At 69.1% G+C, this 51676-nt stretch carries 57 protein-coding genes (1 of these 57 running past the window's edge); 29 read left to right on the top strand and 28 right to left on the bottom strand.

From position 1 onward, the window contains the following. The 4 genes from pheT to rpmI all read right to left on the bottom strand — a co-directional run. Window positions 1-240 carry the 5' end (the start) of a phenylalanine--tRNA ligase subunit beta gene (pheT, locus tag L8H00_RS11395; RefSeq protein WP_242097444.1) on the bottom strand. It extends 2187 nt beyond the left edge of the window, so the window shows 240 of its 2427 coding nt (coding positions 1-240); the start codon lies at window positions 238-240; its stop codon lies beyond the left edge, outside the window. Continuing rightward, window positions 237-1415 (bottom strand): phenylalanine--tRNA ligase subunit alpha, encoded by a 1179-nt coding sequence (pheS, locus tag L8H00_RS11400; protein ID WP_242097445.1) that lies wholly within the window; start codon window positions 1413-1415, stop codon window positions 237-239. Before pheS ends, pheT begins: the two co-directional genes overlap by 4 nt. Before the next feature lie 89 nt (window positions 1416-1504). Continuing rightward, the gene (rplT, locus tag L8H00_RS11405; RefSeq protein WP_242097446.1) at window positions 1505-1894 is read right to left on the bottom strand and encodes a 50S ribosomal protein L20; all 390 of its coding nucleotides are present in this window, start codon (window positions 1892-1894) and stop codon (window positions 1505-1507) included. A gap of 20 nt (window positions 1895-1914) precedes the next feature. Then, the gene (gene rpmI, locus L8H00_RS11410) at window positions 1915-2118 is read right to left on the bottom strand and encodes a 50S ribosomal protein L35 (protein WP_242097447.1); all 204 of its coding nucleotides are present in this window, start codon (window positions 2116-2118) and stop codon (window positions 1915-1917) included. A 167-nt stretch (window positions 2119-2285) separates the two neighbouring features. Here rpmI and L8H00_RS11415 point away from each other — a divergent pair, with 167 nt between their 5' ends. Beyond that, on the top strand, window positions 2286-4376 hold the full coding sequence (locus L8H00_RS11415) for an AsmA family protein (protein WP_242097448.1): 2091 nt from the start codon (window positions 2286-2288) through the stop codon (window positions 4374-4376). 7 nt (window positions 4377-4383) lie between these two features. On the opposite strand, the gene L8H00_RS11420 is transcribed toward L8H00_RS11415, so the two are convergent. The 11 genes from L8H00_RS11420 to coxB form a co-directional block, all read right to left on the bottom strand. Beyond that, complete coding sequence (locus tag L8H00_RS11420; RefSeq protein ID WP_242097449.1) at window positions 4384-5253, bottom strand: class I SAM-dependent methyltransferase; 870 nt, start codon at window positions 5251-5253, stop codon at window positions 4384-4386. Next, a complete protein-coding gene (thrC, locus tag L8H00_RS11425) occupies window positions 5250-6644 on the bottom strand; it encodes a threonine synthase (protein ID WP_242097450.1) in 1395 nt (464 codons plus the stop codon). The genes L8H00_RS11420 and thrC overlap by 4 nt, the downstream gene beginning before the upstream one ends. 11 nt (window positions 6645-6655) lie before the next feature. After that, window positions 6656-7291, bottom strand: coding sequence for an SURF1 family cytochrome oxidase biogenesis protein (locus L8H00_RS11430; RefSeq protein ID WP_242097451.1), 636 nt, complete (start codon window positions 7289-7291; stop codon window positions 6656-6658). After that, entirely contained in the window at window positions 7288-7677 is a 390-nt protein-coding gene (locus L8H00_RS11435) for a DUF983 domain-containing protein (protein WP_242097452.1), read from the bottom strand. Before L8H00_RS11435 ends, L8H00_RS11430 begins: the two co-directional genes overlap by 4 nt. After that, window positions 7674-8600, bottom strand: coding sequence for a cytochrome c oxidase subunit 3 (locus tag L8H00_RS11440; protein WP_242097453.1), 927 nt, complete (start codon window positions 8598-8600; stop codon window positions 7674-7676). The genes L8H00_RS11435 and L8H00_RS11440 overlap by 4 nt, the downstream gene beginning before the upstream one ends. Window positions 8601-8631: 31 nt before the next feature. After that, window positions 8632-9165 (bottom strand): cytochrome c oxidase assembly protein, encoded by a 534-nt coding sequence (locus tag L8H00_RS11445; RefSeq protein WP_242097454.1) that lies wholly within the window; start codon window positions 9163-9165, stop codon window positions 8632-8634. A 10-nt stretch (window positions 9166-9175) separates the two neighbouring features. Beyond that, complete coding sequence (locus tag L8H00_RS11450; protein WP_242097455.1) at window positions 9176-9316, bottom strand: hypothetical protein; 141 nt, start codon at window positions 9314-9316, stop codon at window positions 9176-9178. Then, window positions 9313-10212, bottom strand: a complete 900-nt coding sequence (locus tag L8H00_RS11455; protein WP_242097456.1) for a heme o synthase — start codon at window positions 10210-10212, stop codon at window positions 9313-9315. Before L8H00_RS11455 ends, L8H00_RS11450 begins: the two co-directional genes overlap by 4 nt. Before the next feature lie 92 nt (window positions 10213-10304). Next, window positions 10305-12740, bottom strand: a complete 2436-nt coding sequence (locus tag L8H00_RS11460; RefSeq protein ID WP_242097457.1) for a TonB-dependent receptor — start codon at window positions 12738-12740, stop codon at window positions 10305-10307. Window positions 12741-12944: 204 nt separating this feature from the next. Then, complete coding sequence (gene ctaD, locus L8H00_RS11465; RefSeq protein WP_242097458.1) at window positions 12945-14609, bottom strand: cytochrome c oxidase subunit I; 1665 nt, start codon at window positions 14607-14609, stop codon at window positions 12945-12947. A 4-nt stretch (window positions 14610-14613) separates the two neighbouring features. Further along, on the bottom strand, window positions 14614-15783 hold the full coding sequence (gene coxB / locus L8H00_RS11470; protein ID WP_242097514.1) for a cytochrome c oxidase subunit II: 1170 nt from the start codon (window positions 15781-15783) through the stop codon (window positions 14614-14616). A 173-nt stretch (window positions 15784-15956) separates the two neighbouring features. On the opposite strand from coxB, the gene pyrE reads away from it, so the two are divergent. From pyrE to maiA, 6 genes are read left to right on the top strand one after another with little or no spacing between them, the layout of a single operon-like run. Next, complete coding sequence (pyrE, locus tag L8H00_RS11475) at window positions 15957-16538, top strand: orotate phosphoribosyltransferase (protein ID WP_242097459.1); 582 nt, start codon at window positions 15957-15959, stop codon at window positions 16536-16538. After that, window positions 16535-17266 carry a pyridoxine 5'-phosphate synthase gene (locus tag L8H00_RS11480; RefSeq protein ID WP_242097460.1) on the top strand — a complete coding sequence of 244 codons (732 nt, stop codon included), beginning with the start codon at window positions 16535-16537 and terminating at the stop codon, window positions 17264-17266. Before pyrE ends, L8H00_RS11480 begins: the two co-directional genes overlap by 4 nt. 30 nt (window positions 17267-17296) lie before the next feature. Beyond that, window positions 17297-17707, top strand: a complete 411-nt coding sequence (acpS, locus tag L8H00_RS11485; RefSeq protein ID WP_242097461.1) for a holo-ACP synthase — start codon at window positions 17297-17299, stop codon at window positions 17705-17707. Next, a complete protein-coding gene (gene lepB, locus L8H00_RS11490; RefSeq protein ID WP_242097462.1) occupies window positions 17704-18684 on the top strand; it encodes a signal peptidase I in 981 nt (326 codons plus the stop codon). The genes acpS and lepB overlap by 4 nt, the downstream gene beginning before the upstream one ends. Next, entirely contained in the window at window positions 18684-19760 is a 1077-nt protein-coding gene (locus L8H00_RS11495; protein WP_242097463.1) for an AI-2E family transporter, read from the top strand. Before lepB ends, L8H00_RS11495 begins: the two co-directional genes overlap by 1 nt. Continuing rightward, window positions 19741-20379, top strand: a complete 639-nt coding sequence (maiA, locus tag L8H00_RS11500; protein ID WP_242097464.1) for a maleylacetoacetate isomerase — start codon at window positions 19741-19743, stop codon at window positions 20377-20379. The genes L8H00_RS11495 and maiA overlap by 20 nt, the downstream gene beginning before the upstream one ends. A gap of 10 nt (window positions 20380-20389) precedes the next feature. Here maiA and L8H00_RS11505 read toward each other — a convergent pair whose 3' ends face one another. Continuing rightward, window positions 20390-21442 carry a glycosyltransferase gene (locus L8H00_RS11505; protein WP_242097465.1) on the bottom strand — a complete coding sequence of 351 codons (1053 nt, stop codon included), beginning with the start codon at window positions 21440-21442 and terminating at the stop codon, window positions 20390-20392. A gap of 254 nt (window positions 21443-21696) precedes the next feature. Between L8H00_RS11505 and L8H00_RS11510 the strand changes: the two genes are divergently transcribed. The 3 genes from L8H00_RS11510 to L8H00_RS11520 are packed head-to-tail and all read left to right on the top strand — an operon-like array spanning window position 21697 to window position 24256. After that, entirely contained in the window at window positions 21697-22551 is an 855-nt protein-coding gene (locus L8H00_RS11510; RefSeq protein WP_242097515.1) for a hypothetical protein, read from the top strand. Beyond that, a complete protein-coding gene (locus tag L8H00_RS11515; RefSeq protein WP_242097466.1) occupies window positions 22548-23066 on the top strand; it encodes a DUF2141 domain-containing protein in 519 nt (172 codons plus the stop codon). The genes L8H00_RS11510 and L8H00_RS11515 overlap by 4 nt, the downstream gene beginning before the upstream one ends. 11 nt (window positions 23067-23077) lie before the next feature. Continuing rightward, the gene (locus tag L8H00_RS11520) at window positions 23078-24256 is read left to right on the top strand and encodes a glycosyltransferase (protein WP_242097467.1); all 1179 of its coding nucleotides are present in this window, start codon (window positions 23078-23080) and stop codon (window positions 24254-24256) included. Here the strand turns inward: L8H00_RS11520 and L8H00_RS11525 are convergent. Continuing rightward, window positions 24204-25637 (bottom strand): DUF2029 domain-containing protein, encoded by a 1434-nt coding sequence (locus tag L8H00_RS11525; RefSeq protein WP_242097468.1) that lies wholly within the window; start codon window positions 25635-25637, stop codon window positions 24204-24206. The genes L8H00_RS11520 and L8H00_RS11525 overlap by 53 nt on opposite strands. Then, complete coding sequence (ubiG, locus tag L8H00_RS11530) at window positions 25630-26358, bottom strand: bifunctional 2-polyprenyl-6-hydroxyphenol methylase/3-demethylubiquinol 3-O-methyltransferase UbiG (protein ID WP_242097469.1); 729 nt, start codon at window positions 26356-26358, stop codon at window positions 25630-25632. Before ubiG ends, L8H00_RS11525 begins: the two co-directional genes overlap by 8 nt. Window positions 26359-26408: 50 nt before the next feature. Between ubiG and L8H00_RS11535 the strand changes: the two genes are divergently transcribed. The 3 genes from L8H00_RS11535 (at window position 26409) to L8H00_RS11545 (ending at window position 29701) form a co-directional block, all read left to right on the top strand. Next, entirely contained in the window at window positions 26409-27662 is a 1254-nt protein-coding gene (locus L8H00_RS11535; RefSeq protein ID WP_242097470.1) for an aspartate kinase, read from the top strand. 168 nt (window positions 27663-27830) lie between these two features. Next, window positions 27831-28823, top strand: a complete 993-nt coding sequence (locus tag L8H00_RS11540) for a nitronate monooxygenase (RefSeq protein ID WP_242097516.1) — start codon at window positions 27831-27833, stop codon at window positions 28821-28823. Between the two features lie 98 nt (window positions 28824-28921). Then, window positions 28922-29701: a hypothetical protein gene (locus L8H00_RS11545; RefSeq protein ID WP_242097471.1), complete on the top strand. Its 780-nt coding sequence runs from the start codon at window positions 28922-28924 to the stop codon at window positions 29699-29701. A gap of 8 nt (window positions 29702-29709) precedes the next feature. Here L8H00_RS11545 and L8H00_RS11550 read toward each other — a convergent pair whose 3' ends face one another. The 3 genes from L8H00_RS11550 to L8H00_RS11560 are packed head-to-tail and all read right to left on the bottom strand — an operon-like array spanning window position 29710 to window position 30773. After that, window positions 29710-30114, bottom strand: coding sequence for a VOC family protein (locus L8H00_RS11550; protein WP_242097472.1), 405 nt, complete (start codon window positions 30112-30114; stop codon window positions 29710-29712). A 30-nt stretch (window positions 30115-30144) separates the two neighbouring features. Further along, on the bottom strand, window positions 30145-30357 hold the full coding sequence (locus L8H00_RS11555; protein ID WP_242097473.1) for a helix-turn-helix domain-containing protein: 213 nt from the start codon (window positions 30355-30357) through the stop codon (window positions 30145-30147). Continuing rightward, the gene (locus L8H00_RS11560; protein WP_242097474.1) at window positions 30354-30773 is read right to left on the bottom strand and encodes a hypothetical protein; all 420 of its coding nucleotides are present in this window, start codon (window positions 30771-30773) and stop codon (window positions 30354-30356) included. Before L8H00_RS11560 ends, L8H00_RS11555 begins: the two co-directional genes overlap by 4 nt. Before the next feature lie 98 nt (window positions 30774-30871). Between L8H00_RS11560 and L8H00_RS11565 the strand changes: the two genes are divergently transcribed. From L8H00_RS11565 to pal, 6 genes are read left to right on the top strand one after another with little or no spacing between them, the layout of a single operon-like run. Further along, the gene (locus tag L8H00_RS11565; RefSeq protein WP_277924393.1) at window positions 30872-31333 is read left to right on the top strand and encodes a YbgC/FadM family acyl-CoA thioesterase; all 462 of its coding nucleotides are present in this window, start codon (window positions 30872-30874) and stop codon (window positions 31331-31333) included. Next, the gene (tolQ, locus tag L8H00_RS11570; RefSeq protein WP_242097475.1) at window positions 31330-32022 is read left to right on the top strand and encodes a protein TolQ; all 693 of its coding nucleotides are present in this window, start codon (window positions 31330-31332) and stop codon (window positions 32020-32022) included. Before L8H00_RS11565 ends, tolQ begins: the two co-directional genes overlap by 4 nt. Then, entirely contained in the window at window positions 32023-32460 is a 438-nt protein-coding gene (gene tolR / locus L8H00_RS11575) for a protein TolR (RefSeq protein WP_242097476.1), read from the top strand. Next, entirely contained in the window at window positions 32460-33524 is a 1065-nt protein-coding gene (locus tag L8H00_RS11580) for a cell envelope biogenesis protein TolA (protein WP_242097477.1), read from the top strand. The genes tolR and L8H00_RS11580 overlap by 1 nt, the downstream gene beginning before the upstream one ends. Window positions 33525-33536: 12 nt before the next feature. Continuing rightward, entirely contained in the window at window positions 33537-34913 is a 1377-nt protein-coding gene (tolB, locus tag L8H00_RS11585; protein WP_242097478.1) for a Tol-Pal system beta propeller repeat protein TolB, read from the top strand. A 48-nt stretch (window positions 34914-34961) separates the two neighbouring features. After that, window positions 34962-35492 (top strand): peptidoglycan-associated lipoprotein Pal, encoded by a 531-nt coding sequence (gene pal / locus L8H00_RS11590; RefSeq protein ID WP_242097479.1) that lies wholly within the window; start codon window positions 34962-34964, stop codon window positions 35490-35492. A 34-nt stretch (window positions 35493-35526) separates the two neighbouring features. On the opposite strand, the gene L8H00_RS11595 is transcribed toward pal, so the two are convergent. The 3 genes from L8H00_RS11595 to L8H00_RS11605 all read right to left on the bottom strand — a co-directional run bounded on the left by L8H00_RS11595 (window position 35527) and on the right by L8H00_RS11605 (window position 38080). Next, window positions 35527-36387, bottom strand: a complete 861-nt coding sequence (locus L8H00_RS11595; protein WP_242097480.1) for a S1/P1 nuclease — start codon at window positions 36385-36387, stop codon at window positions 35527-35529. A 170-nt stretch (window positions 36388-36557) separates the two neighbouring features. Next, entirely contained in the window at window positions 36558-36995 is a 438-nt protein-coding gene (locus L8H00_RS11600; protein WP_242097481.1) for a hypothetical protein, read from the bottom strand. A 152-nt stretch (window positions 36996-37147) separates the two neighbouring features. After that, entirely contained in the window at window positions 37148-38080 is a 933-nt protein-coding gene (locus L8H00_RS11605; RefSeq protein ID WP_242097482.1) for an isoaspartyl peptidase/L-asparaginase, read from the bottom strand. Between the two features lie 76 nt (window positions 38081-38156). Between L8H00_RS11605 and ispG the strand changes: the two genes are divergently transcribed. The 5 genes from ispG (at window position 38157) to L8H00_RS11630 (ending at window position 41297) form a co-directional block, all read left to right on the top strand. Further along, window positions 38157-39281: a flavodoxin-dependent (E)-4-hydroxy-3-methylbut-2-enyl-diphosphate synthase gene (gene ispG, locus L8H00_RS11610; protein ID WP_242097483.1), complete on the top strand. Its 1125-nt coding sequence runs from the start codon at window positions 38157-38159 to the stop codon at window positions 39279-39281. Window positions 39282-39311: 30 nt separating this feature from the next. Next, window positions 39312-39557, top strand: coding sequence for an AbrB/MazE/SpoVT family DNA-binding domain-containing protein (locus L8H00_RS11615; protein ID WP_242097484.1), 246 nt, complete (start codon window positions 39312-39314; stop codon window positions 39555-39557). A 98-nt stretch (window positions 39558-39655) separates the two neighbouring features. Beyond that, complete coding sequence (locus tag L8H00_RS11620; protein WP_242097485.1) at window positions 39656-39940, top strand: PIN domain-containing protein; 285 nt, start codon at window positions 39656-39658, stop codon at window positions 39938-39940. 29 nt (window positions 39941-39969) lie between these two features. After that, the gene (locus L8H00_RS11625) at window positions 39970-40830 is read left to right on the top strand and encodes a DMT family transporter (RefSeq protein ID WP_242097518.1); all 861 of its coding nucleotides are present in this window, start codon (window positions 39970-39972) and stop codon (window positions 40828-40830) included. Beyond that, window positions 40827-41297 (top strand): GNAT family N-acetyltransferase, encoded by a 471-nt coding sequence (locus L8H00_RS11630; protein ID WP_242097486.1) that lies wholly within the window; start codon window positions 40827-40829, stop codon window positions 41295-41297. The genes L8H00_RS11625 and L8H00_RS11630 overlap by 4 nt, the downstream gene beginning before the upstream one ends. Window positions 41298-41434: 137 nt before the next feature. On the opposite strand, the gene ppa is transcribed toward L8H00_RS11630, so the two are convergent. From ppa to L8H00_RS11645, 3 genes are all read right to left on the bottom strand, one after another. Next, window positions 41435-42016 (bottom strand): inorganic diphosphatase, encoded by a 582-nt coding sequence (gene ppa, locus L8H00_RS11635; RefSeq protein ID WP_242097487.1) that lies wholly within the window; start codon window positions 42014-42016, stop codon window positions 41435-41437. A 70-nt stretch (window positions 42017-42086) separates the two neighbouring features. Next, complete coding sequence (locus L8H00_RS11640; protein ID WP_242097488.1) at window positions 42087-43997, bottom strand: peptidase M61; 1911 nt, start codon at window positions 43995-43997, stop codon at window positions 42087-42089. A gap of 65 nt (window positions 43998-44062) precedes the next feature. Further along, window positions 44063-44719, bottom strand: a complete 657-nt coding sequence (locus L8H00_RS11645) for a DUF1345 domain-containing protein (RefSeq protein WP_242097489.1) — start codon at window positions 44717-44719, stop codon at window positions 44063-44065. A 50-nt stretch (window positions 44720-44769) separates the two neighbouring features. On the opposite strand from L8H00_RS11645, the gene hisS reads away from it, so the two are divergent. The 5 genes from hisS (at window position 44770) to L8H00_RS11670 (ending at window position 49990) form a co-directional block, all read left to right on the top strand. Next, window positions 44770-46107 carry a histidine--tRNA ligase gene (gene hisS / locus L8H00_RS11650; RefSeq protein WP_242097490.1) on the top strand — a complete coding sequence of 446 codons (1338 nt, stop codon included), beginning with the start codon at window positions 44770-44772 and terminating at the stop codon, window positions 46105-46107. Further along, on the top strand, window positions 46104-47177 hold the full coding sequence (gene prfA, locus L8H00_RS11655; RefSeq protein ID WP_242097491.1) for a peptide chain release factor 1: 1074 nt from the start codon (window positions 46104-46106) through the stop codon (window positions 47175-47177). Before hisS ends, prfA begins: the two co-directional genes overlap by 4 nt. 102 nt (window positions 47178-47279) lie before the next feature. Then, a complete protein-coding gene (gene prmC / locus L8H00_RS11660) occupies window positions 47280-48098 on the top strand; it encodes a peptide chain release factor N(5)-glutamine methyltransferase (RefSeq protein ID WP_242097492.1) in 819 nt (272 codons plus the stop codon). A 266-nt stretch (window positions 48099-48364) separates the two neighbouring features. Next, window positions 48365-49417 (top strand): DUF4167 domain-containing protein, encoded by a 1053-nt coding sequence (locus tag L8H00_RS11665; protein WP_242097493.1) that lies wholly within the window; start codon window positions 48365-48367, stop codon window positions 49415-49417. A 144-nt stretch (window positions 49418-49561) separates the two neighbouring features. Next, window positions 49562-49990, top strand: a complete 429-nt coding sequence (locus L8H00_RS11670; protein WP_242097494.1) for a CBS domain-containing protein — start codon at window positions 49562-49564, stop codon at window positions 49988-49990. A gap of 15 nt (window positions 49991-50005) precedes the next feature. Here L8H00_RS11670 and L8H00_RS11675 read toward each other — a convergent pair whose 3' ends face one another. Beyond that, entirely contained in the window at window positions 50006-51505 is a 1500-nt protein-coding gene (locus L8H00_RS11675; protein ID WP_242097495.1) for a lipopolysaccharide biosynthesis protein, read from the bottom strand. Window positions 51506-51676: the final 171 nt, after the last annotated feature.

Genomic DNA, 51676 nt, shown 5'->3' on the forward strand with positions numbered 1-51676 from the left:
CGCGCCGCACACGACCTGGAGCGGCCCGTTTCCGGCGTCGACCGAGAGCACCTGCAGCTTGTCCGCCTGCGGGTGGCGTTCGGCGCTCAGCACGCGCGCGACCGTGAACGCCGCGAGCTTCTCGCCCGGATTCTCGACGCCCTCCACCTCGAGGCCGACACGGGTGAGCGCCTCGACGAGGGTGGCGAGATCGGCGTCGGTCTCGAGATGCGCCTTCAGCCAGCCGAGCGTGAACTTCATGCGCCTACTCCTCCGCTCAGCGTGGGCACGTCGAGCGACGAGAAACCATAATGTTTCAGCCAGCGGATATCGCCGTCGAAAAAGGCGCGCAGGTCGTCCATGCCGTATTTCAGCATTGCCAGCCGATCGATCCCGCAGCCAAAGGCGAAGCCCTGCCATTCCGCGGGATCGAGCCCGCAGGCGGCGATCACCCGGGGGTGCACCATGCCGCTGCCCAGCACCTCCATCCAGCCGCCGTCCGCCGCATCGCCGCTGCCGCCGATCACGCGCTTGCCCTTCACCAGCGTATAGCCGACATCGACCTCCGCCGAGGGTTCGGTGAAGGGGAAATAGCTCGGCCGCAGCCGCAGCACGATGTCGTCGCGCTCGAAATAGGCCTTCAGGAACGTCTCCAGCGTCCATTTCAGATGGCCGAGCGTGATCCCCTTGTCGATCACCAGCCCCTCCACCTGGTGGAACATCGGCGTGTGGGTGGCGTCGCTGTCGGAGCGATAGGTGCGGCCGGGCGCGATGATGCGGATGGGCGGCTTCTGGCTCAGCATCGTGCGGATCTGCACGGGCGAGGTGTGCGTCCGCAGCAGCATCCGCGCAGCGTCGCCAGACGCGAGCACGGCCGACGGCGAGCCAGGCTCGCCGTTCGACGACGGGCTTTGCCCGTCGCGCGCCGTGTCGTCAGCCGTTCCCGCCTGCGGCTCGCAATAAAAGGTGTCGTGCATCGCCCGCGCGGGGTGGCTCTCGGGGATGTTGAGCGCGGTGAAATTGTGCCAGTCGTCCTCGATCTCCGGGCCCGTCGCGACCGCGAAGCCCAGATCGGCGAAGATCTCCGCCAGCTCGTCCATCACCTGGCTGACCGGGTGCACCGTGCCCGCGGACGGCGCATCGACCGGCAGCGTCATGTCGAGCGTTTCGGCGGCGAGGCGTGCGTCGAGCGCGGCGGCCTCGAGCGCCGCCCTGCGTTCCGCGATCGCCGCGGTCACGGCCTCGCGCAGGCCGTTGATCGCCGGGCCCTGCACCTGCCGCTCCTCGGGCGCCATGCCGCCCAGCGTCTTCAGCAACTGGGTCACGCGGCCCTGCTTGCCGAGCGCCTCGACGCGCACCGCATCGAGTGCGTCGAGCCCGGGGGCGGCCTGCACGGCGGCGAGCATGTGCTCGCGCATCTGGTCGAGTTCGATCATGATTTCCTCGGGCGTTTGGTCGCCGATAACGAAAAGGGCGCGGATGGCCTAGCCACCCGCGCCCCGTTTCGCGTTCGCTGCGGATCGCCTCAGGCGGCCTGGGGCAGAGCCGCCGCTTCGACCTGGCTCAGCGCATGCTTCGCCTGCGCGATGATCGCCGAAAACGCGGCCTCCTCGTGCATCGCGATGTCGGCGAGCACCTTCCGGTCGAGTTCGACGCCGGCGAGCTTCAGCCCGTGCATGAACTGCGAATAGGTCAGGCCCTCGGCGCGGACGCCGGCGTTGATGCGCTGGATCCACAGGCCGCGGAACGTGCGCTTTTTGACCTTGCGGTCGCGATACGCATATTGGCCGGCCTTTTCGACGGCCTGGCGCGCGATGCGGATCGTGTTCTTGCGACGGCCATAATAGCCCTTCGCCTGTTCGAGAATCTTCTTGTGCTTGGCGCGGGTGGTTACACCCCGTTTGACGCGTGCCATGGTCTAAATCCTTCTAAAGCTCAGCGCAGGCCGTAAGGCGCCCAGGCCTTCACAGCGGCCGTGTCGGCCTTCGACAGCACCTTGGTGCCGCGGTTCTGGCGGATATACTTGCCGTTGTGGTGTGCCAGGCGGTGGCGCTTGCCGGCGACGCCGTGCTTGAGCAGGCCAGTGGCGGTGAGCTTGAAGCGTTTCTTGACGCCGCTCTTCGTCTTCAGCTTGGGCATTTTGGTCCTTTCGGTTGGACGACCATCCCCTGAAATCGCCGCGGCAGCCCACACTGGCCGGGCGATTCGTTCGACGGGGGTGCATCGAGGAAGCGGGCCGCATAGCCGCTGCCCCGGTGTAAATCAACCGTGCTGGAACCAGCCTGCGGCCCGTGCGATACGCAGGCATGACCGTACCGCGTAACGACATCGCCGATCCCGTGCCCGTGGCACCCCGCCGCCGCCGCTGGCGCCGCATCGGGTTGCGCATCCTGATCGGGATCGTCGCGCTGTTCGCCGCGATCTGGCTGGTGCTCTACATCACCAAGGGGCGGTTCCTGAAGCACAGCTTCGAGCGGATCGTCGGTTCGCTCACCCACCGCACCGTCACCGTACGCGGCGATTTCCAGCTCTATTTCGATCCCTTCGCGATCAAGTTCCTGGCCGAGGGCTTCTCGCTGTCCAACCCCGCCTGGGCGACGCGGCCCAACCTGTTCCAGGCGGATCGGCTCGACAGCCGCATCGCGCCGCTGTCGCTGATCTGGGGCAAGCGGCGGTTCCACTGGCTGACGCTGACGAACGGCGCGGTCGATCTGGAATGGAACGCCGCGCACGACCGCAACAGCTGGACGTTCAGCGAGGCCAAGGGCGGCAAGCCGCTCGAATTCCCGATCATCGGCCGCGCCACCGTCACCGGCACCACGGTGCGCTATCTCGATTCACGGCTGAAGGTGCTGGCCGATCTGTCGATCGACACGATCCGATCGCAGAACGCCACGATCGGCGATGCGGTGCACTTCACCGGCAAGGGGCTGGTGCGATCGACGCCGTTCACGCTGACGGGCGCGCTGCTCTCGCCCGACGCGACCGTCGCGCGCGGCAAGAACGAACTGCGCGCCGAAGCGCATCTGGCGCACAGCGTGGTGGATGTGAGCGGCACGCTACCGAGCATCGCCGAGATCGAGAACGTGCCGCTCGCGGTCCAGGCGCGGGGCCGCAACCTGAACGAGCTGCTCCATGTGATCGGCGTGGTGATCCCCGAGACGCGGACCTATCGGATCAAGGCGCAGCTCGTGCAATCGGGCGTCGAATATCGCTTCACCCACCTGACCGGCACGTTCGGCGACAGCGACATGGCCGGCAAGTTCACGATCCGCGACGTCGAGCCGCGCATCCATATCGACGCGACGCTGGCGACGAAGAGCCTCGACATCGTCGATCTGGCGCCGTTCATCGGCTACAACCCGGACGTGGTCGCCACCAAGGGCGCGGTCGCTGCCGCCGCGCAGACCGGCGCGGCACCCGCGCGCGTCCTGCCCGACGGCGCCCTGCCGGTGGACGCGATGAAGAATTTCGACGCCGATGTGCACTACACCGTGGGCGTCGTCCGATCGAAGAACGTGCCGGTTTCGAACATCGACATGACCGTCGCGCTGAAGAACAGCGAGCTGCAGCTTTCGCCGTTCAGCTTCGCCATGGCGCGCGGCAATGTCGCCGCCGATATCATGATCGATGCGCAGCGCCGCCCGGCGCATACCAGCTACGACATCCGTCTCGCGCCCACGCCGATGGGCCGGCTGCTCGGCGGCTTCGGCGTGGCGGAGGCGGGAACGACGGGCACGATCAAGGGCCGGATCCGGCTGGAGGGCGATGGCGACACGGTGCATGATTCGCTTTCGACCGCGAACGGCCGGATCGCCTTCACCATGCCGCAGGGCAGTTTCTGGACGCGCAACGTCCAGCTCGCCGAGCTCGACATCGGCACCTTCGTGCAGAAGATGTTCCAGGACAAATTGAAGCAGCCGGTCAAGATCAACTGCGGCGCGATCGCCTTCACCGTCCGCCACGGCACCGCGGCGGCGGACCCGATCCTGATCGATACCGAGAAGAACGTGATATTCGGCCGCGGCGGATTCAGCTTCGCCACCGAGAAGATGGATATGGCGTTTCGCGCGGACGGCAAGAAGTTCAGCCTGTTCTCGGGTCAATCGCCGATCGGGCTGGGCGGCTATTTCTCGAAGCCGTCGATCGACGTCGTCAGCCCCGAACTCGTCGGCCGCGCGGGCACCGCGATCGGGCTCGGGCTGCTGGCGACGCCGGTGGCGGCGGTGCTCGCCTTCGTTGATGTGGGCAACGCCAAGGCGGCGGCCTGCGGCCCGGTGCTCGCCGCCGCGCATGCCAGCGCGCAGCGGACGACCAAGGGCGGTCCGCTTCCCGACGCCGGCAACGGCACGCCGTCCAAGGCGATGCCGCGCAAGAAATTCCTGGGGATCTTCTGACCGCGCCTCAGCGGCGCCAGCGTGCCCAGATCGCGGTGGGCAGCGCCAGCCCGCGCGCCTCTTCGCGCACGCCCAGCTCGCCGCATTCGACCTGGCCCGGCATGTCCGCGAACGCCTGTCGCAGCATCTCGCCGATCGCGAGCGCGGACATCCGCACCGCATAGACGGTGAGAAACAGGAAGCGCGAGTCGGCATCGAGCAGCTGCCGGCAATCGGCGATCAGGCCGGGCAGATCTTCCTCCAGCCGCCACAATTCGCCGTCCGGGCCGCGGCCATATTTGGGCGGATCGAGCAGGATGCCGTCGTAACGCCGCCCGCGCCGCACCTCGCGCGCGGTGAACTTCACCGCGTCGTCCACCAGCCAGCGAATCGGTCTGTCGGCCATGCCCGACAGCACCGCGTTGGCGCGCGCGGCGGGCACCGATTTCTTCGACGCATCGACATGCACCATCTTCGCGCCCGCCGCGGCCAGCGCCAGCGTGCCGACGCCGGTATAGCCGAACAGGTTCAGGCATTCGGGCGCGTCCAGCCCCGCGAGCTGCCCGCGGGCCCAGCGCCACACCGGCGCCATGTCGGGGAAGAAGGCGAGATGGCGGAACGGCGTGGTCTGCGCGGTGAAGCGCACCTCGTCCCAACGCAGCGGCCATCCCTCCTGCGGAATGGGCTCGCGATAGTCCCACCGGCCGCCGCCATCCTCGTCTGCGCCAGGCAGAAATTCGGCGCTCGCCCGCCAATCGGCGCCGGCGGGTGCCCACAGCGCCTGCGGTTCGGGGCGGATGAAGCGGAAGCGGCCATAGCGTTCGAGCTTGCGGCCGCCGCCGGAGTCGACGAGCCCGTAATCCGCCCAGGGCTCGCCGATCAGCGTCTCGAGCGTCATGATTTGGGCGTGGCGTGCTCGGCCAGATAGCCGGCGATGGCCTCGAACGTCGCGGGCAGCGTGACGTAGCGTTCCTCGCGGTCGAACAGGTCGCCCACGCGCAGCGGCATCGGCGGGCGCTTGCCGGTCGCGCGCTCCACCGTGTCGGCGAATTTCGCGGGATGCGCGGTAGCCAGCGTGACCATCGGCGCGTCCACGCCCGCGCGGCGCGCGGCGGCCAGCCCGATCGCGGTGTGCGGATCGATGATCTGCCCTGCCTCGTCGCTGGCCCAGCGCATCGCCATCGTCATCTCGTCGAGATCGATCCGGTCGCTCGCGAACAGCGTCGCGGCGCCCTCGCGCTGCGCGTTGGTGAGCCGCATCGCGCCGCTCGAATCGAAGCCGTCCATCTGCCGCGCCAGCGCCGCGCCGTCGCGCCCGCCCAGATCGAACAACAGCCGCTCGAAATTGGAGCTGACCTGGATGTCCATCGACGGCGTCGGCGTCGCCTGGACGCCGGCCTTGGCATAATCGCCGACGCTCAGCGCGCGGTGGAGGATGTCGTTGACGTTGGTCGCCACCACCAGCCTGGCGATCGGCAACCCCATGCGCGCCGCGACATAGCCGGCGAACACGTCGCCGAAATTGCCGGTCGGCACCGAGAACGCCACCGCGCGCTCGGGCGCACCGAGCCGGACGGCGGCGTAGAAATAATAGACCACCTGCGCCATCAGCCGCGCCCAGTTGATCGAATTCACCGCGGACAGGCGGTAGCGTTCCGCCGTTTCGGCATGGTTGAACAGCGCCTTCACCAGCGCCTGCGCATCGTCGAAGCTGCCGTCGATCGCGATATTGTGGACGTTGGGCGCGAGCACCGTCGTCATCTGCCGGCGCTGCACCTCCGACACCCGGCCGGCGGGGTGGAGCATGAAGATGTCGATCCCGTTCCGCCCCGCCACCGCGTCGATCGCGGCGGATCCCGTGTCGCCGCTGGTCGCGCCGACGATCGTCAGCCGCTCGGTCGTCCCGGTCAGGAATCGTTCGAAGAACAGGCCGAGCAATTGCAGCGCCACGTCCTTGAACGCGAGCGTCGGCCCATGGAACAGTTCGAGCAGCCACTGGTCGTGATCGAGCTGGACGAGCGGGGTGACCGCGGCGTGGCTGAAGCGGCCATAGGCCTGTTCGCATAGCGCGCGCAGCTCGTCCGCGGTCATGCTGTCGCCGACGAACGGCGCCATCACCGTGACGGCGGTATCGACATAGGAGGCGCCGGCGAGCCCCGCGATCGTCGCGGGCGCGAGCGTCGGCCAGGTCTCGGGCAGATAGAGGCCGCCATCGGAGGCCAGGCCCGCGAGCGTGGCGTCGCGGAAATCGAGGACGGGCGCGTTCCCGCGGGTGCTGACGTAGCGCATGGCGCTGCGGGTTAGCGCTCAGGGGGCGGGGGCACAACCGCGCGCATCCGGCGGCGCACCGCGATCGCATAGATGATCGCCGCGATCGCCGCGAACAGGAACCACTGCACCGCATAGGCCAGATGGTTGTTGGGCACCGCGCTCAAGTCCGCGGGCGGATTGGGCTTGAGGCCCGGCGGCGGCGTGTCGGCCACGATCATCAGCGGCTGCGCCGTGCGATCGAGGCCGGACAGGACGAGCGGGCGGTGATCGGGCACATGGGTGATATAGCCCGACACGCGGCCGCCCGCCCAGTGCGGCCGCGCGTTCGGATCGCTGCCCACGCCCAGCTGCACGCTGAAGCCGGGGCCTTCCGCGCCCGTCCGGCACGCCGCGATCTGGCGCCAGCCCATGCTGCCGTCCGCCGCGCGCCCCGCCTGTTTCGACCAGCCGACGGGTTGCAGGCAAAAGGCGCTGGCGCGGCGGAACAGCACGCCATCGTCGGGGAAACGCGGCAGCGCGATCGCGGGCAGCGCCTGGTTCCGGGCATAAAGCGCGATCAGCGCCTCCTTCTCCGCCAGCCGGTGGAGTTGCCAGACCCCCAGCGCCACCATCGCGGCCACCGCGATCGCCACGACGATCGTGGGTACGATCGGCAGTCGCCTCACGGCCGGTCCCGGTCGATCCGGCCCTCGCGCGCGGCGTTCTGGTACTCGGCGGCCATCAGCGCGCCCTTGGCGAGTCGGAGCATCGCCACGACGGCGGCGAGCGCGAAGGCGGGCCAGATCAGCACATGGACCCACCAGGGCGGCGACAGCGCCAGTTGCAGCCACACCGCGAGCCCGACCACGAGGGTGCCGAGGATCAGCGTGAGGAAGGCGGCGGGCCCGTCACCCACGTTGAACTGCGCGAAATCGAGCCCGCAGGCGGTGCAGCGATTCGCGAACTTGATCCAGCCGGTGAACAGCGTCGGCTTGCCGCAGCGCGGGCACAGGCCCTTCAGCCCCGCCTGGAGGATGCTCGGCGAAAGCGGCGGCGGGGCGGGCTCGCTCACCCCGTCGCGACGGGTGCGCCCCAGCCGCCCCAGACATAGATGGTGACGAACAGGAACAGCCACACCACGTCGACGAAATGCCAGTACCAGGCGGCCGCCTCGAAGCCGAAATGCTGGCGCGGGGTGAAATCGCCGCGATAGGCGCGCACCAGGCAGACGATCAGGAAGATCGTGCCGATCATCACGTGGAAGCCGTGAAAGCCCGTCGCCATGAAGAAGGACGCGCCATAGTTCAGGCCCTTGAACGGGAAGGGCGCATCCGAATATTCATAGGCCTGGATGGAGCTGAAGAGCAGCCCCAGCAGGATCGTGCACCACAGCCCCTTCAGCACGCCGTCGCGGTTGCCGACGCCGATCAGGCCCCAGAGTCCCGTCTTCTCGCCGCCGCGCTGCCCGTGGATCAGCGCGTGGTGCGCCCAAGTGACGGTGGTGCCCGACAGCAGCAGGATCAGCGTGTTGAGCAGCGGGAAGCGGAAGGGGTTGATGACCTCCAGCCCCTTGGGCGGCCATTGCGCGACGATCGCGGCGGCGCCCTCGGTCGCGCGCGTCACCTGGCCGTCGGCAAAGGTCATCGCGGTCGGGAACAGCGAGAAATCGAAGAACGCCCAGAACCAGCCGACGAAGAACATCACCTCGGAGGCGATGAACAGGATCATGCCATAGCGGAAATGAAGCTGGACGACGGGGGTGTGATCGCCGGCATGCGCCTCGTGCACCACCTGCGCCCACCAGGAGTACATGGTGAAGAGCACGCCGCCCAACCCCAGGAAGAACAGCCACCCGCTGCCATTGGGATGGCCCACATGGCCGGTGTGCATCCAGGCGATCCCGCCCGCCGCCATCAGCAGCGCCGACATCGAGCCGAACAGCGGCCAGATGCTGGGGGGCAGGATGTGGTAATCATGGTTCTTCGCGCCGGCCATCTCGCTTCCCCGTTTCTGTTCTGCCGTGATCCTAGCCCGCCGCCTTGCCCGAATCCACCGGGTAAAACGTGTAGCTCAAGGTGATGGTCTGCACGTCGGCGGCATCGGGATCCTTCAGGATCGCGGGGTCGACGTAGAAGATCACCGGCATCCGCGCGGTCTCGCCGGGCTTCAGCGTCTGCTGGGTGAAGCAGAAACACTGGATCTTCTTGAAATATTTGCCCACCGCATCGGGCTGGACGTTGAACGTCGCCGTGCCCGTCACGGGCGTCTTCGCGTTGTTGGTGGCCAGGAAGAACGCCATGTCGCGCGCGCCCACGTCCACCGTGTCGGACCGTGCCTCGGGCCGGAAGTTCCACGCCAGTTTCGGGGCAACATTGGTGTCGAACGCGATCGTGATCTGGCGGTTCACCGCGCCCGGCGCCTGAAGGCCGCGGCCGGTGGTGCCGTTCAGGCCGGTCGCCTGGCAGAACAGGCGGTAGAGCGGCACGCTGGCCCAGGCGAGCCCGGTCATGAAACAGATGCCGATCACCGCGAACATCGCGGTCCGCTGCGGGCGGGTCATGCCGCGGCGCTCATGTCATCGCGATCCGGATCTTGGCCAGCGTGATCGCGAAGATCAGGATGACGAGCGCGCCCAGGATCAGCGCCAGCGCGATCGACCGGCCGCGCTGGCGGCGGCGGATCAGATCCTGGAGATCGGGATCGGGCGTCATGCCAGCCACCGGTCCGCGATCAGCGCGCCGAAGATCACGAAAAGATAGAGGATCGAATAGCGGAACAAGCGTTTCTCCGGGATCATCGCATCGTCGGTGCCGGTGGTGCGCACCGCGACGGCATAAGCCAGCCAGCCGAACCACGCCGTCGTGGCGAGCGCCACCGCGCCGTAGAGATCGCCCGCCAGCCCCAGCGGCCAGGGCAGCAGCGCCGCCGCCGCCATGGGGATGGTGTAGAGCCCGATCTGGGTGCGCGTGACGCGCTCGCCCGCCACCACGGGCAGCATCGGCACGCCGGCATTGGCGTAATCGGTCTCGACGAACAGCGCGAGCGACCAGAAATGCGGCGGCGTCCACAGGAACACGAGCGCGAAGAGCAGCAGCGGCAGCAACGCCACCTCGCCCGTCGCCGCGGCCCAGCCGATCAGCGGCGGAAATGCGCCGGCCGCGCCGCCGATCACGATGTTCTGCGGCGTCCGCCGTTTCAGCCACACCGTATAGACCAGCACGTAGAACAGGATGGAGAGCGTCAGGATCGCCGCCGCCGCCACGTTCACCGCCAGCCCCATCAGTATGACCGAAAAGGCGCCCAGCCCCACGCCGAAATGCAGCGCCGACTGCCGATCCATCCGCCCGCCCGGCAGCGGCCGCTTCTGCGTGCGGCGCATCGCCGCGTCCAGATCGGCCTCATACCATTGGTTGAGCGCCCCCGCCGCACCCGCGCCGAGCGCGATGCAGAGGATCGCGGTAAAGCCCAGCACCGGATCGACGTGCACCGGCGCCGCCAGCATGCCGCACAGGCCGGTGAACACCACCAACGTCATCACGCGCGGCTTGGTCAGCGCGAGGAAGTCGCGCCAGTCGGCAGGGGGAAGGAGCGGCGCCGCGATGGTCATTCTCGCCCCACTATACGCCGCCGTCGGGCAGGGGGGAAGCGGTTGCGCATCGGGCCATGCCGATGACGGCACGCCGATGCGCGATGCCGCCCTTACCAGTTCACGCCGACTCGGGCGTAGAGATAGCGGCCGTTGAAACCGAACGGCGAATAATAGGGGAAGCCGACCACGCCCGTGCTGTTGTTGGCGGCGATGGTGCGATCGGGATAGACGTCGAACAGGTTGCTGACGCCGAGCCCGATCTGGCCGCCCTTGAACGCGCCATAGCGCAGTTCGAGATCGGTGATCGCATGGCGGCCCGTATGGATATCGGCGGCGGGCGTGGTGCCCGGCTGATTCACGTCGCCATAATAGGTGACGCGGGCGAGCGCGCCGACCCGGTCGAGCGACCAGTCGACCGTGCCCGTCACCTTCTCCTCGGGCGTGCCGTCCTCGAGCGTGAGGATGCGGCTGCGCGCGAAGAGCACCGGCGCCGGGTTCAGCGTGGCAGTGGAGGTGGGCACGCGCGTCACCTTCAGATCGTTGACGTTACCCGCCACGGTGAAGTCGAACGCGCCCGCAGCCGTAGTCCGCCAGCGATAATGACCGACGACGTCGATGCCCTTGGTGGTGGAGGCCAGGCCGTTGATGAAGAACCGCGCCGCGGTCGCGCCGGTGTTGGTCGAGGCGAGCAGCGCGGCGATCTGCGCGTTCACCGCGGCGGTCTGGCTGGTCGAGGTGGTAATGTTCTCCGACAGGCCGATCTGGTCGCGGATATGGATGCGATAGGCGTCGATCGTCAGGTCGAAGCCGCCCGCGCGGATCACTGCGCCCGCCGACAGATTGGTCGAACGCTCCGGCCGCAGCGGCAGGCCGCCCAGCGCCTTTCCGACCGCGCTGGTCGAGGGGAAGGTGCCGGTCTGGATCGGGTTGCCGTTCTGGATGACGGTGGCCACCTGGGTGAAATATTGCTGCTGGAGCGCGGGTGCGCGAAAGCCCGTGGATGCCGTGCCGCGCAGCGCGAACCAGGGTGCGAAATCATAGCGCAGCGACAGCTTGCCCGTGCCCGTCGCGCCGAAATCGGAATAATCCTCGCCGCGCCCCGCCAGCCCGACGAGCAGCTTGTCCGTCACTTGCGCTTCGAGATCGAGATAGATGCTGCCGCTGCGCCGGCTGCGTTCGATGGCGTTGTCCGGCGAAAAGCCACCGAACCCCTGCGCCCCCTGCGACGCCCCGGCGACCGCGCCGGTGGCGGGCGTGCCATAGGAGGCGCGCTCGCCCGGCGTGATCTTGAAGCCTTCGCGCCGGCCCTCGATCCCGAAGGCGACGTTCAGCGACTGGAACACGTCGAACTTGCGCGTCGCGTCGAGCCCGGCGACATATTGATCGTAGATCAGCGCGCCGTCGTCGAAGCTGTGCGGGGTCGCGGCGCCATAGGCATAGTTGGCCGAATTGAGCGTGCGGAAATTGACCCGGTTGCGGCCATAGCTGACGTTGAGATCCAGATCGAACCCGGCGAGCGTGCTGCGCAGGCCGAGCGCGGAATTGAGATCCTGCGACTTGGTGTCGATGATCGGCAGGAAGCCGTTGGGATAGCCCGCGAGCGCCGTCGTCGTCGCGCTGGCGAGCCGCGGAAAGGCCGCGCCGCGCGTGTCGCGATCCTGATAGCCGACCCAGCCATAGACGCTCAGATTGTCGGTGAGCGAGGTGCCCGCGTTGACGAAGCCGGTATATTGCCGAACCTCGGGATCGCCGAAGCGGCCGGTGACGCGCGACGGGGTGACGCGCGGATCGAAATCGGCGCGGTTGGTCGGCTGGCGGTCGAGATACTCGCCCGACACCGTGACATAGCCATCGCTGCCGAAGCCGATCCCCTGCCAGGCCGAGGCGGTGACGGCGGGTTCGCCCTTCGTGCTGCGCGATCCGCGCGCGGTGTCGATATCGGTGTCGTAAAAGCCATAGGTCACCTGCGCGCCGCCGCCCGATCGCGCCTGGCGCAGCCGCAGGTTGACGACGCCGGCGATCGCGTCCGAGCCATATTGCGCCGACGCGCCGTCGCGCAGCACCTCGATCCGGTCGAGCGCGACCGTCGGGATGGTGTTGAGATCGACCGCCGCCGATCCGCGGCCGACCGAGCCGTTGGTGTTGAGCAGCGCCGAGGTGTGCCCGCGCACGCCGTTGATGAGCACCAAGGTCTGGTCGGGTGACAGGCCGCGCAGCGTGGCGGGGCGGATCGCGTCGGTGCCGTCGGTGGCCGAGGGACGCGGGAAATCGATCGAGGGCGCGACCGCGGACAGCGCTGCGCCCAGTTCGGTGGTGCCCTGGCGCTGGAGGCTCGCGCCGCTCAGCACGTCGATCGGCGAGGCGCTGTCGAGCCGGGTGCGGCCCTGAACGCGCGTGCCGGTGACGACGATGTCGTTGCTCTCGGCTTCCGGGCTGGCCGCTCCTGCGACGGGCGCGGCTTCGGCGGGCTGCGCCGGCTCGGCCTGCGGCACGGTCTGGGACAGGAGCGCGGCGGCCAGCGCCGCTGCGTTGGGGAGGAGAATCATGGTTGCGCCCTTTGGTGGCCCGCACGGTTGGGCCCGGCGTGGCGATGGGGCGAACTAGCATCCTGCGGTCATGCTGCGGTGCAAGATTTTCTTTGCGGCGGCGGCGGTGGGCATTGTCGTCGCGGTAAAGTGATCGCGGTGAAACAAAAACGCCCCGGCGCGAACCGGGGCGTATTCTGTCGGTCGACCGGATGGCCCGGTGCGTTACTGGATCCGCGGCAGCGTTTCGAACTGGTGATAGGGCGGGGGAGACGAGAGCGTCCATTCGAGCGTAGTGGCGCCGTCGCCCCAGGGATTGTCGCCCGCCTTCTTGCCCGCGATCAGCGACCAGATCAGGTTGACGAAGAACACGCCCATGCCGGCGGCCATGATCATATAGCCCACGCTGGCGACCCAGTTCCAATGCGCGAACGCGTCGGGATAATCGGGGTAGCGACGCGGCATGCCCTGCAGGCCCAGGAAGTGCATCGGGAAGAACATCACGTTCACGCCCACGAAGAACACCCAGAAGTGAAGCTGGCCGAGAAACTCGTTGTACATCTTGCCCGACATCTTCGGGAACCAGTAATAGAAGCCCGCGAACAGCGAGAACACCGCGCCGAGGCTGAGCACGTAATGGAAGTGCGCGACGACGTAATAGGTGTCCTGCATGTAATCGTCGATGCCGCCATTGGCGAGCACCACGCCGGTGACGCCACCCACCGTGAACATGAAGATGAAGCCGATCGCCCACACCATCGGCGTCTTGAAGGTGAGCGACCCACCCCACATCGTCGCGATCCACGAGAAGATCTTGATGCCGGTCGGCACCGCGATCACCATCGTGGCGGCGGTGAAATACATCTTGGTGTTCACGCTGAGGCCGGTGGTGAACATGTGGTGCGCCCACACCACGAAGCCGACCACGCCGATCGCGACCATGGCATAGGCCATGCCGAGATAGCCGAAGACGGGCTTGCGGCTGAAGGTGGAGATGATCTGGCTGACGATGCCGAAGCCCGGCAGGATCATGATGTACACTTCGGGATGGCCGAAGAACCAGAACAGATGCTGGTAGAGGATCGGATCGCCGCCGCCCGCCGGATCGAAGAAGGTGGTGCCGAAATTGCGGTCGGTGAGCAGCATCGTGATCGCGGCCGCCAGCACGGGAAGTGCGAGCAGCAGCAGGAAGGCGGTGACCAGCACCGACCAGACGAACAGCGGCATCTTGTGCAGCGTCATGCCCGGCGCGCGCATGTTGAAGATGGTGGTGATGAAGTTGATCGCGCCGAGGATCGAGGATGCGCCCGCCAGATGGAGCGCCAGGATCGCCATGTCGGTCGACGGCCCGGGCTCGCCATAGGTGGACAGCGGCGCATAGAGCGTCCAGCCATTGCCCGCGCCGCCGAAGAAGGGCGAGGCGAGCAGCAGCGTGAAGGCCGGAATCAGCAGCCAGAAGGACACGTTGTTCATCCGCGGGAACGCCATGTCGGGCGCGCCGATCATGATCGGCACGAACCAGTTGCCGAAGCCGCCGATCATCGCCGGCATCACCATGAAGAACACCATGATGAGCCCGTGCGCGGTGATGAGCACGTTCCAGAGATGGAGCGATTCGTCGAGGCTGGCCTGGCCGCCGTGGAGCAGCGAGGCCCAGCCCTGGAGATACTGGATCCCGGGATGCGCCAGTTCGGCGCGCATCAGCCCCGAGATCGACCCGCCGATGATCCCCGCGACGATCGCGAAGATCAGATAGAGCGTGCCGATGTCCTTGTGGTTGGTCGACATGAACCAGCGGGCGAAGAAGCCCGGCTTGTGATCCGCATCATGGTGATGCTCGTGTGCGGTGTGGCCGACGAAGGCCGACGGGTGAAGCGCGGTGTCGGTCATGGTCTCAGTGTCCGGCGTTGCCGGCGCCGGCCGGATTGCCGGTCGCGCCTTGGGTGATGACGGGGGCGGCGACCGTGGCGTTCTCGGCCGGCCCCGCGGCGTTGGCGGTGGTCGCGGCTTCGGTCGCCTTGGCGGCGGAGGCATCGGCACCGGGCTGCGGGATCAGCGCGTTGGAGGCCTTGCCCGGCGTCGGCATCGTGCCGCCCTTGGCGCGGACCCAGCGGGCGAACTCGGCGGGCGACACCGCCTCCACCGCGATCGGCATGAACGCGTGGCGCGCGCCGCACAATTCCGAACATTGCCCGAAATAGAGGCCGGGCTTCTCGATCGTGAAGCTCGTCTCGTTCAGGCGGCCCGGCACCGCGTCCAGCTTGATCCAGAAGGCGGGCACCGCCCAGCTGTGGATCACGTCGGCCGAGGTGGTGATGAGGCGGATCGGCACGCCGACCGGCAGCACCACGCGGTTGTCCGCCGCCAGCAGGCGGGGCCCGTCGGCATCGGTGCGCGCGCGCTCGCCTTTGCCGACCTGATCCTTTTCCTTCAGCATGTTGGCGGTGATCTCGAAGCCGCCCTCGTCGGGATAGCTATAGGTCCAATACCATTGGTTGCCCGTCGCCTTCAGCGTCACCGCGCCCGACGGGGCGGGGCGATATTGCGCCTGGAGCAGCCCGATCGACGGAACCGCGATGCCCGCCAGGATCAGCACCGGGATCAGCGTCCAGGCGATCTCGAGCACGGTGTTGTGCGAGGTGCGCGTGGGGTTGGGATGCGCAGCCCGGCGGAAGCGGACGGCGACGATGCCGAGCAGCAGCAGCACGAAGAGCGAGATGATTGTGATGACGGGGACGAGCAGGCGATCGTGCATCTGATGCGCGAAGCGGCCATTGGCGGTGACCTGGGGCTGAAGCCCGAACACGCCGTTGGTGGGCTGGCCGATGCTCGGCTTGACCGTCATCGCCGGCGCGCCGTCCATCGCGAGTTCGGGGCTGTTCGGCGCCGCCGTGGCGGGCGCGGCGGCGGTGGTGGGGGCGGTGTTGCTGGTGTGCGGCACGCCCGAAACGCCTTGCGGGGCCGATACGGTCTGCGGCGCGGCGGCGAGCGCCAGGCCGGAGGATCCCAGCCCGGCCAGTGCCAGCCCGGCGGCGATCGCGATACCCTTGCCCAGCGTGCGCATGCGTTTCGTCACCCCGATTTGCCCTCTCGCGGTGCACGTCCGGCACCCTTTGGGCATGGCTATACGCGTGCGGACGGCCGTCCTCAAGCGCTCCCGTGCTTTTGCCGGGGCGGCGCGCGGTCGCGGGCGTTGCGCGCGGGGGCGCCGGGCCTTATTCGCCGGCTATGACGCTGATGACCGAAGACCAGGTGCTCGCCGAATTCCGCGCCGCCGACGCGCTGCTGGAGGGCCATTTCATCCTCTCCTCGGGGCTGCGCAGCCCGCGCTATCTGCAATGCGCGCGCGTGCTGATGGATCCGGCGCGCGGCGCGCGGCTCTGCGCCGCGCTGGCGGAGACCATCCCGGCGGCGCTGCGGGCGCGGATCGGCGCGGTGGTGTCGCCGGCGATGGGTGGGGTGATCGCCGGCCACGAGATGGCGCGCGCGCTGGGCGTCGAGGCGATGTTCCTCGAGCGGCCCGAGGGCGTGTTCGAACTGCGCCGCGGTTTTCGCCTCGATCGCGGCCAGACGGTGCTGATGATGGAGGATGTGGTGACCACCGGCCTCAGCTCGCGCGAGGCGGTCGCCGCGATCGCGCGCGCGGGCGGCGAGACGGTCGCCGCGGCAGCGCTGGTCGACCGGTCGAACGGGGCAGCGGATCTGGGCGTGCCGTTCTTCCCGCTGATCCGGCTGGACGTGCCGACCTATGCCGCGGACGCGCTGCCGCCAGCGCTGGCCGCGATCCCCGCGATCAAGCCCGGAAGCCGCGCCAAGTGAGCGAGCGCCTTCGCCTGGGCGTGAACATCGATCACGTCGCCACCGTGCGCAACGCGCGCGGGGTGGGCTATCCCGATCCGGTGCGCGCAGCGCTGCTGGCGGCGCGCGCCGGGGCCGACGGGATCACCGCGCATCTGCGCGAGGATCGGCGGCACATCGGCGATGCCGATATCGCGCGGTTGGCCAGCGAACTGACGATCCCGTTGAACCTCGAAATGGCGGCGACCGACGAGATGCTGGCGATCGCGCTCCGCCACCGGCCGCACGCCGCGTGCATCGTGCCCGAAAAGCGCGAGGAACTGACGACCGAAGGCGGGCTGGATGCCGCCGGCCTCTACGATCGGCTGGCACCGATGGTCGCCGCGCTGAGCGATGCTGGGGTGCGCGTGTCGCTGTTCGTCGAGCCGTCGGCGGAGCAGATCGACGCGGCGATCCGGCTGCGCGCGCCCGTCGTCGAGCTGCACACCGGCCGCTATGCCGAACTGGAGGGCGAGGCGCGGGCCGAGGAGCTGCGGCGGCTGGTCGACGCGGCGGCGCTGGCGGCCAAGAACGGGATCGAGGTGCATGCCGGGCACGGCCTCACCTATGACAATGTCGGCCCGATCGCCGCGATCCCGCAAGTGCGCGAGCTCAACATCGGCCATTTCCTGATCGGCGAGGCGCTGTTCGTCGGGCTGGACGCTGCGGTGCGCACGATGCGCGCGGCGATGGATGCCGCGCGTGGGTGATGCCCGCGCCGCTCGATCGACCCCCGCCGCATGATCCTCGGGATCGGCTCCGACCTGTGCAACATCGTGCGGATCCAGGCATCGCTCGACCGGTTCGGCGCGCGCTTCGAACAGCGCGTCTTCACCGATGCGGAGCGAGCGCGGGCGGATCGGCGGCCGTTTACCAAGGCCGGAACGCTGGCGAAGCGCTTCGCCGCCAAGGAGGCGTTTTCCAAGGCGGTGGGCACCGGCTTCAAGGCGGGCGTGTTCATGCGCGACATCGGCGTGATCAACGCGCCGAGCGGCGCGCCGACGCTCAGCCTGACGGGCGGCGCGAAGGCGAGGCTTGACGCGATGGTCCCGCACGGCCACGCGCTGCGGATACATCTGACGCTGACCGACGATCATCCCTGGGCGCAAGCCTTTGTGATAATCGAGGCGATCCCGGAACCTGCCGCATGACCGACACCGCGCCCGACGCCCGCGATCCCGCGCCGCTCGCCCCCACGCCCGCGGCCCCGCCGGCCGGAACGCCGGCCGCTTCTCCGGCACCGGTGAAGGCGGAACGGCGCGGCACCGACTGGTGGGGCGAGGTGAAGGGCATCTTCTGGCTGATCCTGATCGTGCTCGGCTTCCACAGCTTCATCGCCAAGCCGTTCTACATCCCATCCGAATCGATGCTGCCGGGCCTGCGGATCGGCGATCGGCTGGTGGTCAGCAAATTCGCCTATGGCTGGTCGTACGTGTCGCCCACCATTCCCAATCCGGTCGCGATCTTCGACAGCCTGGTGCTGCACGAGCCGGAGGAGAGCTGGAGCGTCGCGCTGCCGTTCATCCACGGCCGGCTCTTCGGATCGCTGCCCACGCGCGGCGACGTCGCCATCGTCACGCCGCCGGGCACGCGCAACGATTATATCAAGCGCGTGATCGGCCTGCCGGGGGATCGGCTGGAGGTGCGCGGCGGCGTGGTGATCCTGAACGGCGTTCCCGTGAAGCGCGGGCCGTTCCACGACACGCTGATCCCGGTCGACACCAATTCGCCGTGCAGTGAAATGGAATATCCCGGCGCGCGCGAGACCTTGCCCGACGGCCGGGTGATGTGCCGCCTGCCGACCGTCACCGAAACGCTGCCCAACGGCCGTACCTATGACACGATCGACCTTCAGCCCGACAGCCAGGGCGACAATTACGGCCCGATCGTCATCCCCGCGAACCATGTGTTCATGATGGGCGACAATCGCGACCGCAGCGCGGACAGCCGCTTCTCGCTCGCCGAACTCGGGCTCGGCGGCCCCGTCCCCTACGAGAATCTGGGTGGCCGCGCCGAGTTCATCACCTTCAGCCTCGACGGCGATGCGAGCTGGAATCCGCTGAGCTGGCCGGAGTCGCTGCGCAGCGGCCGCGCCGGCCTCTCGCTTCATCCCAAGGACGCCCATTGATGGCCGATCATTCCGCACCCCCCATGGTGTCCGAGCCCAGCCCCGGCGAGATGCGCGATCCCGCGACTCGGCGGGAACTGAAAAAGGCCGCGGTGTGGCTGGGCCTGATCGCCGCCATGGCGATGACGGTGCTGCTCGTGCAGCCGCTGCTGGTGATCTTCGCCGGACTGGTGTTCGCCGCGATGCTCGACGGCGGTGTCCGGCTGCTCGGCCGCGTGCTGCCGATCGGGCGCGGATGGCGGCTGCTGATCGTGGTGCTCGCGGTGATCGCGTTCCTGCTCGGCACCTTCTACCTGATGGGCGTCCAGCTTTCGGAGCAGGTGACGCAGCTCCAGCAGACACTGCAGACGCAATGGTCGCGGCTCGCGGCCTGGCTCAGTTCCAAGGGGATCATGCCCGGCGCTTCCGACGTGAACGGGATGCTCCACCAGGCGATGGGTTCGGTCGGCAAGCTGACCAGCTTCGTCGGCACCGCGCTGGGCGCGCTGACCACGACGGTGTTCATCCTGGTGCTCGGGCTGTTCTTCGCGATGGAACCGCGGATCTACGAGCGCGGGCTGCAATGGATGGTGCCGACCGATTCGCGCGCCGAATTCACCAAGACGACCGAGCGGATGGGCACGACGCTGCGCCGCCTGCTCGCCGGGCGCCTGCTGGGCATGACGGTGGAGGGCGTGGCCACCGGGATCGCGCTCGAGATCGGCGGCGTGCCGATGGCGCTGGTGCTGGGCATCATCGCCGCGATCCTGGCCTTCATCCCCAATATCGGCGCGTTCATCACCGGCGCGCTGATGGTCGCGGTGGGGTTCAGCGGCGGCATGCACACCGGGCTGTGGGCGCTCGGCACCTGGGCGTTCGTGCAGAGCATCGACGGCTATGTGGTGGTGCCGATCGTCGCACGGCGCACGGTCGATCTGCCGCCGGCGCTGACGCTGTCGATGCAGATCCTGGCCAGCGCGCTGTTCGGGCTGCTGGGGCTGATGCTCGCCGATCCGATGACCGCCATGATCAAGGTGGCGCTCGAGCGGAGTTCGGAGCGCGAGGCGGAGCGGATGGATGCCGATCCGGCTGCATGATTATTGGCGGTCGTCGGCCGCCTATCGGGTGCGGATCGCGCTTCATCTGAAGCGCGTCGCCTATGAAAGCGTGCCGATCGACCTGCTGACGGGTGCACAGCGGGGCGACGCCAACCGCGCCGTCCAGCCGCAGGGGCTGCTTCCCGCGCTGGTGGTGGACGGCATCGCGATCACGCAGAGCCTCGCCATTCTCGACTGGCTCGATGCGGTCTATCCCGATCCGCCGCTCTATCCGCGCGATCCGCTGGCGCGCGCGCAGACGCTGGCGCGGGCGCTCGTGATCGCGGCGGACATCCATCCGATCGACAATCTGCGCGTGCTGAAGCGGCTGGAGACGCAGTTCGGCGCGGATCAACCCGCCAAGGACGATTGGTATCGCCACTGGGTGATCGCAGGCTTCGACGCGCTGGAGGCGATGGCGCCGGCGGATGGGCCGTTCCTGGGCGGCGCCGCGCCCGATGTGGCGGATCTCTGCCTGGTGCCGCAAATGTATAACGCGCGGCGCTTCGCGGTGCCGCTTGCGGCCTATCCGCGGCTGGTGGCGGCCGATGCCGCGGCCTGCGCGTTGCCCGCCTTCGCCGCGGCGCATCCGGACCGGGTGGCGCGGTCCACGGCCTGACGCCCGGCGCTCACGCCAGCAGCGTGTCGAACAAGGCCAGATAGCGTGCTGCCGAATCGGTCCCCGGTGGCGGCACCGGCGCGGGGCGGGTCGCCGCCAGCGCGTGGCGCAGCGCGGTGACCAGGGCGGCGGGATCGTCGCGGGGGACGATGCGGCCGAGTTCCGGGCGCGTGACGATCTCGGCGATCGCGGCGCTGCAATCGGTGGCGACCACCGGCGTGCCGACCGACAGCGCCTCGCGCAGCACGCCCGGCACGCCCTCGTAATCCGAGGTGAGCGCCAGCACGGCGGCGCGCGCCATCGCCGGAAACGGATCGGCGGCATGGCCGGGCAGATGGACCCGGTCCGCGATCCCCAGCGCGCGCGCCTGGGCCGTGAGCGCACGGCGATCGGGGCCTTCGCCCAGGATCACGAGCGGCACGCCGTCCAGCGCGGCCATAGCGGCGATCAGCCGGTCCCAGCGTTTCTGCGGGCGCAGCCGGCCGACGCCGAGCACGAAGGGTCCCGTCGGCAGCGGCGGAACGGGCGCGCCGGGGATCGGCCGTGCGGGCGGGTTGGGGATCACGCTCGTCCGCCCCTCCATCCGCATCGCGCGCGCAGCGGCCGCGGCGGTGGCGGGCGTCATCGCGACGATATGATCGAGGAAGCGGCGATGCGCGGCGAGCCACCACCGATGCCCCGCCGCGACGACGGCGCCGTGATCGGCGCGATCGGGCGCGTTCGAGATCTTGGCGACGATCGGCGGGCAGGCGGCGCCGAGCCGCGCCTTCGTCCAGGCGGCGACCAGCGTATAATGGTTGCCGGGGCAGAAGAGGATGTCGGGCGACACCGCACGGACGATCCCCGGCACGGCGGCCATCGCCGCATAACCGCTGTGCCCCAGCACGATCGTCTCGATCCCGTCCGGCAGTTCGGCGGCAAGCGGCCCGTCCGGCGATCCCATCACCAGCGTGACCCGCGCGCCGCGTTCGATCCAGTCCCGCGCCAGCCGCAGCATCGCACGCTCCACCCCGCCGCCCGCCAGCGTCTGCGCAAAGGAGAGGATATGCCGCGGAGCCGCCATCAGGCGCCCGCGCATACAGGCTGGCGGGTGCCACACAACAGCCACCTTTGCGGGCCATGCGCCGGTTCCGTTCATCGGCCCGCAATGTTACCGCGTCTCTACCGCGGTGGCCTCCACCCGGAGGGCCCCGACGGATGGAAGACGGAGTGGCGTTGAATCGATCCGAGGGACCAGCCGTGACGACGACTGCCGCCATTCCGCCCGTCCACCCCGCCGCGGGTGCCGACATCGCCGGGCTCGAGCCGCTGCGCACGATGCGCAGCCGCTGGCCCGCGGTGCTCGGCGCCGTGCTGACGCTCGCGATGATCGCCGGTCTGGGGCACGAGCTGCTGAAATCGGGGCTGGCGGGCCTGTCGCGCTCGGTGCCGTCCGATCCGCGCTTCTATCTGTGTTTCGCCGCGCTCTACATGTCGCTGCCGACGGGGGACTATATCATCTTCCGCCGGCTGTGGGGCATTCCCATCGGCGGCCTTGCCGCGCTCATCAAGAAGCGGATCGCGAACGAGGTGGTGTTCGGCTATTCGGGCGAGGCCTATTTCTACGCCTGGGCGCGGGCGCGGGCGAAGATGGTGGCGGCGCCGTTCGGCGCGGTGAAGGACGTGTCGATCCTGTCGGCGATCGCCGGCAATGCGATCACGTTGCTGATGATGGCGATCGCGCTGCCGCTCGGCCATGCGCTGATGAAGCCCGATCAGCTGCGGATGCTCGAGGGATCGGGGGCGATCGTCTTTGCGATATCGCTGCCGTTCCTGATCTTTTCCAAACGCGTCTTCTCGCTGCCGCGCGGGCAATTATGGTGGGTGTTCGGCATCCACTGCCTGCGCCTGCTGGCGGGATCGGTGCTGATCGCGTTCGCCTGGCATTTCGCGCTGCCCGACGTCTCGATCGGCATGTGGCTGTTTCTGGCGGCGGGGCGGCTGCTCGTCTCGCGGCTGCCACTGGTGCCCAACAAGGACCTTCTTTTCGCCAATTTCGCGATCATACTGATCGGACAGGATCAGGAACTGTCCGATCTCGTCGCGTTTACGGCCGCGCTCCAGTTGCTCGTCCACGTCGTTCTGATCGTGGCGTTCAGCCTGAACGGTCTGGTCAGAAGGAAGTTCGCATGACCCTCAGGACCGGTGCCGCCCTGCTCGCGATCGCGGCGTTCGCCGGCGCGGCGGGCGCACAGCCGACGATGCTGGGCGTCGACGCCGCCGCGTGCACCAGCGGCGAGGGGCCCGCGATCCAGGCGAACATCGAGGGGCTGAAGGACCGCAAGGGCGAGCTGAAGCTCGAACTCTATCCGCCCGACGAAGAGGATTTCCTGAAGGACGACAACATCCTGATCGCGCAGGGCAAGCTGTTCCGCCGGATCCGCGTGTCGACGCCTTCCAGCGGGCCGGTTTCGCTGTGCATCCGCGTGCCCCGGCCGGGGCGCTATGCGCTGCTGTTCACGCACAATCGCGACGGCAAGAACAAGTTCAGCTTCTGGAGCGACGGCGCGGGCTTTCCCAGCAACCAGCGGATCGGCCGCGCCCGGCCGAAGCTGGCGGGCGCACTGATCGAGGTTGGCAAGGGGGTTGTGGTGACGAACATCCATGCCCAGTATCTGCACGGCATCGGCGGCTTTTCGCCCAACTGAGGACGAAAGCGTTGCGGATCGTCGACGTCAACGAGCTCTACTCGCCGACCGGCGGGGGCGTGCGCACCTATATCGATCGCAAGATGGCGATTCTGGCCGATATGGGCCACGAGCTGATCGTGATCGCACCCGGCCGCGAGGATGCGGTGGAAGAGCGCCCCGGCGGCGGCCGCATCCATTACGTCAAGGCGCCGGGCATGCCGTTCGACGCCAATTACGGGCTGTTCTGGGACGCCGCGCCGATTACCGATCTGCTCGACCGGATCGATCCCGACGTGGTCGAATGCTGCTCGCCCTGGCGCCCGGCCTGGATCGTCGGCGATTGGCAGGGCCGCGCGGTCAAATCCTATTTCATGCACAACGACAATATGGCCGCCTATGCGCAGCGCTGGTTCGAAGGCGTGGCGAGCCACGCGCGGATCGAACAGGCGTTCGCCTGGTACACGCGCTATATGGGCCGCTTCCTCGATCGCTACGACACCGTCGTCACGAACGGGCCGGCGCTGGAGAAACGGCTGCGCAACCGGGGCCTGCGGATCGACGTCGCGATGCCGCTCGGGATCGAGCGGCGGCATTTCTCGCCCGAGTTTCGCGACGAGCGGCTGCGCACCGCGCTGCTGAAGCAATGCGACCTGCCCGCCGACGGCCGGTTGCTGCTCGGTTTGGGGCGGCACCATCCCGAAAAACGCTGGCCGATCGTGATCGACGCGGTGGAGCGGGCGGGCGCCAAGCTGCCGGTGGGATTGATCCTGATCGGCACCGGCAACGACAGCCCGCGCATGGCCAAGCGGATCGCGGGCTCGCCGCATATCCGCATGTTCCGCCCGGTCTATGATCGCGAGCGGCTCGCGCGAATCATGGCGAGCTGCGACGCGCTGATCCACGGATCCGAGGCGGAGCCGTTCGGGCTCGTCGCGTCGGAGGCGATGGCGTCGGGCCTGCCGCTGATCGTGCCCGATACCGGCGGTTGCGCCGAAGTGGCGGAGCCCCGCGCGAGCGAACTCTACCGCGCGCGCGATGCGCAGGCGGCGGCGACCGCGATCATCCGGCTCTTCCGCCGCGACCCGCGCATGTTGCGCCGGGCCGCGATCACCGCGGCGGCGGGGGTGCGCAGCGACGCCGAACACGCCGCCGATCTCATGGCCTATTATCAGGGGCTGGTGGACGCCAAGCGGGCGCAGGCGGCCTGACCCACAGCCGCAGCGGCGCCGGCGCCGGCAGCGGCCGATAGCCGCGCGCGATCGCCGCGCGTTCCATCAGCGCGTCGAGCCCGGCATCGCCGCCCGTCCACGGTGCCTCGCCGCCGACCAGTACCGCATCGGGCAGCAGCGCCCGTCTCAGCGTGTCGCGCGAGACATAGCCGCGCGCCACGGCATCGCCGCCACGGAAGCGGAAGGCGAAGGGGCCGCCGGCGAAGCGCGGATCGGGCACCCGCCGCGCGGCCGGCAGCAATTCCGGCGAGAGCGTGGCGACAGGACCCCGCACGCCCGTCGCATCGAGCATCGCGCCCACCGCCTGCCCGTTCCGCACCGCCGCGAACAGCGTTCCCCCGTGCGCCAGCGCCGCGACCGAGGGGGCAAGGCCCGCGGCGGCGAACGTCACCAGCGCGATCCGCAGCGTACGTGCCGGCGGGTGCGTGCTCCACAGGAGCGCCGTGCGGACGAACAGGGGGGGCAGGACGGGCAGCAGATATTGCCGCCATGTCGGCATCGGCAGCAGCGCGGCGACCAGCCCCGCGACGATCAGCCCGTCGAGCAGCGGCGCCCGCCGCCCCCGCACCGCCGTCCATGCCGCGAGCAGCGCCGGGCCGAGCGCGAGGAACTTCAGCGTATCGACCAGCTTGGCGGCGATCGACAGCTTCCAGGGCCGGTTCGCATAATATTCGGCGGGCGCGGTGGCGGGAAAGCGGAGCGTGCCGAACAGGAAATCTGCCGGGCTGGACGCCCAGGCCCAGAGGAGGAAGACGATCATCGGCGCGGCCCCGATCGCGCCCCAGAGCGGGCGGCGGCGTTCGACCAGCGCGTAAAGGCCATAGGCGATGGCGGGGACGGCATAGGAGATCTTCGCCGCCGCGGCGCCCGCGAGCAGCAGGCCGATCGCGGCGGCGTGGCGGCGCCCTGGTCGTTCGCCGACCGCGATCCACAACGCGACCGCATAGAGCGCGACGGGCAGCGCATCGTTGCGCGCGGTGCCGATGCTGAACAGCATGATGTCGCAGGACGCGAACAGCGCGGCGCCGACCAGCGCAGCGCGCGGGCGGGCGCCCGCCGCCAGGCTGGCGCCATATACGGCGACGATCGCGAGCGTGCCGAGCAGCGCATTGGCGATCCGCAGCGCGGGCCAGGCCAGGGCGCCCGCACCCCAGGCGATCGGCGCGAAGAGCCAGGGCTGGAGCGGCGTCTGGAGATAGGCGAAATCGCGGTAGGGCCACAGCCCGTGCGCGACGAGGCTGGCGGCGGCGACATATTGGCTTTCGTCGTGATCGACCGGGCGGAGCAGCGCCAGCAGGGCGAGCACCAGCGCCAGCCCCGCCACCTCCCACCCGCCCGCCTTCGCGGTGCGTTCAGGCATGAACGGCAGTGACGAAATAATCGAGCGCCACCGAATCGGCGAGCGCGAAGCCGCGCGCCGGCGAGAAGCCCAGGCCTTGCACGTCGATGACGCGCAGCCCAGCTTCGGCCAGCCGGGCGGTCAGTTCGTCGGGGGTGAGGAACCGATCCCAGTCGTGCGTGCCGCGGGGGATCCGGCCGAAGCCTTCCGCGATGCCGATCATCGCCAGCTTCGACAGCGGCGTGCGGTTGGGGGTGGAGAGGATCATCAGCCCGGCCGGCGCCAGCGCGCCCGCAAGGCCGGTGACGAAGGCGGCGGGATCGGTGACGTGCTCGATCACCTCGAGGCTGGTGACGAGATCGAAGCGCGCGTCGCCCAGCGTCTCGATCCCGCCCGCGCGGTAATCGATCGCGAGCCCGGCGGCGGCGGCATGGTCGCGCGCCACCGCGATGCTTTCGGGCGCGGCGTCCACGCCGGTGACGGCGGCGCCGAGCCGAGCGAGCGGTTCGCAGAGCAGCCCCGCGCCGCACCCCATGTCGAGCGCGGTTCGCTCGGCGAGCGGCGTGAAGCCGGTGCCGTCGCCGCCCCAATGCGCATCGATCCGCGCGCGGATATGGGCGAGGCGCGGCGGATTGAGCTTGTGGAGCATCGCCGAGCTGCCGGCCGGGTTCCACCAGTCCGCCGCCTGCCGGCCGAAATGGGCGGCCTCGCGCGGGTCGATCGTGTCGCTTGCGTTACGCATTGTCGCTTCCTATCAGGCAGGCCGTTTTCCCCCAAGGAGATTGCGCCGCGATGGGCCGGATCGTCATGAAGTTCGGCGGCACGTCGATGGCCGGGATCGAGCGGATCCGCAACGTGGCGGCGCGTGTGAAGCGCGAGGTGGAGGCGGGCAACGAAGTGGCGGTCGTCGTGTCGGCGATGGCGGGCGAGACGGACCGTCTGGTGGGTTTCTGCCGCGAGGCGTCGCCGCTGTACGACCGGCGCGAATATGACGTTGTCGTCTCGGCGGGCGAGCAGGTGACGAGCGGGCTGCTCGCGATCGCGCTCCAGGCGGCGGGCGTGCCGGCGCGGAGCTGGCTCGGCTGGCAATTGCCGATCCACACCTCGGACGCGCACGCCTCGGCCCGCATCGGCTCGATCGACATGGCCGCGCTCGACGCGTCGCTGTCGGGCGGCTGCGTCGCGGTGATCCCGGGGTTCCAGGGCGTGACCGAGGCGGGCCGGGTGACGACGCTCGGCCGCGGCGGATCGGACACGTCGGCGGTGGCGGTGGCAGCGGCGATGAAGGCGGACCGCTGCGACATCTATACCGATGTCGACGGCGTCTACACCACCGATCCGCGGATCGTGCCGCGCGCGCGAAAACTGTCGAAGGTGACATATGAGGAGATGCTGGAGCTGGCGAGCGTGGGGGCCAAGGTGCTCCAGACGCGCTCGGTGGGACTGGCGATGAAGGAGGGCGTACGCGTTCGCGTACTCTCGAGCTTCGAGGACGACCGGGACGAGGACGGCCATCGCGGCACGCTGATCGTGGGGGAAGAGGAAATCGACGACATGGAACGCCAGCTCATCACCGGCATCGCGCACGACCGGAACGAGGCCAAGATCACGCTGACCCAGGTGAGCGACCGCCCCGGATCGGTCGCCGCGATCTTCGCGCCCTTGGCGGAGGCGGGGATCAACGTCGACATGATCGTGCAGAACGTCGCGCATTCGACCGGATCGACCGACGTGACCTTCACCGTGCCCTCGGCTGACCTCGCCCGCTCGGTGGACGTGCTGGAGCACGCGCGCGGCGCGATCGGCTTTGCCAGCCTCGTCCATGACGTCGCCGTCGCCAAGGTGTCGGTGGTGGGCGTCGGCATGCGCAGCCATGCGGGCGTCGCCGCCACGATGTTCACCACGCTCGGCGAGCGCGGGATCAACATCCAGGCGATCGCGACCAGCGAGATCAAGGTGAGCGTGCTGATCGAGGAGGATTATACCGAACTCGCGGTGCGCGTGCTGCACACCGCCTATGGGCTGGACGCCGACGCGGCGGCCTAGCGCACCGCTCGTCATCCCCGCCGGCGCGCGGGTGGCGGCGGAGTGGCGGTTCGGGAGAGGATTGCGGTTCGTCCTCCGCACGGGCATGCACGCGGCATGACCGATACGCTTGAGAAACCACCCGTCTCTGCCACGTCACGCTCCGGCGGGGAGCGCCTCGCGCACCTGATGGCGCGCGGCGCCGCGTTCCTCGACAGCGAGGTCGCGCTGATGTGCGGCGCGATGTCGTGGGTGAGCGAGCGGCATCTGGTGGCGGCGATGTCGAACGCCGGCGGCTTCGGCGTGATCGCGTGCGGCGCGATGACGCCCGAATTGCTCGATGCCGAGATCGCCGCCACCCGCGCGCGGACGACGCGGAGCTTCGGCGTGAACCTCATCACCATGCACCCTGCGCTGTTCGACCTGATCGCGGTGTGCGGGCGCCACGGCGTGACTCACGTCGTGCTGGCCGGTGGGCTTCCGCCCAAGGGCAGCCTCGAGGCGATCAAGGCGACCGGCGCGAAGGTGATCTGCTTCGCCCCCGCGCTCAGCCTTGCGAAAAAGCTGATCCGCAGCGGCGTCGATGCGCTGGTGATCGAGGGGATGGAGGCGGGCGGCCATATCGGCCCGGTTTCCACCAGCGTGCTGGCGCAGGAGATGCTGCCCGAAATCGCCGCGCAGGTGCCGGTGTTCGTGGCGGGCGGGATCGGCCGCGGCGAGGCGATCGCGGGCTATCTGGAGATGGGCGCGGCGGGCGTGCAGCTCGGCACGCGCTTCGTCTGCGCCACCGAATCGATCGCGCACGCCAATTTCAAGAAGGCGTTCCTCCGCGCTTCGGCCCGCGACGCGGTGGCGAGCGTGCAGATCGATCCGCGCCTGCCCGTCATCCCGGTGCGCGCGCTGAAGAATGCCGGGGCTGAGCTGTTCACCGCCAAGCAGCGCGAAGTGGCGCAGGCGCTCGACGAGGGCGGCGTCGCCATGGCCGAGGCGCAGTTGCAGATCGAGCATTACTGGGCGGGCGCGCTGCGTCGCGCGGTGATCGATGGCGATGTCGAGCATGGCTCGGTGATGGCGGGCCAGTCGGTCGGCATGGTGACGCGCGAGGAGCCCGTCGCGGCGATCATCGCGCAACTGATGGGCGAGGCGGCGGATTCGCTCGGCAAGCGGACGCTCGGCGGCTGAGACCGGCCGCTGCCAAGCGGTAAAAGACGAACGGTTACCGCTTGTTAACCCTGTCATGCGCAGAGTCGATCCCGGCCGGGGGGCCATGAGGATCGTCCATGTCGCGTCGTGCCATCGCCTGTTCTGCCACTGCCGCCATCGCCCTGCTGTCCGGCTGTGCCACGCACCGGCCGCCGCTGGTGATCGCGGCGCCCACCCCCGCGCCGGTGCCGGTGCAGGCGGCGGCGCTGCCCGCCGGCGCCTATCCGGGCATGGTGATCCCCGCGCGGCTGGCCGATGGCAGCTATCCGACGCCCAATCGCGGGCTCGGCGAGGACGGCATGGTGTGGCATCTGCGCGCCGCGCTGAACGTCGCCGCGCTCGCCTGTCGCGGGGCGCAGGGCGATATGATCGTCGCCGGCTACAATGCGATGCTCGGCCGGGAAAAGGCGCCGCTCGCCGCCGCGCAGGCGCATTATGCCGCCGCCTTCCGCGATGCGGGCGCCAGCGCGTACGACGATTCGATGACGCGGCTCTACAATTTCTTCTCGCAGTCGCAGGTCCGCACCGGTTTCTGCGCGGCGGCGGCGCAGGTGCTGGGCGAATCGGTCGCGGTCGCCCCGGCCGACCTGCCCGCCTTCGCGCGCACCGCGCTGCCTGAACTGGAACGGCCCTTCACCGATTTCTACCGCGCCTATGACGCGTGGCGCGACGGCGCGCGCGCGCCCATTCCGCAGGCGGTGATCGCGGTGGCATCCACCCCGGTGCTGGCCAACCCGCCCTCGCGCGTTTCCGCGCCCGTCCCCGTTGCCGCCCCTGCCGCCGCGCCCGCGCCGCTGCGGGCCGCCGCGCCCATCGTGCCCAAATTGCAGATCGATCCGAGCGTCTTCGCCAACTGAGCCCGCGCTCAGCCGGCGATCGGCGATCCGATCGACCAGCGAAAGCCGAACGGATCGCGGAGCTGGCCATAGCGGTCGCCCCAGAACTGGTTCGCGATCGGCATCGTCACCTCGGCGCCCGCCGTCACCGCGCGCGCCGCCCAGGCATCGGCATCGTCGACCGACAGGTGCAGCGTGGTGCCGTCGGGCTCGCCCTCCTTGCGGCCGTGATATTCCGGAAACTCGTCGGACAGCATCAGCACGGCCTCGTTGAGGAACAACGCGGCCTGCATCACCCGATCGGTGCCGGGCGCGACATTGCATTCGGCCAGATGCGCGCCGAACGCCGCCTGGTAGAAGGCGAGCGCCTCGTGCGCGCGCCCGTCGCGGATCGTCAGGAAGGGGATGATTCCGGGGGCGGGACGATCGCTCATGATTCGGCTCCTGTCGGGTCGGATGCGAAACTATACCCGATCCGCGATCCGGAACAGCGCCTCCACCGATCGGTCGAGCGCGGCGGCCAGCTTCAGCGCGAGGATCGTCGAGGGCACGAACACGCCGTTTTCGACCGTGTTGATCGTCTTGCGGCTGACGCCCACCCGCTCGGCCAGCGCGGCCTGGGTCAGGCCGAGCCGCTCGCGCTCGTCCTTCAGCGTGTTGACGAGATGCTCGCTCACCGGCCCGCGCGCAGTTCCAGCGTGGCGAACGCGATCAGCGTCGCCGCCATCGCTGCGGTCGCGATCACCCGTACCGCGTCGAACGCCCCGATCCGGTCGCTGTCCAGCGTGACGAAGGCCAGGCCGATGGCGGAAGCGATGGTGGCCCAGAAGCCCGCCGTCATCGCCATGCGCCGGTGTTCGCGCGCGGATTCGTCGTCGAGCAGCCTTGCGACCGGGCTGTTCGCCTTCAGCCAGCGGGCAAGCGGCGTCAGGTTGATCGCGGCACCCAGCATCAGCCCCGTCCATACGCCTTTGAGCGAATCGGCAGCCCTGCCGAAGGTCGTGACCAGCAGAACGAGCAGGATCGCGGCGATGGCGAAGAACAGGATCGCCCGGAGTATGGCCTTGCGTTCGGCGGTGTCGATGGCGGTCATGATGATCCCTTCCGTGTAACCCACAGGTGACATGTAACCCAAAGGTTACGTGTGTCAACGGGGTTCCTTCGGCGCCATGGTTCGGTTAACGCGCTGGCATGAGCGATGCCGGGTTCGACCAGCCGATCGAGGGGCGCTTCGCCGGCGCCGAGCACCGGCTGCCGGTCCGGGTCTATTTCGAGGACACCGATCTGTCGGGCGTCGTCTATCACGCCAATTATCTGCGCTTCATGGAACGCGCGCGCAGCGACATGCTGCGCCTCGCCGGAATCGATCAGCGCGCACGGTTCGAGGCGGGCGAGGGCGCCTATGCGGTCGCTAGCCTCGCGATCCGCTATGCGGCGCCGGCGCGGCTCGACGATGCGCTGGTGGTCGTCTCGACGCTCACCGCGGTGCGCGCCGCCAGCGTCGCCATTCACCAGCGGGTCATGCGCGATGCGCTGGTGCTGGCCGAAGCCGATGTGGTGGCGGCGCTCGTCGCCCCCGACGGCCGCCCCAAGCGTCAGCCACGCGGCTGGACCGACATCTACGAACGCCTGATCGCCCAAGGAGCCGCATGACCCCCGCCCTCAATATGGATGCCGCCACGCTGTCGCCGATCGCGCTGTTCCTCGCCGCCGACTGGGTGGTGAAGGGCGTGATGCTCGGCCTGTTGCTGGCCAGCATATGGACCTGGGCGATCATCGTCGCCTCGTGGATGCGGCTGGGGCGCACGCGCAAGCGCATGGCGCGGTTCGAGCGCGATTTCTGGAAGGCGGAGGATATCGACGCCTTCTACAAGGCCGAGGGCGAGAACGACCTGCCTTCGGCGCGGGTGTTCGCCGCCGGCGTCGGCGAATGGCGCCGGTCCACCGCCAGCGGCGCGATCGACAAGGGCGGCACGCGCGAGCGGCTGGCCATGACGATGGGCGCCACGGTGGCGAGCGAGGTCGACAAGCTGTCCGACCGGCTGAACGTCCTGGCGACGATCGGCTCGGTCGCGCCGTTCGTCGGGCTGTTCGGCACGGTATGGGGGATCATGCGCAGCTTCACCGGCATCGCGGCGGCGCAGAACACCTCGCTCGCTGTGGTCGCGCCGGGCATCGCGGAGGCGCTGTTCGCCACCGCGATCGGGCTCTTCGCCGCCATCCCGGCGGTGATCGCGTACAACCGCTTCTCGCACCGGATCAACCGGATCGAGGCGGGGCTGAACCGCTTCGCCGACGGCTTCCACACCACGCTTTCCCGGCAACTGGACGGCGCGCGCTAGATGGCGATGAACCTTCCCTCGCAGCGCGGCCGCGGGCGGCGCGCGCCGATGGCGGACATCAACGTGACGCCGCTGGTGGACGTGATGCTGGTGCTGCTCATCATCTTCATGGTGACGGCGCCGCTGCTGACCGCCGGCGTGCCGGTGAACCTGCCCGATGCGCGCGCCAAGCCGCTCGATCAGGATCAGAAGCCGGTCGAGATCTCGCTCGATGCGCAGGGCCGCGTGTTCGTCGACAAGGACGCGGTGAGCGAGGCGGCGCTGCCCGCCCGGCTGGAGCGGATCGCGGGGACGCGCGCGGTGGGCCAGCCGCCGCAGATCCTGCTGCGCGCCGACAAGGCGCTCGATTACGGGCGGGTGATGCGCGTGATGGGCGAGCTCAGCCGCGCCGGGCTGACGCATGTCGCGCTCGTCACGGTGGAGGCCGGGGAGCGCTGATGGCACGGGCCGAGCGGATCGGTCTGGCGGCGGCGCTGATCGGCCATGCGTTGCTGTTCGGCGCGCTGTCGCTCGGCTGGGCGAACGCGCCCGAGCCGGTGAAGCCGTCGCAGCAGCCGATCGACGTCAGTCTGGTGAAGGACGTGGCGCTCGTGGCGACCGCGCCCTCCGTGGCGCCGCCCGCCCCCTCCGTCGCGCCCGAACAGGGGTCGCCCGAGGACGCCGCGCCCCCGCCCGAGGAGAGCGAGCCCGAACCGGCACCGCCCAAGCCCGCGCCGCCGAAACCGGCCCCGCCGAAGCCTGCGCCACCCAAGCCCGCGCCGCCAAAGCCTGCGCCCGAAAAGCCGAGCCCGCCCAAACCCAAGCCGGAGCCCGCCCCGGTGCCCCGGCACGAAACGCCCAAGCCCAAGGCGGAGCCGGTCAAGGAAAAACCGGCCAAGCCCGCGCCCAAGGCCGCGGCGAAGCCTGCGCCCAAGGCGAACGCCAAGCCGGCCCCTGCCAGATCCGCGCCTGCCAAATCGGCGAAGTCCGACGCTGCGCCGGCCAAGACCGCCGCCAAGGCGCCCGCCACGCCCGCCAAGGCGAAGCCGGCGGCGACCACCGGCAAGGGCAAGGACGCGACCGCCAAGGCCACGCGCCCGCACGGCTCGCGCCTCGGCGCCGATTTCCTCAAAGGGCTCGCCGACGCTCCGGCCAAGCCCGCCCCCGCGGCGGCGGCGCCGGCGGCCAAGGTGGGCGCCCAGCAGATGGCCGATATTGGCTCCGCCATATCGCGGCAGGTGCAGCCCTGCGCGAACCGGCAGGTTCAGCCCGGCCCCGGCGCCGAACGCATCCGCGTGATAATCAACCTGCGGCTCAATCGCGATGGCTCGCTCGCCGCTCGGCCGCGGATCACGGGGCATGACGGCGTGGACGACGAGAACCAGCGCTATCTCGCGCGCGTCGACGATCTGGCAATCGCGACCTTCACGGGCTGCGCGCCGCTTCGGGGCCTGCCCGATTCGTTGTACGACGTTCAGAATGGCTGGAGCAACTTCACCATGCGCTACAAGCTTCCCGGCTGAGGATGTGAACCGATGACCCGCCCCTTCCTCGCTCTCGCGCCGCTCGCGCTGCTCTTCGCCGCGCCCGCGTCCGCGCAGGACGCACCCGCCCCGGCCCAGGCGCCCGTCGCCGCCCAGTCCGCACCGGCGCAGGGCGGCCTCGTCGTGGACGTCACCGGCGGCATCTCCGCGCCGATGCCGATCGCGATCCCCGTGATGCCGACGGCGGCCGTGGTCGATACGCCCGCCGGCAGCACCGACGCGCTCGGGCGGCAGCTGGCCGGCATCGTCGCCAACGATCTGCGCAATTCGGGGCTCTTCACCCCTCAGGCCAATCCGCACGCGATCGCTTTTCCCGAGGTGACCGCGCCCGTGTTCGACAGCTGGAGCGCCACTGGCGCGCAGGCGCTGGTGCAGGGCTTCGTCCGCGCGAATGGCGACGGCACGCTCACGGTCGGCTGCTATCTCTACGACGTGTCCGCGCGCACCGAGCTGACGCGCGCGGGCTATGTGGTGCCGCCCGCGGAATGGCGCCGCGCGGGGCACAAATGCGCCGACATGGTGTATGCACGGCTGACCGGCGAAAGCGCCTATTTCGACAGCCGCATCGTCTATGTGTCGGAAACCGGACCCAAGGGCCACCGCATCAAGCGGCTGGCGATCATGGACCAGGACGGCGCGAACCACCGTTTCCTGACGAACGGCCAGGCGATCGTGCTGACGCCGCGCTTCGCGCCCAACCAGCAGTCGATCGTGTTCATGAGCTATGAGGGCGATCGCCCGGCGATCTATGTCTATGATCTGGGCTCGGGCCGGCCGCGACGGGTGGTGGCGAACGCCAGCCTCACCTTCGCGCCGCGCTTCTCGCCCGACGGCCGCTACATCCTGTTCTCGATGGCGAACAGCGGCAGCACCAACATCTACCGCGTGCCCGCCGGCGGCGGCAGCCCGCAGCGGCTGACCCGCTCGCCCGGCATCGATACCGGCGGCAGCTATTCGCCCGATGGTTCGAAGATCGTGTTCGAAAGCGACCGTTCGGGCGGGCAGCAGCTCTATGTGATGAACGCCGACGGCTCCGACCAGCACCGGATCAGCTTCGGCGGCGGCCGTTATGCGACGCCGGTGTGGAGCCCGCGCGGCGACCTGATCGCGTTCACCAAATTGGGCGGATCGTTCCGCATCGGCATCATGAGCCCGTCGGGCGGCGGCGAGAAGCTGCTGACCGACGGCGCGCAGGACGAGGGCCCGAGCTGGTCGCCCAACGGCCGCGTCATCACCTTCTTCCGTTCGGGCGGCGGCGGCGCGGGCAAGGCGGACCTCTGGTCGGTCGACCTGACCGGCGTCAACGAACGCAAGATCCCGACCCCGCTCGACGGATCCGATCCGGCATGGGGTCCGCTGCGGCCGTAAAGCTGCTAGAGGGGGCGGGGGCCGATTTTCACCACGGGAGTTATGAATATGGCCAAACTCAACCGGGCGCTCGTCGCCGCCATCGCGATGCTCGCGGTGGCGGGCTGCGCGAAGAAGCGCCCCGCCACGCTGCCGCCCGCGCCGCTGAGCGACCAGGGGTCTGCCCAGGCGGCCACGCCCTATGATCGCGGGCAGGGCACGGGCGGCGCGATCGTCCCCGGCTCCGACGCCGATTTCCGCCGCTCGGTGACCAGCAACACGGTGAACTTCGCGGTCGACATGTCCGACGTCGATTCGCAGGCGCGGGTGATCCTCGACAACCAGGCCGAATGGCTGGCGCGCTATCCCAATGTCCGCATCACGGTGGAGGGGCATTGCGACGAGCGCGGCACGCGCGAATATAATCTCGCGCTCGGCGACCGGCGCGCGAACGCCGCCAAGAACTATCTCGCGGCCAAGGGCGTCTCGCCCGCGCGCATCTCGACGATCAGCTACGGCAAGGAACGCCCGATCGCGCTCGGATCGGACGAGGCGAGCTGGGCGCAGAACCGCCGCGCCGTCACCATCGTGGTGAACTGAGCGGAGGCCCATCCCCCTCCCGGCGGGAGGGGGCTTATCCCAGCGCCCGGTCGAGCAGCTTGGCCAGCCGGATCCCGCCGCGCTTCACCTCGAGGCGCGACACCGGCACCAGCCGCGCGATCGTGGCGTCGTCCAGATGCACGCGCGCCGGCACCGCGGCGCATGCATCGCCGCCGAGCGCGCTCGCATAGACCTGGTCGTGCGCGACCTGCCAGCTCTCGCGGCTCCAGTCGCCCACGCCGCCCGCCCCGATCCGCGCGCGCTCGGCGGCGGGATAGCGGCGCACCAGCGAGGGTCCGGTGGTGATCGCGCGCTCGGGCAGCGGCCCGTCCCAGACCGAATGGAGGTTGAAGCGCGGCGGCGCATAGATGCCGTAATCCGCCTTCACGTCGTTGCCGCCCTTGTCGCCTCGGTCACCCGCATGGAGCGGCTGGTGGAGGTCCCCGACGAAGTGGATCAGGAAGACGAGCGCCTGCACGCGATCCTTCGCGGGCGCGGCCTTGTCGCGCAGCGTCGCCACGTCGCGGTCGATCTGCGCCGAGACGCAATTGCCGTCCTTGCAACTGGGGGTGAGGTCGAACGGCGCGCACACATCGGCATCCTGGAAATGCCAGTTATAGGCATAGCCGAAGCGTGATTTGCCGTCCGCATCCTTCAGCGGCTTGACGCAATCCGCCCAGACGCTCGCCTCCTCGATCGTCTGCGCGGGGCAGGCCGGCGTGTCGAGCAGCGCCTGCTTTGCCAACAACCGTTTCACCGCCACCCGCGTGTGCGGCGTCACATTGGCCATCGCGATTTCGGCGATGGTCTGATGGCCGAACTCCCAATAGGCGGACGCGGGTGTGGCGAACGCGAGCGCGGCGAGGCCGGCGACGAGGATGCGGGCATGGATCATCCCGGCGCCTTACCGCGCGGACGCAGGCTTTCCAACGGGTTGCGGGCGGTTGGGAGGCGATCGGGTGCTTGCGGAGGTGCTGTTCGTGGCAAGCGTTTACGTCATGATCGGTCATACCGGTTGCGCGTCGGCTTGCCCGCAATCTACCGATTGTTCAGCTGCTGGTGCGCTTAAGAGACGGAGAGCATGCGGATCTCACCCTCGCGCTGCCATCCCTTTGATGTGCGAATATAGCGAGCCTCTAATTCTCCGCCGCAGAGGCCAGTGCACGAATAGGCGAAATGAACGACGGCGCTTTGAGCGTCGCTACTAATCTGTGGAACTCCGACAGAATAGATGAAGGCTTCTCGGACATGTTGGCCGGGAATAGGCGCGTGCACCGCTGCTCGCGATCGCGCATCGTCGTCTGCAATGGGATAGCCTTTGGGGATTTCGCCTTTGAGCCTAGGGCAAATCGTCAGCAGATTAGGGCGACTTGTGTCGGGAGCGACGTAGTAGGAATCAAATCCTTTGTTGCCGTTGATGCTTAGCAGATCGCGCAGGGCCATGCTCCCAATTTCGCAGACGACTGTTAGCTCTGCCGAGCTTGGAGAGGCGGCTGTCATCATGAGGCCGACTACTAAAGCAATCATCTGCCGTCTCCCGGCTACATCGTTGAGGCAAATGCACGGCGGCAATCGTAGCCCGTCAACGTCTGCCTTGATCGAACCTCGCCTACAAGCAGCCCTTCCGCTCCCCACTCTGGCTCCACCTCGGGCCTTCAGGCGATCCTTTCATCCCCATAGATCGCCACCACCGCCTCACCGCCCGCCGAGCGCATCCCGCGATTCATCCCCGGCGTGACGAACGCCCAGTGCGCCGGCCCCGCACCGCCGACGACGATCGCGCCGCCGGTGCCGCCGAGCGACTCGACCTCCGCGAGCACGGCGCGCGTCGCTTCCGCCGCATCCTGCCCGGCCAGGCGGACGCGGGCGTCGATCTCGTGGCCGACGCCCACCCGCAGGAACGATTCGCCCGAGCCGGTGCACGACACCGCGACCGAGCGATCGTCCGCCCAGGTGCCCGCGCCGATGATCGGCGAATCGCCGATCCGGCCCCAGCGCTTGCCGGTCACGCCGCCGGTGGAGGTCGCCGCCGCCAGATGCCCCGCCCCGTCGCGCGCGACCGCGCCGACGGTGCCGTATTTCATGCCCGCGTCGAAACCGTCGCCGCCATCCGCCATCAGTTCGGCATATTGGCGGCGGCGCTCGTCCGTCTCGAACCAGCCGGGCGCGGCGCGCTCCAGCCCCTGCGAATCGCCGAAGGAATCGGCGGCGGGGCCGGCGAGCAGCACGTGGCGGCCCTCCGCCATCACGCGCCGGGCCAGCGCTACCGGGCTGCGCGTGGCGGTGACGCCCGCCACCGCGCCGGCGCCGCGCGTGCGGCCGTCCATGATCGCGGCGTCGAGTTCGATCCCGCCGTCATGCGTGAACACCGCCCCGCGGCCGGCGTTGAAATGCGGATCGTCCTCCAGCACGCGCACCGCCGCTTCGACCGCGTCCAGCGCGGTGCCGCCGGTATCGAGCACCGCCGCGCCCGCGGCAAGCGCCGCGGTCAGCCCGGCGCGCGCGCCGGCGTCCTGTTCGCGGGTGAGCGTGCTTCGCGTCAGGCGGCCCGCCCCGCCGTGCACCGCGATCGTCCATGGGTTCGTCATGGCGCGCCGCATAGCCCGATCGCGCGCGCATCGCCACGGGCTTCCGGTCGGACGCGCGACGCGGTATATGGGCCCCATGTCCATTCGTCCCTGGCGCGACATCGTCCGCCGCAAGAGCCGCCAGATCATGGTCGGGAACGTCCCCGTCGGCGGCGACGCGCCCGTCACCGTGCAGACGATGACCAACACGCCGACCAGCGATCCCGTCGCCACGATCAACCAGATCCGGCGCTGCGAGGAGGCGGGTGCCGACATCATCCGGGTGAGCTGCCCCGATGTGGAGAGCACCGCCGCGCTGAAGCAGATCGTGCGCGCCGCGCGCGTGCCGATCGTGGCGGACATCCATTTCCATTATCGCCGCGCGTTGGAGGCGGCGGATGCGGGGGCGGCGTGCCTGCGGATCAACCCCGGCAACATCGGCTCGGCCGCGCGCGTCAAGGAAGTGGTGGATGCGGCCAAGGCGAATGGCTGCGCGATCCGGATCGGCGTGAACGGCGGCAGCCTGGAGCGGCACCTGCTCGAGAAATATGGCGAGCCGTGCCCCGATGCGCTGGTCGAGAGCGCGCTCGATCACATCAAATTGCTGCAGGATCACGACTTCCACGAGTTCAAGGTGGCGGTGAAGGCGTCCGACCTGTTCCTCGCGGTGGCGGCGTATCAGCAGCTCGCCGAGCAGGTCGATTGCCCGCTGCACCTGGGCATCACCGAAGCGGGCGGGTTCGTCGGCGGCACGGTGAAGTCGGCGATCGGGATGGGCAGCCTGCTCTGGTACGGCATCGGCGACACCATCCGCGTGTCGCTCTCGGCCGAGCCCGAGGAGGAGATCCGCGTCGGCTTCGAGATCCTGAAGGCGCTCGGCATCCGCAACCGCGGCGTGCGCGTGGTGTCGTGCCCGAGCTGCGCGCGTCAGGGCTTCGACGTGATCCGCACCGTGCAGGCGCTGGAGGAGCGGTTGCAGCATATCCGCACGCCGATGTCGCTGTCGGTGCTCGGCTGCGTGGTGAACGGGCCCGGCGAGGCGCGCGAAACCGATATCGGCATCACCGGCGGCGGCAATGGCCGCCACATGGTGTATCTGTCGGGCGTGACCGACCATCATGTGCAGGACGAGGGCATGATCGAGCACATCGTCCGCCTGGTGGAGGCCAAGGCGGCCGAGATCGACGCGGTCGATCAGGCGGTGCCGGTGGCGGCGGAATAGCGCCGCGCGGAGCGTTCGGGGAGGATCGGGATGACCTATCATGCCAAGGTGATCGCCGGCGGCAAGATCGTCATGCCGTCCGAGCTGCTGCAGGAATTCGGCATCAAGGATGGCGATTCGCTGATCGTCGAGCGCGACGATCAGGGTGGGCTGTCCCTCCGGACGTTCGAGCAGGCGTTGCGGGAGAGCCAGCGGCGCGCACGTGCGGTCTTCGGCGCGGATTATACGGTCGATCAGTTCATCGCGGAAAAGCGCGCCGATTGGGGAGAGGCGTGAGCGATATCATCGATGCGGCTGCGCTGATGGCGTTGCTGCTCGATGAACCCGGCGCGGATAGGGTGGCGTCGATCCTTCGCGGCGGCGTGATGTAGACGGTGAACATCTCGGAATGTTGTTCGCGCGCCGTGGAGCGTGGTGCGACCGCCGACGCGGTGCTCGCGATGATCGCGGGCTACGATCTCGAGATCGTCGATTGCGGCCTCGAACAGGCAACCGAAGCGGCGCGCCTGCGCGAACCGACGCGCGCGGCGGGCGCGTCGCTGGGCGATGGGATGTGTCTGGCGCTGGCCAAGCTGCGCGGAGGCACGATCTATACCGCGGACCGTCGGATGGGCGCGCTCGACGGCAAGCTCGGCATCGCCATCCGCCTGATCCGGTGAGCGGCCGCCGCCATTCCGTCCCCGCCGTCATGGCGGCGGCCGTCGGGATCGCGATCTATTCGGGCATGGATTCGATCATGAAGGGGCTGTCGATCCAGAGCGGCGCGTACAGCGCGGTGCTGTGGCGCTCGGTCGCGGGGACGGCGATCGCGGGATCGGTGTTCGTCGCGCGCCAGCGGCCCTGGCCGGCGGGGCTGGCGCTGCGGTTGCACGGCGCGCGCGGGCTGGCGTCGGGGCTGTCGGTGCTGTTCTTCTTCTGGGGCCTGGCGCGGGTGCCGATGGCGCAGAGCGTGGCGCTCACCTTTCTGGCGCCGCTGATCGCGCTGTATCTGGCCGCGGCGTTGCTCGGCGAAACGGTGCCGCGCAGCGCCGTCGCGGGGTCGCTGGTCGCCACGCTGGGCGTGCTGGCGATCGCGGGCGGCGCGGTGCAGGCGCGTGCCTCGACCGGGTCGGTGCTGGGCATGATCGCGATCGTCGTCGCGTCGATCCTCTATGCGTACAGCCTGATCCTGCTGCGGCGGCAGGCGCAGCTCGCCGATCCGCTGGAGGTGACGCTGTTCACCAGCGTGGCGACCACCGCGCTGCTGCTGCTGGGCAGCGCGTGGTTCGCCGCGATGCCCGCCTGGCCGCAGACGCCGGCGATCCTCGCGGCGGCGTTCCTCGGCACGATCTCGTCGCTGCTGATGGCCTGGGCCTATGCGCGCGGCGAGACGCAGCGGCTGGCGCCGATCGAATATAGCGCCTTTCTGTGGGCGGCGGTCCTCGGCTGGCGCGTCTTCGGCGAGCGCGTATCGCCCTGGACGATGGCGGGCGCCGTGCTCATCGTCGCGGGATGTGCCATCGCGGTGCGGCGGCCGATCCCGGCCGCGCAGACAGAGGCTTCCGCATGATCCGCAATGCCGTTCCCGGCGACGTGCCCACCATCCTGCGCTTCGTGCGCGAACTCGCGGTGTTCGAACGCGAGCCCGATGCGGTGGAGGCGACCGAGGCGATGCTGGCCGACGCGCTGTTCGGGCCCGTGCCCGCCGCGGAAGCGGTGATCGCGGAAATGGACGGCGATCCGGTGGGCTTTGCGCTCTTCTTCCACAATTTCTCGACGTGGAAGGGACGGCGCGGCCTGTATCTGGAGGATCTCTACGTCACGCCCGCGGCGCGGGGGCGGGGCGTGGGCGAAGCGCTGCTGCGGCATCTGGCGGCGACCGCGGTGGCGCGGGGTTGCGCGCGATTCGAATGGTCGGTGCTCGACTGGAACGAGGCCGCGGTGCGCTTCTACCGCAAGCTGGGTGCGGTGGGGCAGGCGGAATGGACCGTGCAGCGCGTCGACGGCGACGCGCTGCTGGCCCTGGCCCGCGGGTAGCGCAGGGTGAGGCTGGTTTGATCCAGCCTCCCACCCCGTTCGTGCCGAGTTTGTCGAAGCACCCCTTGCTCGACCCGCCCTTCGACAAGCTCATGGCGAACGGGGCAAAATAACGCCATCAAGCGCAGCGGGCGAGATCAGGCCCGCCCGGCGACCTCGTCGGCATCGGCGGGCTCTTCACCCTTGGCCTTTTCCGCCTCGTAGCGCGCGATCGCCTCGATCGTGATCTGCTTGGCCTCTTCGGCATCGCCCCATTTGCCGACGCGGACCCACTTCTTCTTTTCCAGATCCTTATAGTGGGTGAAGAAATGCTCGATCTGCTCGAACACGATCTCGGGCACGTCGCCGCGGCCACCGACGTTCGAATAATAGGGGAAGACCGAGTCGACGGGTACGCAGACGAGCTTCTCGTCGCCGCCGGCCTCGTCCTCGAGGTTCAGCACCGCGATCGGGCGGGCGCGGACGACGCAGCCCGGGATGAAGGGCGAGCGCGAGATCACCAGCGCGTCGAGCGGATCGCCGTCGGGCGACAGCGTGTGCGGCACGAAGCCGTAATTGGCGGGATAGCGCATCGGCGTGTGCAGGATGCGATCGACGAACAGCGCGCCCGACGCCTTGTCGAATTCATACTTCACCGGCTCGCCGCCGGTCGGCACCTCGATGATGACGTTCAAGTCTTCCGGCGGGTTCTTGCCCGTCGGGATCAGGTCGATACGCATGGCAAATCCTTTGCAAGCAGACGGGATGGCCGCGCTTTCGGCGCGGCCCCGTGAAAAAGCAACATGGATGTCAGCGCGGCGCCAGCAGCCGGTCGAGCCCGGTCTCGCCCGTGCCGGTCTTCACCAGATGCGGATAACGCGGGCCGCCATGATAGTCGATCGCCACGGTGCGCACGCGGTCGTCGGCCTTGATCGTCAGGCGGATCGGCTCCTTGCTGCCCTTGGCCGCCACGATCGCGTCGCGCAGCCGATCGGGCGAGAAGGCGCCGTCGCCCACCGCCAGGATCGTACCGCCGGTGTCCAGCCCTGCCTTGAACGCGGGGCTGGCCCAGATCACGCTCGTCAGATTGCCGTCCTTGTCCGCCGCGAGCCCAGCCGAATCGAGCGCGTCGACCCCGCCGCGCTCCGCCTTCTTGGTCGCGGGCGAAGGCTCGGGCGTGTAGCCGAGCGTATAGCCGTTGGCGGCGAAGCCGGCGGTGGGGGCGGGCTTGCCCGTCTCGGTCAGGCGCTGGCGGAGAAAGCCCGCCCAATCATAGGGCTGCACGCCGTTCAGCGTCGCGACCACGTCGTCGAAATTATAGGTCAGCTCGCCCCAATCGCCGTCGCGCACGCCGAAAAAGGCGCGGGCGAAATCGTCGATCGACTTGGTGCCGCCCGACATGGCGCGGAGCATGGAATCGACCTCCATCCACACCATCGCGCCCTCGACATAATAATCCTCCGATCGCTGATAGCTGACCCAGCCCTTGGGCCGGCGCTGCGAGATGATCGGATCGTTGGTGGTGTCGATCAGCGGCCGCCACTGGCGCGCGGGCGCGCGGTCGTAGCTGGCGATCGCCTGCGCCAGCATGTCGAGCATCTCCTCCTTGGTGGCGAGGCCCGATCGCGCCTGGAGCACATAGCCCCAGAACTGCGTCTGCCCCTCATATACCCACAGCAGCGAATCGCGCATCGGCACGTCGAAATTGGGCGTCCACAGATCCGCGCCGCGGCGGAACTTGCCGTCCCAGCTATGCGTGTATTCGTGCGGCAGCAGGTTGCGCGCGGCGACATTGTCCTTCCACTCGGTGAAGAAGCCTGCCTTCGTCCCGTCTTCCGAACTGCGATGATGTTCGAGGCCGATGCCGCCGATCCGGTCCGAGATCGAGAAGAGGAAGTGGTAATTGTCGTAATGCTGCGCGCCGAACAGCTTCACCGCCTGATCGACCAGCCGTTTGTGCGCATCGATCTGCTCGGGCGTGGCGACCAGCTGGCCGGGACTGTCGGCGAAGGTGTCGAGCGTGACGCGCGGCGAGAGCGCGAACGCCTTGTAATAGCGCCCGGCCAGCGTCGGCGAATCGACGAGGATCTCGTAGTTCGTCGTCTGATAGGCATAGTTGGACCCGGTGTTGCGCGAGGGCAGGCCGGCCGCCGCGGTGAAGCCCGCCGGATACTTCACGGTGGCGGTGATCGGGATCTGGCGGGTGAAATAGCCCGCCGGATAGAGGCTCACCGAATTCCACTGCACGCGCAGGATATCGGGCGTCATGACGATCGGACCCTGGTCGGGCTTGGTCGCCGACAGGAACTGAAGGTCGATGTCGAGCCGTTTCGCGCCCTGCGGCACGTCGATATGGAAGGCGAAGACGTCGACCGGATCGCGCGTCCAGGCCAGTTCCCGGCCGCCGCTGCGGATGTGCAGCCCCGCCAGCTTGTCGATCTGGCCCGAGGGCGAATGGTTGCCCGGCAGCCATTTGGGATAGAGCAGCACCATCGGCCCGGCCTTCGCCACCGGGATCGTCTCGTGTGCGCTGATGATGCCCTGATCGGTGTTGGTGGCATCCACGTCCAGCGTCAGCGTGCCGGGATAGGGCACGTCCTGCGGCGCGGGGATGGTGTCGGCATAGGGCACGGGCTGCGGCGCGCTGTTGCCCGCGGGCACCTGTGCCGCGGCGATGGCGGAGGAGGCGAGCAAGGCGGCAAGCGTCAGCGTTCGGATCATGGACGGCCCTCGAATTCGGATGAAGGCGGTGGTGTAACCGTGCGAAAGGTCAGCCGTCCAGTCCCTTAGCTGCCGCCGCCCAGCACGTTGATGGTGAAGGCCAGCACCCCCAGATTGAAGACGAACGCGGCGAGGCACTGGCCGATCACGATGCGGCGCATCCGTTCGGACGAGATCTCGACGTCCGACGTCTGGAACGTCATGCCGAGCGTGAAGCTGAAATAGACGAAGTCCCAATAGGTCGGCTCCTTCGTCTTCGGGAATTCCAGCCCGCCATCGTCGCCGCCATCGTCGCCGTCGTCATTGTAGAACAGGTGCGCATAATGGAGCGCGTAGAGGATGTTGGAGAACAGCCACGCGATCACCAGCGTGGCGAGCACCAGGACGAGCGCGAGCGCGTCGTTCTTGCCCTTCAGCTCGCCGTGCACCGCGACGAGGATGACGATCAGCGTCACGAAGCTGAAGCCCAGCAGTACCGCGCGGTTGGCGTCGTTCGCGCGGGTGGCGGCGCGGATGCCCTCGGGCGTGGCGCCGTGCAGCAGCGGCCAGCACGACAGCAGGAACACGAAGCCCGCCACGTCGAACGCCGCCATCGTCGCCCGCCCCCATTGGAGCAGCGGCACCCCGATCGCGAGCCCGATCGCGAACAGCAGGACGAACAGGATGAAGCGGGGCGGTGCCACGCGGTTGCCAAGGCCCCACCAGGGTTCGTTTTTCGCCATGGGGAGAGTGCTAGCGCTTGCGCGCCGCCTCGCCTAGATACCCCCGCCACATGGCACGGATCGAGACCCCCCGCCGCGTGCGCGGCACGCAGGACATCTTCGGCGAGGAGCAGCGCCGTTTCGCGCATGTGCTCGCCACGTTCGAGCGCGTGCGTGCGCTCTACTTCTTCCAGCGCGTCGACCTGCCGGTGTTCGAGGACACGCAGGTGTTCGCGCGCAGCATCGGCGAGACGACCGATGTCGTCTCCAAGGAGATGTACAGCTTTCCCGATCGCGGCGGCGACATGCTGACGCTGCGCCCCGAATTCACCGCAGGGATCGCGCGTGCCTACCTCACGGAAGGGTGGCAGCAATATGCGCCGCTGAGGCTTTCGACGAGCGGCGCGGTGTTCCGCTACGAGCGGCCGCAAAAGGGGCGCTACCGCCAGTTCCACCAGATCGACGCCGAGGTGATCGGCGCGGCCGAGCCCGCCGCCGACGTGGAATTGCTCGTCATGGCGGACCAGTTGCTGCGCGAACTGGGCATCGACGGCGTGACGCTGCAGCTCAACACGCTGGGCGACGCCGAGACGCGCGAGGCATGGCGCGACGCGCTGGTCGCGCATTTCGCGGCGCATCGCGGCGACCTGTCGGAGGACAGCCTGAAGCGGCTGGACAAGAACCCGATGCGCATCCTCGATTCGAAGGATCCGCGCGATCGGCCGATCGCCGACGCCGCGCCCGATATCGACGCGTATCTGACGCCCGCGGCGCGCGGCTTCTTCGATGCGGTGACCGCCGGTCTCGATGCGGCGGGGGTGGCGTGGGAACGCAACGCGCGGCTGGTGCGCGGCCTCGATTATTACCGCCACACCGCCTTCGAATTCGTCACTGACCGGCTGGGGGCGCAAGGCACCGTGCTGGCGGGGGGGCGTTACGACGGGCTGATCGGGAGCCTGGGTGGGCCGGAGACACCGGGCGTGGGCTGGGCGGCGGGTGTCGAGCGGCTAGCGATGCTATTGATAGACCTAGGCAAGCCTCTTCGGACTGCCGCTGTCGTTGTCGAGGAAGACACACCGGCGATGCGTGCGCTGAGCCGCGACATAGAGCGCATTTTGCGGGGCGCTGAGATGCCTACAGTAACATTCTCTGAGGGCAATCCCAAGAAAAGGTATGATAAAGCTGCACGGTTACCAGTTGATTACCTAATTAATTTGACCACGGATCAAATTACAGGCCAACAAGTAATACGCGTTAAAAGGCGTATTAACGACCGGTATAATACAAAGGGGCGAATATATTCTGCACTAAAACGGCTATTGCGCGATCGCTTTCACGTCGATCCGAAGGATTGGCGCAGAGTGGCGGCTCATGGAGGTGATGTGCTGCTGGGTCCGTTGCCATCATGACCACCATCTCCCCCGACCGGATCCGCCAGATCGAGGCGCGGCGCGACGAGTTGCAGGCGCTGATGGCGACGGGCGATCTCGCGGGCGACCGGTTCGTACAGGTGTCGAAGGAATATGCCGAGCTGGAGCCGGTCGCGCAGGCGGCGAGCGAGGTGCGGCGATTGCGCGCCGAGGCCGAGAGCCTCGCCTATATGGCGCAGGACGCCGATGACGAGCTGCGCGCGATGGCCGCCGAGGAGCTGCACGAGAATCGGGAAGCGCTGGACGCCGCCGATCGCCGCCTCGCGCTCGCGCTGCTGCCGCGCGATGCCGCCGACGAGCGTTCGGCGATGCTCGAGGTGCGCGCGGGCACCGGCGGTGACGAAGCGGCGCTGTTCGCGGGCGACCTGTTCCGCATGTACCAGCGTTACGCCGAATCGCGGGGCTGGCGCGTCGAGCTGATCTCCGCCTCCGCCTCCGATGCGGGCGGCTTCAAGGAAGCGGTGGCGAGCGTGACCGGACAGGGGGTGTTCGCGCGGCTGAAGTTCGAATCCGGCGTCCACCGCGTGCAGCGCGTTCCCGCGACCGAGGCGGGGGGGCGGATCCACACCTCGGCGGCGACGGTGGCCGTGCTGCCCGAGGCGGAAGAGGTGGATGTGAAGATCGACGACAAGGATCTGCGCATCGACATCTATCGTTCCTCGGGTCCGGGGGGCCAATCGGTCAACACCACCGATTCGGCGGTGCGCATCGTTCATATCCCGACCGGCCTGACGGTGATCCAGCAGGACGAGAAATCGCAGCACAAGAACAAGGCCAAGGCGCTGAAGGTGCTGCGCACGCGCCTCTACGAGCTGGAACGCGAGCGGCTTCATGCCGATCGGGCGGGTGCGCGCAAGGCGATGGTGGGCTCCGGCGACCGGTCCGAGCGGATCCGCACCTATAATTTCCCGCAAGGGCGCGTGACCGATCACCGGATCAACCTGACGCTCCACCGCCTGCCTGAGATCATGGCGGGAGAGATGGACGAGCTGGTGGGCGCGCTGATCGCCGAGGACGAAGCGGAGCGGCTGGCGCAACTGGATGCGTAGGGCGGCCGGCCGCACCTTGCGGCTGGACTCGCACAGGCGCGGTTGGCGGGGCCCGCCCCGACCGACGACGCGGCATTGTTGCGTCGCGGCCCGACTCCGGCGATGACCGGCGCGTCCTCCACCGCGCGCCACGCGATCGCGGCGGCGGCGGCGCGCTTCGCCTTTTCCGCCACGCCGCGCCTCGATGCCGAATTGCTGATGGCGCACGCGATGGGGATCGCGCGCGACGCGCTGCTGCTGGGGCGGCTCGACGATCGCGCACCCGCGGGCTTCGCCGCGCTGGTCGAACGGCGGGTGGCGCACGAGCCGATCGCCTATATCCTCGGCACGCGCGGCTTCTGGACGATCGATCTCGCGGTCGGCCCCGGCGTGCTGGTGCCGCGCGCGGACAGCGAGGTGCTGATCGAGGCGGCGCAGCGCCATTTCGCCGGCCGCGCGCCGCGCAGCGTGCTCGATCTCGGCACCGGGCCCGGCACGCTGCTGCTCGCCGCGCTCGATCTGTGGCCGGTGCGCGGGTTGGGGGTGGATCGGTCGGCCCAAGCGCTCGGCTATGCGCGCGCCAATGCCGCGGCGCTCGGCGCGGATGCGCGGTTCGTGCAGGGCGACTGGGCCGCGGCGATCGCGGGTCCGTTCGATCTGGTGCTCGCCAACCCGCCTTATATCGGCACCGCGGAGGCGCTGCCGGAGGAGGTTCGCGGCCACGAACCGGGGTTGGCGCTCTTCGCCGGCGCCGATGGGCTCGACGCCTATCGCACGATCGCGCCGCAACTCCACCGGCTGATCGCGCCCGGCGGCGTCGCGATCCTGGAAATCGGGGCGACTCAGACGGATGCGGTATCCGCGCTCGTCGCCGCGGAGGATCTGACGCCGGTGCTGGTGCACGATTATGCCGGGCTTCCCCGCGCGCTGGTCTGTACGTGAATTAACGCGAACCGTGACGATATTTCACTTGTCGGGCCTGCCCTCCCGCCGCTATTGGGGGGTGAGGGGCTCGCGACATCGGCACATGTGGTTGATTTCGGGCGCCGTCCTTCACCCTTCGTCATGACGCTGCCTCATCCGGCGGCCGTGGCAGGCCCGACGTGCCGCAGACCCCGGCACCGAGGCCGGGAACGCGCATCGCCCGAACGGATCGGGCCCAGGACGGGTTCGCGCCGCACACGGGTCGGAAACTTGAGGACACAAGCTTGATCAACAACAGGCAAGCCGGCCGCCGTCGCGGTCGCGGGGGCAATAACGGTGCGGGTGGCGGTGGCGGCGGGGGCAACCCGCGTCAGGGCGGCAACCCCGGCCGCGGCGACGGCGGCAACCGGATCGACAGCCGGGCGCGCGGCAACGCGGCGCAATTGCTCGAGAAATACAAGAATCTCGCCCGCGACGCGCAGCTTTCGGGCGACCGGGTCAATATCGAATATTACCTCCAGTTCGCGGACCATTATTTCCGCGTGCTGAGCGAGCAGCGCAGCCGCTTCGAGGAAAGCCAGCCGCGCCGCCAGCAGAACGAAGCGTTCGACGATGGCTATGACGGCGAGGGCGAGGACGAGTTCGGCCAGGAAGGCGAGCCGATCCGCGCGGGCGAACAGAGCGCCATGCGCGACGGCAACCGCCAGGACGGTGGGCGCAACGACAGCCAGCGCGGCGATGGCCAGCGCAGTGACGGTCAGCGCGGCGACAATCCGCGCAACGACGGCCAGCGCAACGACGGCCAGCGCAACGACGGCCAGCGCAACGACGGGCAGCGCTACGAAGCCCGCGGCGACGGCAACCGCCAGGACGGCCAATCGCGCGGCGACGGCCAGCGTCAGGGCGAACAGCCGCAGCGCAACGCCGATCGCCCGGCGCGCAACCAGGCCGAGGGCGACCGGCGCCCCCGCGACGGCGATCAGCCGCAGACCGAACGCCGCCCGCGCCGCGACCGGTTCGAGCAGGCCGAAACCCAGCCGCGCGAGGGCACCCCGTCGCAGGACGTGCAGGATGCGCCCTCGCCCACCTTCGTGACGGCCGCGCCGGTCGAAGCGTCGCCGCCGGCCTCCGAGCCGCAGGCCGAGGCGCCGCGCCGGCGGGGTCGTCCCCGCCGCGAGGTCGCGCCGGTCGAGGAGGCCGCGACGTTCGAGGCGGATCGCCTGCCGCCGTCGCTCGGGATTTCCGCGGTCGCCAACGACACCGACACGCCCGAGGCGGAAGCGCCCAAGCCGCGCCGTCGCCGCACCCCGCGCGTGGAGGCGTCCGCCGCGGAATGATCGCGGCCGCCGCGTGATGTGCAGAGGACCGGTGCCGCACCCGCGGCGCCGGTCCTTCTCGTTTCGGCGTCGGCGCTAGGCGCGCGCGGCAAAACATGCTTCACTCCGGCGAGGCGGGGAACACGCTGAGGAGGAGAGGCGAAGATGACGATCGCGGCGATCCTGAAATCCGATGTGCATGACGTGGTGACGCTGAGCCCGGATGCGCGCGTGCACGAGGCGGTGGCGCTGCTCGCCGAACGCCGGATCGGCGCAGTGCCGGTGATGCGGGGCGACCAGGTTGTCGGCATCTTCTCCGAACGCGACGTGATCCACGGGCTGCAGGCGGAGGGCGGCGCGGCGCTCGACCGCCGGGTGGCCGACATGATGACCGCGCCGGCCGTAACCGTCGCGCCGTCCGAGCCCGTCATCGGCGCGCTGTCGCTGATGACGCGTCGCCGCATCCGCCATCTGCCCGTGGTCGAGAAGGGCGCGCTGGTCGGCTTCGTTTCGATCGGCGACCTCGTCAAATACCGGATCGACCGGATCGAGGCGGACGCCGCGGCGATGCGCGACTATATCCAGTCGGCCTGATGCCCGCGTCCGGGTTCAGGCGGCTGGGTGAGCGGGCGGTGCGCGGCGGACCATGGCGATCAATGCCAGCAGCGTGGGCCGCGCGAAGAGCATCAGCCACGCGCCATAGGCCACCAGCCCCGTGCCCGCGAGCACGCCAAGCCGGGCGGCCGGCACCATCGCGGGCAGCACGCGGTCGACGAGCGACACGATCAGCGCCATTCCCGTCGAGGCGAGCAGCGGTGGCAGGATCGCGCGCGCCACGTCGCGCGCGCGCGCGCCGATCACCGGCAGCGCGCGGCGGGCGCTGATGCCGAGATAGAGGGGGTAGGCGACGATCCACGCGGTCGCCATCCCGGTCGGCCCGCCGCGAACGCCGATCAGGAACGCGATCGTCAGGATCGCCGCGCCCCAGGCGCCGTTGCCGACACCCACGCCCGGCCGGCCGCGCGCATCGCAGGCCGGGGTGAACAGCACCAGCAACGTCATGAACGGCATGGCGAGCGCGAGCAGCCGCACCACGGGCGCGACGGCCGCCCATTTGGGCCCCAATACGGTGAGCACCAGCGGCTCGGCGGTGACGAACAGCCCGAGATAGAAGGGCAGCGCCGCGATCATCACGATCCCCACCGCACGGACGAACGCGCGCGCCACGGCGCCATCGTCTTCGGCCTCGTGGCGCATCCGCGCATAGGCGGAGAACGCGACCTCGTTGAGCGGCGGCACGAATTTGGACACGAAGATCTGCGCGAGAAACAGGGCGGTCGTGTAGATGCCGAGCGTCGCCGGCGCGAAGCGGCGTCCGGCAATGAACACATCGGCCTGGCTCTGTGCGAACCAGAAGAGCTGCCCCGCCGCGACCACGCCGCCATAGCGCGCGAGGCTGCCCGCGCCGCGAAAGTCGAAGCTCGGCCAGATCAGCGCGCGCGCGCTCCAGGTGAGCATCGCCGCGCGCACGGTGAACAGCGTCAACGGCGCGAGCACCAGCGTCCATACCCCGAGCCCCGCCGATGCGCCCCCCAACGCCGCGGTGGCGCTGGCGATCGAGGCGGCGATGTTGGCGCGCGCCTGGTGGCGAAAGTCCATCCGGCGGGACAGCAATGCCAGGGGAAGCGCGATGAACGGCGTCGTCAGATAGACGAGCGCTTGCACGCGCAGCAGCACGGTCACCTCAGGCTGGCGGTAATAGGCGGCGGCGAGCGGGGCGAGCGCCACCTGAGCGAGCGCGAGCCCGCCGTTCAGGACGATCAGCATCCCGAAGAGCTGGCGGATCTGACGCTCGGTCACCTCGGCCTGCTGCACCAGCCCGCTCGCCAGCCCATAGCCGTTCAGCATGTTGAGCAGCGCGAGCACCACCTGGGTCATCGCGACGAGGCCGTAATCGGCAGGCCCGAGAATGCGGATGACGAGGAAGGTGGCGGCCCATTGCACCGTCTGGGCGAGAATCTGGCTGCCCGATCGCCAGATCACCGCGCGGCGGATGCGCGATGCCAGCGATTCGGCGGTGGGATCCGGGGAAAGGGCGGTCATCTCCATCGCTCTACCCCATGCACCGGACGCCTTCACAAGCGGTAAACCCAAGCGATTCCGCAGGATTGCCACGGATCTGCAAGAAATCTGCAAAAAAGCGTTTGACGGTTCTCCAAGGTCCCCTTAAAGGAGTTCTCACAGCGACGGCGGTCCACACGGAACGCCAACGCGGTCACG

Source organism: Sphingomonas sp. CROZ-RG-20F-R02-07 (assembly GCF_022662335.1).
Classification (GTDB): domain Bacteria; phylum Pseudomonadota; class Alphaproteobacteria; order Sphingomonadales; family Sphingomonadaceae; genus Sphingomonas.

Bases quoted from the DNA above. Each gene is read 5' to 3' on its own strand.
- tolR (WP_242097476.1), top strand. From the start codon at position 32,023: ATGGCGATGAACCTTCCCTCGCAGCGCGGCCGCGGGCGGCGCGCGCCG.
- L8H00_RS11560 (WP_242097474.1), bottom strand. From the start codon at position 30,773: ATGACCGCCATCGACACCGCCGAACGCAAGGCCATACTCCGGGCGATC.
- L8H00_RS11460 (WP_242097457.1), bottom strand. From the start codon at position 12,740: ATGATTCTCCTCCCCAACGCAGCGGCGCTGGCCGCCGCGCTCCTGTCC.
- L8H00_RS11580 (WP_242097477.1), top strand. From the start codon at position 32,460: ATGGCACGGGCCGAGCGGATCGGTCTGGCGGCGGCGCTGATCGGCCAT.
- L8H00_RS11625 (WP_242097518.1), top strand. From the start codon at position 39,970: ATGGCGGCGGCCGTCGGGATCGCGATCTATTCGGGCATGGATTCGATC.
- pal (WP_242097479.1), top strand. From the start codon at position 34,962: ATGGCCAAACTCAACCGGGCGCTCGTCGCCGCCATCGCGATGCTCGCG.
- tolB (WP_242097478.1), top strand. From the start codon at position 33,537: ATGACCCGCCCCTTCCTCGCTCTCGCGCCGCTCGCGCTGCTCTTCGCC.
- ctaD (WP_242097458.1), bottom strand. From the start codon at position 14,609: ATGACCGACACCGCGCTTCACCCGTCGGCCTTCGTCGGCCACACCGCA.
- L8H00_RS11535 (WP_242097470.1), top strand. From the start codon at position 26,409: ATGGGCCGGATCGTCATGAAGTTCGGCGGCACGTCGATGGCCGGGATC.
- L8H00_RS11415 (WP_242097448.1), top strand. From the start codon at position 2,286: ATGACCGTACCGCGTAACGACATCGCCGATCCCGTGCCCGTGGCACCC.
- hisS (WP_242097490.1), top strand. From the start codon at position 44,770: ATGGCACGGATCGAGACCCCCCGCCGCGTGCGCGGCACGCAGGACATC.
- L8H00_RS11630 (WP_242097486.1), top strand. From the start codon at position 40,827: ATGATCCGCAATGCCGTTCCCGGCGACGTGCCCACCATCCTGCGCTTC.
- ubiG (WP_242097469.1), bottom strand. From the start codon at position 26,358: ATGCGTAACGCAAGCGACACGATCGACCCGCGCGAGGCCGCCCATTTC.
- L8H00_RS11505 (WP_242097465.1), bottom strand. From the start codon at position 21,442: ATGGCGGCTCCGCGGCATATCCTCTCCTTTGCGCAGACGCTGGCGGGC.
- pyrE (WP_242097459.1), top strand. From the start codon at position 15,957: ATGACCGAAGACCAGGTGCTCGCCGAATTCCGCGCCGCCGACGCGCTG.
- prfA (WP_242097491.1), top strand. From the start codon at position 46,104: ATGACCACCATCTCCCCCGACCGGATCCGCCAGATCGAGGCGCGGCGC.
- pheS (WP_242097445.1), bottom strand. From the start codon at position 1,415: ATGATCGAACTCGACCAGATGCGCGAGCACATGCTCGCCGCCGTGCAG.
- prmC (WP_242097492.1), top strand. From the start codon at position 47,280: ATGACCGGCGCGTCCTCCACCGCGCGCCACGCGATCGCGGCGGCGGCG.
- ispG (WP_242097483.1), top strand. From the start codon at position 38,157: ATGTCCATTCGTCCCTGGCGCGACATCGTCCGCCGCAAGAGCCGCCAG.
- acpS (WP_242097461.1), top strand. From the start codon at position 17,297: ATGATCCTCGGGATCGGCTCCGACCTGTGCAACATCGTGCGGATCCAG.
- rplT (WP_242097446.1), bottom strand. From the start codon at position 1,894: ATGGCACGCGTCAAACGGGGTGTAACCACCCGCGCCAAGCACAAGAAG.
- L8H00_RS11640 (WP_242097488.1), bottom strand. From the start codon at position 43,997: ATGATCCGAACGCTGACGCTTGCCGCCTTGCTCGCCTCCTCCGCCATC.
- L8H00_RS11565 (WP_277924393.1), top strand. From the start codon at position 30,872: ATGAGCGATGCCGGGTTCGACCAGCCGATCGAGGGGCGCTTCGCCGGC.
- L8H00_RS11595 (WP_242097480.1), bottom strand. From the start codon at position 36,387: ATGATCCATGCCCGCATCCTCGTCGCCGGCCTCGCCGCGCTCGCGTTC.
- L8H00_RS11675 (WP_242097495.1), bottom strand. From the start codon at position 51,505: ATGGAGATGACCGCCCTTTCCCCGGATCCCACCGCCGAATCGCTGGCA.
- L8H00_RS11615 (WP_242097484.1), top strand. From the start codon at position 39,312: ATGACCTATCATGCCAAGGTGATCGCCGGCGGCAAGATCGTCATGCCG.
- L8H00_RS11605 (WP_242097482.1), bottom strand. From the start codon at position 38,080: ATGACGAACCCATGGACGATCGCGGTGCACGGCGGGGCGGGCCGCCTG.
- L8H00_RS11540 (WP_242097516.1), top strand. From the start codon at position 27,831: ATGGCGCGCGGCGCCGCGTTCCTCGACAGCGAGGTCGCGCTGATGTGC.
- L8H00_RS11495 (WP_242097463.1), top strand. From the start codon at position 18,684: ATGGCCGATCATTCCGCACCCCCCATGGTGTCCGAGCCCAGCCCCGGC.
- L8H00_RS11550 (WP_242097472.1), bottom strand. From the start codon at position 30,114: ATGAGCGATCGTCCCGCCCCCGGAATCATCCCCTTCCTGACGATCCGC.
- ppa (WP_242097487.1), bottom strand. From the start codon at position 42,016: ATGCGTATCGACCTGATCCCGACGGGCAAGAACCCGCCGGAAGACTTG.
- maiA (WP_242097464.1), top strand. From the start codon at position 19,741: ATGCCGATCCGGCTGCATGATTATTGGCGGTCGTCGGCCGCCTATCGG.
- L8H00_RS11440 (WP_242097453.1), bottom strand. From the start codon at position 8,600: ATGGCCGGCGCGAAGAACCATGATTACCACATCCTGCCCCCCAGCATC.
- L8H00_RS11515 (WP_242097466.1), top strand. From the start codon at position 22,548: ATGACCCTCAGGACCGGTGCCGCCCTGCTCGCGATCGCGGCGTTCGCC.
- L8H00_RS11455 (WP_242097456.1), bottom strand. From the start codon at position 10,212: ATGACCATCGCGGCGCCGCTCCTTCCCCCTGCCGACTGGCGCGACTTC.
- thrC (WP_242097450.1), bottom strand. From the start codon at position 6,644: ATGCGCTACGTCAGCACCCGCGGGAACGCGCCCGTCCTCGATTTCCGC.
- L8H00_RS11420 (WP_242097449.1), bottom strand. From the start codon at position 5,253: ATGACGCTCGAGACGCTGATCGGCGAGCCCTGGGCGGATTACGGGCTC.
- L8H00_RS11545 (WP_242097471.1), top strand. From the start codon at position 28,922: ATGTCGCGTCGTGCCATCGCCTGTTCTGCCACTGCCGCCATCGCCCTG.
- lepB (WP_242097462.1), top strand. From the start codon at position 17,704: ATGACCGACACCGCGCCCGACGCCCGCGATCCCGCGCCGCTCGCCCCC.
- L8H00_RS11645 (WP_242097489.1), bottom strand. From the start codon at position 44,719: ATGGCGAAAAACGAACCCTGGTGGGGCCTTGGCAACCGCGTGGCACCG.
- L8H00_RS11445 (WP_242097454.1), bottom strand. From the start codon at position 9,165: ATGACCCGCCCGCAGCGGACCGCGATGTTCGCGGTGATCGGCATCTGT.
- tolQ (WP_242097475.1), top strand. From the start codon at position 31,330: ATGACCCCCGCCCTCAATATGGATGCCGCCACGCTGTCGCCGATCGCG.
- coxB (WP_242097514.1), bottom strand. From the start codon at position 15,783: ATGCGCACGCTGGGCAAGGGTATCGCGATCGCCGCCGGGCTGGCACTG.
- L8H00_RS11450 (WP_242097455.1), bottom strand. From the start codon at position 9,316: ATGACGCCCGATCCCGATCTCCAGGATCTGATCCGCCGCCGCCAGCGC.
- L8H00_RS11670 (WP_242097494.1), top strand. From the start codon at position 49,562: ATGACGATCGCGGCGATCCTGAAATCCGATGTGCATGACGTGGTGACG.
- L8H00_RS11510 (WP_242097515.1), top strand. From the start codon at position 21,697: ATGCGCAGCCGCTGGCCCGCGGTGCTCGGCGCCGTGCTGACGCTCGCG.
- L8H00_RS11525 (WP_242097468.1), bottom strand. From the start codon at position 25,637: ATGCCTGAACGCACCGCGAAGGCGGGCGGGTGGGAGGTGGCGGGGCTG.
- L8H00_RS11600 (WP_242097481.1), bottom strand. From the start codon at position 36,995: ATGATGACAGCCGCCTCTCCAAGCTCGGCAGAGCTAACAGTCGTCTGC.
- rpmI (WP_242097447.1), bottom strand. From the start codon at position 2,118: ATGCCCAAGCTGAAGACGAAGAGCGGCGTCAAGAAACGCTTCAAGCTC.